Here is a 52582-nt window from a genome sequence, read left to right as displayed (position 1 = left end):
TTCTTGACGACCATAGAGCATTGGAACCACCTGATCCCATCCCGAACTCAGCAGTGAAACGATGCATCGCCGATGGTAGTGTGGGGTTTCCCCATGTGAGAGTAGGTCATCGTCAAGATTAAATTCCAGAACCCCAATTGCGAAAGCAGTTGGGGTTTTGTTTTGGGCGGTCGGAAAGCGTTCCTCTCCAACAAATTTGCACAGTTATTTCTGAACCAGACCACTAGAATAGGCACCTAACCTTTTTTAGAGCCCGAGCCCTATTTATGCCCGATCCGGTTGATGCCCTTGAGGTGTCGGACTTACCGCTGGACGACTTGGTGGCATGCCATGAGTGCGATCTGCTGATGCGCAAACCCGTACTCGCCCTCGGTGAAAAAGCTGAATGCCCACGTTGCGGCTACGAGCTATACGCTCACCGTCACAATGTCGTCGAGCGAAGCCTTGCCCTGGTGCTGGCAGCGCTGTTGCTGTACATACCCGCGAACTTTTTACCCATCATGCAGCTCAATCTACTCGGGCAATCCTCAGAGGACACCGTGTGGACCGGCGTAGTAGGCCTGTTCAACAGCGGCATGCAAGGTGTTGCCGTCGTGGTGTTTCTTTGCAGCATGGGTATTCCCTTGCTCAAATTGCTTTGCCAATTGGCCGTGCTGCTCAGCATCCGCTGGAACATCGGTCGCAGTTATGGACTGCTGTTCTACCGTATCTACCACCATTTGAAAGACTGGGGGATGTTGGAGGTCTACTTGATGGGCGTCCTGGTGGCACTCGTGAAGCTTGCGGACATGGCCTCCATTACGCTCGGCCTGGGTCTGGTGTGCTTTGTCAGTCTATTAATGGTTCAGATTCTGCTCGAGGTGGTGATGTCACCCCACCAGATCTGGCAGGCGTTGTCAGGAGAGGATGACCATGCGGGCGATTGATGCAGGCATTCTGGTTTGTACGGAATGCCATGAGTTGAACAAGCAGGAAGCGGACGCCGATGAGCAACTCTGCAACCGCTGCGGTGCGCTGATCCACGCACGTCGCCCCAATAGCCTCATACGCACCTGGGCACTGCTGGTCACGGCGGCGATCCTGTATATCCCCGCCAACCTGCTGCCGATCATGACCGTCAACTCCCTCGGTCAAGGCGATCCCAGCACCATCATGTCCGGCGTGATCCAGCTGGTACAGCACGGCATGTTCCCCATTGCCGCCGTGGTGTTCATCGCCAGTATCCTGGTGCCCACGTTCAAGCTGGTGGGTATCGGCCTGCTGCTGTTTTCGGTGCAGCGTCGCCAACCGCTGTCCGCGCAACAACGCATTATCATGTACCGCTTTATCGAATTCATCGGTCGCTGGTCCATGCTGGATATCTTCGTGATCGCCATCCTGGTGGCGGTCGTAAACTTTGGGCGACTTGCCAGTGTCGAGGCCAATCTCGGCGCTGCAGCGTTCGCCAGTGTGGTGATCTTGACGATGCTTGCCGCAGTAACCTTCGATCCCCGACTGATTTGGGATAACACGGAGTCGGATGACGACCATGAGTGATTTGCCTAAAGCTAAAACCCGCCCTGCGTCCAATTGGTCGGCCATCTGGGTGCTGCCCCTGATTGCCCTGATCATCGGTGGCTGGCTGGGTTGGCGTGCCTACTCCCAGCAAGGTCTCGAGATCCAGGTCCGCTTTGAAAGCGGCGAAGGCATTCAAGTGAACAAGACCGAAGTGGTCTACAAAGGCATGACGGTGGGCAAGGTCAAAGCCCTGGCGCTGGATGACGAAGGCAATAATCGAGGGGTAATTGCCACCATCGAGATGAACAAGGACGTCGAGCAATACCTCAGGACCAATACCCGCTTCTGGCTGGTCAAACCCAGCGTCAGCCTCGCCGGCATCACGGGTTTGGAAACCCTCGTGTCGGGCAACTACATCGCCGCAAGCCCGGGGGATGGTGAGCCCACCCGCAAGTTCAAGGCGCTCTCCGAAGAGCCGCCGTTGTCCGATGCCAAGCCGGGTCTGCACCTGACCCTCAAGGCTGATCGCCTGGGTTCGCTGAACCGTGGCAGCCCGGTGTTCTACAAGCAGATCCAGGTAGGCCAGGTCAAAAGCTACTTGTTGTCCGAGGACCAGAGTACCGTCGAGATCAAGGTCTATATCGAACCGACCTACGCCAACCTGGTGCGCAAACATACGCGTTTCTGGAATGCCAGCGGCATCAGCATCGACGCCAATCTGTCCGGTGTGAAGGTTCGCAGCGAATCGCTTTCCAGTATCGTCGCCGGCGGTATCGCCTTCGCCACGCCGGAGAATCGCAAGGACAGCCCGCCAACCGACCCGAGCCTGCCGTTCCGTCTGTACGAGGATTTCGACGCCGCCGCTGCTGGTATCAAGGTCAAGGTCAAGCTTACCGATTTCGAAGGCCTGCAAGCTGGGCGTACGCCTGTGATGTACAAGGGGATCGAGGTCGGCAGCCTGAAAACCCTGAAGATCGACCCGGACCTGTCCAGTGCCAGCGCTGAATTGACCCTCGACCCCTTGGCCGAAGATTATCTGGTGCAGGACACGCAATTCTGGGTGGTCAAACCATCCATCTCCCTGGCCGGCATTACCGGCCTGGAGGCCCTGGTCAAAGGTAACTACATCGCCATCCGCCCCGGCGACAAAGGCACCGCGCCACAACGTGAATACGTGGCGCGCGCCAAGGCGCCACCGTTGGACCTGCGCTCCCCAGGCCTGCACATGGTGTTGCTCACCGACAACCTGGGCTCGCTGGATGTGGGCAGCCCGATTCTCTACAAACAGGTCAAGGTCGGTTCGGTACAGAGCTACCAGTTCTCTCGCAAGAAGAAGCAATTGGTGATCGGCGTTCATATCGAGAAAGAGTATGAAAGCCTGGTCAACGGTTCGACCCGTTTCTGGAATGCCAGCGGTGTCACCCTCACCGGTGGGCTTACCGGCGGTATCCAGGTGAAAAGTGAATCCCTGGCCAGCCTGATGGCCGGTGGTATCGCCTTCGAAACGCCGGAACCGAATGTGCCGCTGAAAAGGCACATCCCGCGTTTCCGCCTGTTTGCCGACAAGGACGCCGCCAATCGGCACGGCACCCTGGTCACCATCAAGGTGGATCGCGCCGACGGCTTGAGCCCTGGCACGCCGGTGCGCTTCAAAGGCCTGGACGTGGGCAAGATCGAAAGTGTGGACCTGAGTGCCGACATGCAATCGGTGTTGCTCAGCGCGCGTATTACCCAAGTGGCGGACCGCATTGCGCGGGTGGGCAGTCAGTTCTGGGTGGTCAAGCCTGAATTGGGCCTGATGAAGACGGCGAATCTGCAGACCCTGGTTACCGGTCAGTACATCGAAGTGCAACCGGCGGCGAAAAACGCTGGCCCGCAGAAGAGTTTTGTCGCCCTTGCCCAACCGCCTGAAGCCACACGTCAGGAGGCGGGCCTGAGCCTGACGCTCAGCGCCGCACGCCGTGGTTCGCTCAAGGAAGGCGTGCCGGTCACCTACCGTGAAGTCACCGTGGGCAAAGTCACCGGCTATGAGCTGGGGCAGACCGCCGACCGTGTCCTGGTGCACATTCTGATCGAGCCCAAGTACGCGCCGTTGGTACGCAGTGGCAGCCGCTTCTGGAACACCAGCGGCTTCGGGCTCGACTTCGGCTTGTTCAAGGGCGCGACGGTGCGGACCGAGTCCCTGGAGACGCTGGTGGCCGGCGGTATCGCCTTTGCCACCCCTGATGGCGAACGCATGGGCAGCCCGGCGCGGCCGCAGCAGACCTTTGCGCTGTTCGACAAGTTCGAGGATGAGTGGTTGACCTGGGCGCCCAAGATTCCGTTGGGCAAGTAGACCGAGGCGCGGCCATCGGGAGCAAGCCCCCTCCCACACTTTGAATGTATTCACAAATCAAAATGTGGGAGGGGGCTTGCCCCCGATGAGGCCCTCAAATCCAACACAAAAACGCCAGCCCACAAAAAAGACCGCGATCCAAAAGATCGCGGCCTTTTCGCACTTCAGCGCTCCCCGTCAGACTTCGTCCAGCTCCGGCTCATCCGCCTGCACGTTAATCGTGGCCTTCACCCCATCATGTCGACGGATATACTTCCAGTCCGCCTCATCAATGTAGATCCCGTTCGGCCCGCTGCCGCCTTCCAGGTCGATCGCCACCTGGGCGGACACCTGCGGCTTCACGCTGGCCAGGATCGGCACGAAGCCCAGCTGCAGGCTGGTTTCCAGCAACGCTGCCTGGTTCTTCTCATCGATATCCGCCGCCTCGTCGAGGTAGTACGGCAAGCGCACACGACCGGCCTGTTCCCGGTCCATCAAGTGCAGCAACAAGTACATGTTGGTCAGCGCCTTGATGGTCATGGTGGTGCCGTTGGACGCGGCGCCATCAATGTCGGTATGAATCACCGGCTGGCCGTTGACCTTGGTGATCTCGAAGGCCAGTTCGAACAGGTCCTTGAGGCCCAGTTGGTTATGGTTGGCCGCGACGAGGCGGGCCAGGTACTCCTTGGCCTCTTCGTTCTTGTTGTCCTGCTCGGCACTCTGGCTGAGGTCGAACACCGACAACGTCTCGCCTTCTTCATACTGACCGGCGCTGTGGATGATCTGGTCGATGTGCTTGAGGGCTTCCTTGTTCGGTGCCAGCACAATGCGAAAGCTCTGCAGGTTGGACACCTGGCGCTTGTTGATCTCGCGGTTGAACAACGCCAGTTGGTGCTCCAGGCTGTCGTAGTCGCTGCGGATATTGCGCAAGGTCCGCGCAATATCGGTGACCGCTGCGCGGCGCGCCTTGCCCAGGGTCAAGGCCTCGTCGGTACGGTGGGCATAGGCGTTGATCAGCAGTTGCAGACGGCGCTCCATGTCGTCCTCGCTGTCGAACTTGGCCACACCCTTGAGGCGCACCTGCGCATACAGCGCCTCGATCTGGCCATCGGCGCGCAGCAGGCCTTGCCAGCTGTCCTGATAGTCGTTGAGCAGCGGCAGCAGATTGTCCATGGAGTCGTCGACAGGGTCCATGAACGGTGTGCCGAAGGGCAGGTCCGCCGGCAACAGCTGGCGACGGCGCAAGGCGTCGTCCAGCGTACGTTGCTTGGCTTCCATATCACCGATCTGGCGGCCGACCAGTTGCAGCTTGGCCGACAACTGCTGGACGCGCTCGGTGAACGCATCGCTGGAGCGCTTCAATTCGTCCTGGGCCGCTTCCATCTGCGCCAGGTTTTCCAGCTTCTCGCCTTCTTCCGCGCTCAGGGTTTGTGCGCGGCGGAAATCTTCCAGCGCCTTCTGCGCGTCGAGTACCTGCTGGTACAGCGCTTCGGTCTGGGTCTTGCTCGCCGCTCGGTCAGAAGCCACGGCCTGCTGGGTTTTGAGTTGCTTGAGTTCTTTTTCCAGGCGCTCTTTCTGATCGCGCAATGCCGCGCGATCGGCCAGGGCCTGCAACGCCGGCGGCTCGATGTGCGAGATGTCGATGGACAGCCCCGGCACTTCGAAACGCTCGCCCTTGAAGCCGTCGAGGATCTGCTCCAGGGATTTGACCCACTGGCCGTCCTCGTCCAGCGTGATGCCCTGTTCGCCCAGCGGCAGGCTGAACAGCGAGCTGTTGAACAGGCGCATCAGGCGCTCGACATCCTGCTGTGAGAACTCTTCGCGCAGCTTGGCGTAGCTGTTGTTGTCCGCGTGGTCCAGTTGCTGCTTGACCGACTTCAGGCGTTTTTCCAGGTCGCGCAGGCGCTCGTCCAAGTCCTCGGCGCTGAATTGCCGGGATTGCGCCAGGGCGCCCGCCAATTCGTCGTGAGCATCCTTGGCCGCGAGCAGTTGCTGCTCCAGTACCCTCACATCGTCGACCAGCGCGAAGCGATGCTTGAGCACCGACAGCTCGCCCAGCCAACGTTGGATGCCACTGATCTCGCGCTCCAGGCGCATCAGCTCCTGGGTACCGCCGCGCTGGTCGTGCTGCAGCGCATCCTGCTCGTTGCGATAGTGCTCGGCCTGGATCGTCAGCTCTTCCTTGCGCGCACTGGCGTAGTCCGACCAGGTGCCCAGCAGCGAATCCAGCAGCGGCGACAGACGATGCAATTTGCCGCGCAAAATATCGCGCTGTTTCACACCATTGGCGAGCGCTTCGACCAACGGCCCGGCGGCCACCAGTGAATGGTAGTCCTGCTCCATGCGCCGCACATCGCGGAAGGCTTCTTCGCACGCGGCGATGTAATCCACGCTGCCGGAACGCAAGCTGTGTTCGAACGCATCGAGGAACAATTGCTTGAGCTTGGCCGCGGTGATTTCGCGCATGTGCAGCAGGTTGATAAACAGCGCACGGAATGTCTTCAGGCTCTGTTCGCTGGTGGAACGCAGCGGAATCAGGGTCAGGTCCAGCGGGATCGACGTGTGGCCGCCCACCAGCAGGCGCCGCAGTTCATCAGGCTTGAGTTCATAGGCTTTCAGGCCTTCGCGCTCAAGGTTGGTGAACAGCTCCTTCTGGCGCAGGCAGGTGTCGTTTTTCTGGTAGTGGGCCAGGTCCAGCTTGCCGGCGTAGGCAAAGAACTGGTGACCGAAACCACCGCCGGGGCCGCGCCCCACCACGCCGATCACGTGCGGGCCGTGGGGCAGCGAGACTTCCACGAGGATGTAGCTGGTGTCGGTGGCGAAGTAGAAGCGCCGCGATTGCTCCAGGGTGTATTTGCCGAAGCTCATGTCCGACATGCGCGCCAGGATCGGGAACTGCAACGCGTTGATCGACGCGGATTTACCCAGGTTGTTCGCGCCGTACACCGACAGCGGCTCTTCCAGCGGGAACAAGCCCAGGCTGTAGCCGGCGGTGTTCAACAGGGCGAAACGGCGTATGCCGTAGCGTTCCTTACTCATGCGTCGGTCTCCTGTTCTTCGGCAATGGCGCGGGCGAGGGCGTCTTCTTCGCTTTCTTCAGCGAAGTCGCTCAAGTCCAGCGGGTCATCGGTCTTCAGCAGTTTTTCATCGCTGTCTGCGTCGATGATCACCGGCACCGGCAGCGGCAACACGCTGTGCACGCTGGCAGCGAGGTCGCGGTCCTGCTGGACCGACAGGCACACATCGAGGAAACGATGCATCGGCGGCAGGAAGCGATAGATGCCGTTGTCTTCGCCGGCAAAGCCCAACTGGGTCATGCGCCGCATGATTTTTTCTTCAAGCTCTTCCTGGGTCTGCACTTCGGCCTGGATAAACAGGTCGCGGTACTTTTCCAGCAACGACGGCAGCTCATCGCGGCCCAGGCTGCCGCCGTCGAGCACGGCGACCGGGTCGCGACCCTGGTCGGCCAGGTGCTCGACGAGGATGAAGGTGAACAGCGCCAGACGCTGCGCCGTCTTGTTCACCTGCGCGCTGGCGATGGCCGAATCCGGCACGAAGTAATAGAAACCACGGGTATCGCAGACCAGCTCAAAACCCAGGGCCTTGAACAGCGTGCGGTACTGGTCCTGGAAGTTCGACAGTTGCGCATACAGTTCCGGGTCGCGACGGCTGACGTGGTAACCCTTGAACAGCTCGCGAAAGATCGGCGCCAGCTGGGACAGTTCGGATAGATCAAGATGCATAAGGCGTGCTCGCAGAATTCTCGGTGGCGTCAACGCCGGCCGGGAGCAGGGCGAAGGAGCGCAGGCTGACCTGGTGCTCGTGTGTGTGATAGTCGCGGCGCTCCAGGCGTTCGCGCTTGAAGCGTTTTTCCCGCGAGAGCCGCGAGAACCAGTACAGCAACTCGTCGGTGGCGCCGTCCGGTTCCTGCTCCAGCAGCCAGGTCATGAGGTCCGGCATCGGCAGGGCGTCTTCGCAGCGCTCGAGCATTTCCTTGACCGTTCGCGGCGCGCGCTGGGCTTCGCCCTTGTGGGTTTTGTGCGCCTTGGGGAAACGCGCCGGTTTCGGCTCGAAATTGGCCAGGGCATACACATAGGCTTCCACCTGGCTCGCGCTGCCCAGGAAGGTGCTTTGCGGGCGGGTGAACAGGGGCATGGCGGCCTGGGGCACCGCGTCCAGGCCTTTGCGGCGGATCGCTGACAGGGCCAGCGCGGCGCCACGGGTCACGGCGTTGTGCCGACGTGCTTCTTCGCGTAGCGGCAACAGCAGCTCGCGCGCATGGCGCAAGGTCAACTGGGCGCTGGTCTGCATTTCGAGGATGCGTGCGTGGGTGCGCAGCAGCATGTCGTCGTCCACCAACTGGCCCAGGCGCTGCTGCTCGGTGAGCATGCGCAGCAGCACATTCTCGACCTTGCGCACGCCTTGCTCGAAGGCGCCGTCGGCGTTCACCAGCTGGATCATCGGCTCGACGTATTCGTCCCACGTCGCCAATACTTCGGCGTAGCGCTGGCGCAAGGGGATCTGGCGGTCGCTGGTCTTGGCGCGGTCGGCCACGGCCGCGAGGGCCTGTTCGTCGTTGGCGAGCTTTTTCAGCACGTCGCGCACGCGCATATCCAAAAGGCGCAGTTGCCGGGCCAGGTCGTGGCCATCGCGGATGTCGAAGGCGTCCTGGATATAACCGGCCAGGCGCTCGAGATGACGCAGGTAGGCTTCGATTTCCAGGCACAGGCCAAGCCGGTGCTCCTTGCGAAGATATGCCAGGAAGTCGTGGATCTGCGCGTTGAGCTCGAAACGGTTCGGGCTCTTGGCCACAGGCACCAGGATATCCAGGCGAATCCATACGTCCAGCAGGCTGGTGATGTCCTGGGGCGTGCTGTCCAGTTGTTGGGCGGCCAGTTGCGCGCGCAGTTCGCTCAGGCTCAGGGTGCCTTGGTCGAAGTGTTCGCACAGTGGCTCAAGTAAGGCCCAGTGTTCGGCGAGGGCGCGCAGGACGCGCTTGGGTTCGATCATGGGAATGGCCGGCTGGTTGGCGATTAAAAGTCGCGATTGTACTGCATCGGGCGCGGGATTTATCCACAGCCGGTCAGTGTGCAGTGGGCGATTGTTGCCGAACAGCGGTAGAATCCCCGCTCTTTAGTTATCCACAAGTGGCCGAGCTGTGCTTATCGAGTCCCGACGTCGCGCTTACTTGAGCGCCATGCAGGTGGTCAACTGGCTGCCCCGCACCGAACTGCCGTTTGCCGCGCCGTCGCGGCCCGAGCTGTTTGAGGTGCCAGAGCCCACTGATGCGTTCGAGCCCTCAGGCGAAGAAGCCGCCGCGCCGGTTGCGGTGGTCAAGCCTGTGGCCGAGTCGCGCCCTGTGGTCGAGCGGGCCAGGATCGAAGTCCCGCGCCCATCGCCAGTGACCAAAGCCGCGGCGGTCGAAGAGGTCGCCCCCGTGGTCAAGGCCCCGGTGGTGCCGCCGCCACGCTTTGCCCTGCAGCTGCTGCGTGCGGGCCGTTGCCTGCTGCTGGTGGAATTGCCCACCGGCGAACGTTTTCAGTCGCGCGACCCCGCCTACCTGCTGCTCAAGGACATGCTGCGCGCCGCCGGCCTGCCCGACAGCCCGCAAATCGTCGGCGACCCTGTGCGCTGGCCGCTGTTGGTGCGCGGCACCATGGACCAGGGCCCGGAAGCCGCACGGGATTTTGTACAAAGTTTTGTCTCGGCACGCCTGGAAGACGAACCTTGCGCATGCCTGTGGCTGATCGGCCTGCCCGCCGTGCGCTTTGCCGGTGAGGCCAATGCCGAAGCCTGGTACCGCGAGCTGCAGGTTGAAAGCCTGGGTTCGGTATGGGCCCTGCCGGGCCTGGAATTATTAATGGAAGAGCCACAGCGTAAGGCTGATGTCTGGCAAGCCATGCGCCGGCTGATGGCGCGCTGGAAAACAACCGATGAGTGAGGCTTTATCCTTTCGCCCGATGACCGAGGCCGACCTCGACGCCGTGCTCAAGATCGAATACGCGGCGTTCAGCCACCCCTGGACCCGGGGCATTTTTCTCGACGGGTTGGGCAAGTACCAGATCTGGCTGATGTTCGAAGGCGAGCAGCAGGTGGGACATGGCGTGGTGCAGATCATCCTCGATGAGGCGCACCTGCTGAATATCACCGTCAAGCCGGAGAATCAGGGCCGAGGGTTGGGGTTGGCGTTGCTGGAGCATCTGATGTCTCGCGCCTATGCGGCCAACGCTCGGGAATGTTTCCTCGAAGTGCGAGACAGCAATACCGGGGCATTTCGCCTGTATGAGCGCTATGGCTTCAACGAGATTGGCCGCCGCCGGGATTACTACCCTGCCGTGGGCGGCCGCGAAGACGCAGTCGTCATGGCCTGCACCCTGCTCGACTAACACCGAAATCCATGTGGGAGGGGGCTTGCCCCCGATGGCGGTGTATCAGTTACAGATAAGCGCCTGACACACCGCTATCGGGGGCAAGCCCCCTCCCACATTTGACGCCGTTGTGTCAGCGCTTGCCGGTGAGCGGGCCAGATGGGGCGTATTACCCGGCGGTGAAGATGCGGTCGTGATGGCCTGCACTCTGGTCGACTAACACCAAAATCCATGTGGGAGGGGGCTTGCCCCCGATGGCGGTGTATCAGTTACAGATAAGCGCCTGACACACCGCTATCGGGGGCAAGCCCCCTCCCACATGTTGAACTGCGTGGTGTCAGCGCTTGCCGTTGAGTGGGTCCAGGTCGGCCAGTTCGGCCTCATCAAGGCCATTTCCGCCGCCAATATCCTCTTCACCAACCACGCTCAGATCGTAGTCCGCCGCGCCATCTTCACCGGCTTCCCGCGCATCCCGCGCGCCATCCTCATGAATCAGCGTTTCCGGGCTCATGTCGTCATCGGTCGACTCATGATCATCCGTCGAAGCACCGGTCATGCCCGCTTCGCGCACCCGCTCGTCGGGCATCAGGTGCTCGCGCTCGCCACGCGGGATTTCATCGCCGATTTCGGCCGTCTGGTCTTCTTGATCAAAATCCAGCTCGCGCATCGAACCCATGCGGTCTTCGTTATCATCAATCGGTTCGGGCTGCGTAGCACCGTAGGGACGTCGTGATTCAGTCATGGCCAATCCTCATACTGTGGGGCTTATAGTGTGTGGACAGGCTATGGCCCCCAAAGATTCAAGCTAATTTGCGCCAGGCGTGACCCGGACGAGGGCTTGTCAGTCACAAAACTGCGCATCATTCCTGAGGCTTTCCCTGATGAACGAACTACAAGACCTGCTAGACAACAACGAACGCTGGGCGGATGCGATCAAACAGGAAGATCCCGAATTCTTCGCCAAGCTCGCCCGCCAGCAAACCCCGGAATACCTGTGGATCGGTTGTTCCGATGCGCGTGTACCGGCCAACGAGATCGTCGGCATGCTGCCCGGTGATCTGTTCGTGCACCGCAACGTGGCCAATGTGGTGCTGCACACTGACCTCAATTGCCTGTCGGTGATCCAGTACGCAGTCGATGTGCTCAAGGTCAAGCACATTCTCGTCACAGGCCACTATGGCTGCGGCGGCGTACGTGCGTCGATGCAGGACCGCCAGTTCGGCCTGATCGACGGCTGGCTGCGCACCATTCGTGATCTCTACTACGAGAATCGCGACGTGCTGGCCCAGTTGCCCACTGAAGACGAGCGCGTAGACCGCATGTGCGAGCTGAACGTGATTCAGCAGGTGGCCAACGTCGGCCATACCAGCATTGTGCAAAACGCCTGGCACCGCGGGCAGAGCCTGTCGATTCATGGCTGCATCTATGGCATCAAGGATGGCCGCTGGAAGAGCTTGAACACCACCATCAGTGGCTTCGAGCAACTGCCGCCGCAGTACCGTCTGCGACCGTTGGGCGAAGCCTAAGACCGTTTATTGGTCGATTTCCACTGTCAGCTCTGGCAGTGGAAATCGTTGCCATGGCTCACAACGCGGGCGGAGCGAGGGTGGGAACCGGGGCGGCACTGCGCAGCTGTTTCAACTGGGCTTTGATGGTGGGCGTGGCGCATTTGGCGTTGGCCTGCTCGGGAGTCAGGTTGCGCACCGAGGTGTAGAACAACTCGCAGGTCTGCTCTTTGCGCGTGACCTGCCAGGTATTCATGCATGCCTTGAGCAACACGTTCGCGTCGCTGGCGGGTTTCTGGCCCATGCCGGCTTGCCAGCAGGCCGCGCTCAGGTCTTGGCCCATCACTTTCAAGCCGGCCTCATCGGCCTTTTGCTCATTGCCGTCATAGGTGTCCGGGCTGGCCGCGTACCAGATGTAACTGGGGTGGTTGGCGCCGAGCACCCACACCGGCTTGCCCGGCTCCGGGCTGATCTGCGCCAGGCCCAGCACCGCCACGGTCTGCCCGTATTGTTGCTTGATCCAACTGCGCACCGGCGCGCCGAACGCCACCATCGGCAACGCACCGTCGGTGCGCAGGCTCAACTCCTTGACCATGCGGGTCTGGTAGTCGGTGAAATAGCTGTAGACCGCTTCCAGGTCTTTACCGGCATTGGACGGCGCGGCGATGGGGGCGATATCGATAATGGTCTGGTAGGCCGGGGTTTCGCCGGCAGGAATGCCATTGCTGGTGAGCAAGGTCGCCCAGCGGTCGGTGGTGGCCGATTCCAGGTAGTCCTGGGCCTGGGTCAGCGAATAGTCCGGCGGGAAGTGCAGCAGCTCGATGCTTTTGCGGTTTTCCAGGGCCATGCCCAACGGCAGGAACAGGTACCAGTTATAGGCCCATTTACCGTCGGTGTTGAGCTGGCTGGCGCCCTGGTAAGCCAGGTCGGCGGTATCGAGCAGGGCCGTCAGGGGCTGGCCGTAACCGTCCGGCACGCCGCTGAAGGTGGCGGCGACCTGACCATCATGGACCTTGACGCTGACCTTGGCCCGACTGTAGCCGTCACGTTGCAGGCTCTGGTTCAGATAATGCTCGGCGGTCTGTTCCAGCGTCCAGGGCCGAAAACAGATCACGTTGCAGTTGTTGGGAAACGCGAATAATTGGGTGACACGTTGCGTGCTACCCAACGGCACTTCGATGTCGGCCTGTACGACCGCACTGGCCATCAGTGCGGCCAGGGTCAAGGCCAGCGTGGTTGGTTTGAACATAGTTGATTCCTTGTCAGCGAAAGCCCGTCTGCGCGGGGTGAAAGCCCACCTTCACACAGTAGCGGCTGACCAGGAAAACCGCGTGCTAAATCGCAGCGGGTGTCGCGATTGGATAAGTGACGCTAAACCCTGAACTGCAAGGCGTTGCTCAAATCCCCCATGGGTTTCTGGCCGCGCGCGCGCATCGCATCGTCCCTTTGCTTGAGGCCATCCAGGGTCTCCAGCTCAAACACGCGGGTGATCAGGCGCAGGATCGACGCGGTGTCGTAGACCGTATGGTCAACCGTGCCCTTGCGCGCGAACGGCGACACCACCAGCGCCGGAACCCGCGTGCCCGGGCCCCAGCGGTCACCCTTGGGCGGTGCCACGTGGTCCCACCAGCCGCCGTTTTCATCGACGGTCACCACCACCACCATGTTGTTCCACTGCGGGCTTTCCTGCAGCACCTTGAGGGCGCGCACGATATGCCGGTCGCCCGAGGCCACATCGGCATAGCCGGCGTGCATGTTCAGGTTGCCCTGGGGCTTGTAGAAACTCACGGCGGGCAGCTTGCCCGCCTGGGCGTCGGCGAAGAACCTATTGGTGCTCGCTTCATCGCCCAAGCCGCCGTCGCGCAGGCGTTTGTCGCGTTCCGCGCGGTTCTCCGGGCCCTGCTGCTTGAAGTAGTTGAACGGCTGATGGTGATACTGGAAGTTCGGGATCTTGGGGATACCGCCCGAGTCCTTGAATTGATCGAGGGTGGCTTGCCACGCGCCGGCGTACCAGGCCCAGTCGATGTTCTTTTTCGAGAGCTTGTCGCCAATGTGGTCATGGGTTTGCGGCACCAGCACGTTGGGCAGGTCCGGTTTGGAATAATCGGGGTTTTGCGGGTCGCGGATCCAGGTCGGCCAATAGGGCGGCGCCAGCGTGTTGACCGCGTAACCGTCCGGCGTCAAGGCGCTGGGGCCGAACTGCGGCGGGCCGGTCATGGCACTGGCCGGCGAGGTGTCCAGGGGTTTGAGGCGCGTGTCGCCGGGGGCGTCGCTTTGCAGCGTGGCGATCTGCGCCTTGGCCACCGATTGCGCAGCATTGGGATAGGTCGGCGCGGTGGCGCTGATCAGGTATTGATGGTTAAGGAACGAGCCGCCGAACGCGCCCTGGAAGAAGTTATCGCACAGCACGAACTCCCGGGCGACGTCCCACAAGCGCAGGGAGTAACGGCTCTGGGCGTAATGGCCCATCACCAGGCCGCCGGAATCGCCCCAGGCCACGAAACCATCATTTTTGCCGCCGTTGATCTGCATCTGGTTCTGATAGAACACGTGCCACAAGTCACGGGTCACCAGGCTCAGGGGCAAGTCTTCGGCATTCGGGCCCTTGAGGGCGAACGGTGCGTTGGGCAGGTTTTCCTGGAACTGCACGGCGCTCGGGTAGGTCACCCCATCCACGCTTTGCGGGCCGACCTGCAACACGCCGCCCCAGGTCGGGGGGAGGGCGGGCAATACGCTGCCGTCGCGGTCACGTTGCTGGTAATCCGTAGCGGAAAGCGCCGAGAGCGGTTTCTCCAGCCCGGGGAACTCCGCAAACAGATTGTTGAAGCTGCGGTTCTCCGCGTAAATCACGACGACGGTTTTCACTTGGTCGCGCAGGGCCTTGTCTAGCTCCTGTGTTGTAAGTGGCCGCGTCACCGGTTTTTCCGGTGCCTCGCTGGTATTGCCGCAGGCACTCAAGGTCGCGCCCACCCCCAGCACCGCAGCGCCCCCCAGGAATCGGCGGCGACTGGAGTCAACCGGCGGCTGGCCTATGGAATCTGTGGAAGGGCGATCTTCGTGCTCGTCACTCATGCGCGGGAATCCTTGGCGAGATGTTGCAAGATATTTCGCAGGACGGTAGCAACGCAATGTGACGGAACGAAGACACCGGTTTGAAGGGTGGGGCGTGTCTACTCAGTGCGAGCGCTGCTAGACTCGTCTTCTAATGGATGTCACCGAGGTGAACCGTGAAACCTTCAACCGCCCTTGATTTACAACGAGCAGCCGTCAGAGAAGTGGTGGGACGTTTTCGCATCTCCGGATTTGCTGACACCTGCCGATTACCGCTGAAGTTTCGTGCCAAGGTATTGGCTGAGGCGCGTCCGGTATGACGGTGAGTCTTCGTGATTGCGCCTGTTGCAACGGCAGGCGCGTCAGTTTTGCGGCATGTTCCGCTACGCTCATTGATTTGGGAATGTAGGTATCTTCATCGATCAATGAGTAAAACAAATATATCTGTCGCGATTGCCAGGATCCGGTTCAGCTCATAATCTGCACGCCATTTTGTTTGTCTGCCGAGCATGCACATGACTGCCACCGCTTCTTCACAGGCGCAGCGTTTCTCCCGCTCCGACTACAAAACCCTGGGCCTGGCCGCCCTCGGTGGCGCCCTGGAAATCTACGACTTCATTATCTTCGTGTTCTTCGCGCTGACCCTCAGCCAACTGTTTTTCCCGCCGCAAATGCCCGAGTGGCTGCGCCTGTTGCAAAGCTTCGGCATCTTCGTGACCGGCTACCTCGCGCGCCCGTTGGGCGGCATCCTGATGGCGCACTTTGCCGACCACCTGGGTCGCAAGCGCGTGTTCAGCTTGAGCATCCTGATGATGGCCTTGCCCTGCCTGCTGATCGGAATCATGCCGACCTACGCGCAGATCGGCTATTTCGCACCGCTGATCCTGCTGGCGCTGCGCGTGTTGCAAGGCGCCGCAGTGGGCGGTGAAGTGCCCAGCGCCTGGACCTTCGTCGCCGAGCACGCCCCGCGCAGTCATCGCGGGTATGCCTTGGGTTTCCTGCAAGCCGGCCTGACCTTCGGTTATTTGCTCGGCGCACTGACGGCCACGCTGCTCGCACAGGTCTTCACCCCGGCCGAGATTCTCGACTACGCCTGGCGTTTCCCCTTCCTGCTCGGCGGCGTATTCGGCGTGATCGGCGTATGGCTGCGCCGCTGGCTCAGCGAAACCCCGGTCTTTCTGGAAATGCAGGCGCGCCGCCAGGCCGCCGCCGAACTGCCGCTGCGCACCGTATTGCGCGACCACCGCGCCGTGCTGCTGCCGGCGATGATCCTCACGTGCGTGCTGACGTCGGCCGTGGTGGTGCTGGTCGTCATCACCCCGACCATGATGCAGAAAACCTTCGGCATGAGCCCCAGCCGCACGTTCGCCTTGAGCGCGTTGGGCATTGTGTTTCTCAACATCGGCTGCGTATTGGCCGGCCTGCTGGTGGACCGCATCGGCGCCTGGCGCGCGGTGCTGGTCTACAGCCTGCTGCTGCCGGTGGGGGTATTTGTCCTGTATGCCAGCCTGATCAGCGGCGGGGTCTGGCTGGGCGCGGCGTATGCCGTGGCCGGCTTGAGCTGCGGCGTGGTGGGCACGGTGCCGTCGGTGATGGTCGGGCTGTTTCCGGCGCAAGTGCGGGTGTCGGGGATTTCCTTTACCTACAACATCGCTTATGCGCTGTGGGCGAGTACCACACCGCTGCTGCTGATTGCGTTGATGCCTGCCAGTCCGTGGATTTGCGTGGGGTATTGCGCGGTGATGGGGGCGGTGGGCGTGGCGAGTGTGACGCTGTTCGGCAAGCGCCACACTCTGGCTGGCTGAGGCTCAGGGCAGGACGATGATCGTGATTCATGTGGGAGGGGGCAAGCCCCCTCCCACATTGGTTTTGTGGTGTTTTCAGGTTCGTGGCATGCATTCGATGGTGCGGTTTATCACCGTTTTGGCCATTTCCAGCAGATGCCATGCGGCATGGATTCTTGCGCGGTCGTGGGGTTGCAGGTGATCGCAGCAGTCCCACACCGTAGCCGATGCGCTGTGGATCAGATGGGAAATATAGAGTTGGGCGTCTTCGAAGCTGAGTTCTTCATTGACGACGAGGCAATCCATGGGTGGATCGGGAAGGGCTTTGGTCATGGTGTAACTCCTATTAGCTCAAAGGAGCCGACCCCGTCGCGACTAAACGTTGGGTGGCGGCTGTACGCAGGTTAGTCGACCGGCAAATAGGCAAAGTCCGGCGCACCCGAGGGCGCCCTGCGCACAGCCACCATAAAACCTCATGGAGGACCATGCGCCTATTAAATCCGGGCGACTAAACCCGATCACCGAAAAGGCAGTGACGGGCCGAAGACTAGCCATCGATTCCAACAGGCACAAGGCGGCGAGGATTGTCTCGGAAACGTCCTGCAATTTAAAGGGACACGGCTTGCTGGCCCTTTACAAACCATGACCAAATGCCAACGCCGCCTTATCTGAACTGTGGGAAGGGGCAGGCCCTGATGCCGTCTGTAGGAGCGAGCTTGCTCGCGAAAAACGTTAACGATAACGCGTGCTTCCTGAATGAACGCGGCGCCTGTGAGTTTTTCGCGAGCAAGCTCGCTCCTACAAAAGCATTAGGGCTTGGCCTCCTCCCACATTTTGAATGCATTCCAGGTCTTGAGTCAGCGTCCGAGCATTTTCACCCAGCGCGACGGCGGCATGCCGTAGGTGCTGCGAAATTGCCGGGTCATGTGGCTCTGGTCGGTGAAGCCGGCGCTCATCGCGGCATCCACCAGGGACACGCCCTGTGCCAGCAATTGGCGCACCAGGTCCAGCCGGCGCATGGTCAGGTAGCGGTAGGGGCTGGTGCCGAACAGCAGGCGAAAATCCCGCGACAACGCCCAGCGGTCGCGCGCGGCGTGATCAGCGATTTCATCCAGGGTGATGCTGCGGCCCAGGGCACTGTGGATAAATTCCCGGGCGCGCTCGGCGGCGATGTAATCGAAGGATTTGCGACTGGTGATAACGCCGGACGCAGCGCTCAACGCGTGGGCCAGGTCGAACATGGCGTCCTGCTCCTGCATCGGGTCGATCGGGCAATCCAGGCTTTGCAGCAATACCTCGCTGGCGCGGTGCAGTCGCGGGTCGGTGGACACGCCGCCGGGTATGAAGGGCAACGGCTTGCCGCCGAGGATCTGCTGGATCAGCGCCGGTTCCACGTAGATCATCCGGTACTTGAAACCTTCATCGCTGCCCGCGCGGCCGTCATGGGTTTCATCGGGGTGAATCACCATGGTGGTGCCGGGCAAACTGTGGGTCATGCCGCCGCGATAATGAAAACTCTGCACACCGAACAGCGTACGCCCGATGGCGTAGGTGTCATGGCGATGAGGGTCGAATGCGAAGCCGGCAAAGTAGGCTTCGATACGGTCCAGGCCACTGGCGTGCGGCGCGCGGTGCAGCCAGTCCAGCGTGTGGGTAGGGTTGCCCATGGTGACTGTCACAAAAGAAGGTGGAAACACGTTAGCCGAGTCTGCGGCCCTTGTCTGCCGGGGTCTTGTACGATTGTGCAGTTGTTCGGCCAGGCCTATGATCCAGGCTGTGTATTGCCTTGAAGGCGCTGGCCGCGATGGAACTGTTCAACCCCGCTTATGTGGCGCCGCTGGTCTCGTTGGCCCTGCTGTGGACGGTGGCCGTGGTCACGCCTGGGCCCAACTTTTTCAACACCGCCCAATTGGCCGCCAGCTGTTCGCGCCGACATGGTGTAGTGGCTTCGGCGGGCGTGGCCACTGGTACGATCCTGTGGGGATTGGCGGGTGGACTGGGGATCAAGTCGCTGTTTACGGCCGCGCCTATGTTGTACCTGGCGTTCAAGATCATTGGGGGCTGCTATTTGATTTATCTGGGGCTCAAATTGTTCAAGCGCTCGGCAGCGAATATGGGCCAGAGCCCGTTGCCGGATGCGGCGCGGCGCTCGCTGTTTTCCGCCTGGCGTCTGGGGGTGTTGGGTAACCTGTCCAACCCCAAGGCGGCGCTGTTCGTCGCCACTATCTTCGCATCCACCATGCCGCCGTCGCCTTCGCCGGTGTTGCTGACGTTGGCGGTGATCGTCATGGCGACCTTGTCGTTCAGTTGGTATACCAGTGTGGCACTGTTGTTTTCCAGCGAACGCATGGCCGCTCTTTACGGCCGTTCGCGTAAATGGCTCGATCGTTTTGCCGGGGGATGCTACGTCTTGTTCGGTTCACATCTGATAGCGAATCGCTGACCGTCCGTTACAGGGCTTAAATGGGTGGTGAGGGAGCAGTCGCCCTCGCCACCCCGGCGGATCAGTCCCCCAGTGCTTCGCCTTCACGCCGCGGGTCTGCACCACCGCTCAATGACACCTTGCCCTGGGCATCACGTGTGCGCACGATCGCCTGGACGCCGCTGGTCATGTCGATTTCGCTCAGTTCATGACCTTTGTTCTTCAAGGCCTGCTTCACGCCCGGGCTGAACAGCCCGGCTTCCAGCTCGGTTGCGCCATTGCGGCTGCCGAAGTTCGGCAGGCCGATAGCGGCCTGTGGGTCGAGCTTCCAGTCCAGCATAGCGACCAGTGTTTTGCTCACGTACTCGATGATCTGCGAGCCGCCCGGCGAACCCACGGTGGCCAGCAACTCACCGCTCTGGCGATCGAACACCAGCGTTGGCGCCATGGCCGAACGCGGACGCTTGCCGGGCTGCACGCGGTTGGCGACGGGCTGGCCGTTTTCTTCGGGGATGAACGAGAAGTCGGTCATCTGATTATTGAGCAAAAAACCCTGGACCATGACGTGGGCGCCGAACGCCGCCTCTATCGTAGTGGTCATGGATACGGCGCCGCCCTGGTCATCCACGGCCACTACTTGCGAGGTGGAGATGCGCAGCGGTGAACGGTCCGGCGCGTAGGCTACCTGAAGGCCTGCCGGCTGGCCCGGCTTGGCGATGCCCATGCTGCGCTCACCGATCAGCGCGGCGCGCCGGGCCAGGTAGTCTGGCGCAACGAGGCCGGCAACCGGCACCGGCGTGAAGTCGGCATCGGCCACGTAAAGCGCGCGGTCGGCGAAAGCCAGGCGCCCGGCTTCAGCGATCAGATGCACCGCCTCGGGCGTGGGCTCAAGCCCGGCGGGCGACGAGCTCTTGAGCGGCGTCATCGGCGCAATGGCCAGGCGTTGATCGCGCGTTTGCAGCGCCTGCAATGTGCCGAGGATTTGCGCAACAGCGATCCCACCCGACGAGGGCGGCGGCATGCCACACACCTTCCATTGTTTGTAGTCGGTACACAGCGGTGTGCGTTCCTTGGCGGCATAGCCCTTGAGGTCGGCCTGGCTCAAGCTGCCGGCATTGCGATTGCCCTGTACCTTGCGTGCGATTTCATCGGCAATCGGCCCCTGATACAGCGCGTTCGGCCCCTCCTTGGCGATACGTTTGAACACCTTCGCCAGCGCCGGGTTCTTCAACAGCGTGCCGGTGGCCTTCGGCGAACCATCGGCATTCAGAAAGTAAGCGGCCATGTCCGGCGATTGCGCAATAAAACGGTCGGCGGCAATCAAGCTGTGCAGGCGCGGGGAGATCGCGAAACCCTGTTCGGACAGACGAATCGCCGGTTCGAACAGCTTGGACCATGGCAGGCGGCCGCTCTTGCTGTGGGCCATTTCCAGTGCCCGCAACACCCCCGGCGTGCCCACCGAGCGCCCGCCAATCTGCGCATCGGTGAACGCCATGGGCGTACCGTCGGCGTTCAGGAACAACCGTTCCGTCGCGCCGGCCGGGGCGGTTTCACGGCCATCGTAGGCGTGCACTTTTTCGCCGTCCCACAGCATGATGAATGCGCCGCCGCCGATGCCGGAGGATTGCGGTTCCACCAGTGTCAGCACCGCTTGCATGGCGATCGCGGCGTCAATGGCCGAACCACCCTGACGCAACATTTCGCGCCCGGCTTCGGCGGCCAGGGGGTTGGCGGCGGCTGCCATATGGCGTGCGGCGTGGCGAGTGGCGAGGTCGGTGCGATAGCCCGAACCCAGCTCCGGTGCGGGTGGTTGTTCATTGATCGTGGTGTGGCAGCCGGCCAGGGCGAGCGTGAAGGCAACGGTTGACAGTTGACGGCGGGAAATAAAAAGCACGCGTTGAACTCCGTTCATTTTGAGAATGATCTGGTCTTCCTGTCAGCAGACTTTAGCGCAGAAGAGACGGGGACCGGGCTGGGGTTATAGCGCCACGCTGGAACCAAAACGAGGCAAATGCTCACTCGGTAATTGGTATTTATCTAGTTCTGGAGCCTGCTATGCACAGAAGATTAGATGGTCTGCCCCACGCACAACATGACGTTATCGAGCCTGTTCACCACGATAATGCATATCCCCGCCCGGCCACAGAGCCTGTCCAGCGACTGCCCTCTTACCAATCGTTGAACCCTGCTTCAATGCTGTTCGATATCCGCCTCAGAGATGGGCGGTTGGAACCTGATACGACCCAGGTGGGCCGTGATATCGCCCGCCATCTCAACGCACCGGGCAAGCATTATGTCGCCGACGGCGCCTCAGTTGCCGGTACGTTGCGCTTCAGGGATGAGCGAGATTACCTGTTTCATATTCAGCCCACGCCCGCTGTCGCGGCGGTATTCAGAAGCAGCCTGCCCGCGACCGGCGGCGGCGAGGAGTTGGGCCCCGGTCGGGGATACTTGGGAAGCGTCAGCGGTGTACAGACGACCGCCGAGGGCACGCAATTTCGTCTTGACGAAGGACGCCTGTATCGCTTCGAACCCCTCACCTTGACCTGGTTGCCCGACGCCGACAACCGGACCTACAGCCGGATTGGGCTGACCCGTGAGGGGCAATTGTTGAAGACACCTCCGCAGGCGCTGGACAGCACTGCGCAGGGGCGGACTTCGGTGGTGTTGAGCCAGGCTCAGGGCACGTCGATTGTACAGATTCAGGGTGCCGAGATGACGGCTGTGCACCCGATTGATGAGCGCGGCTCGCCTGTGCAACTCACCCGAATCGGCTTGGCTGGCAGTACGCTGTATGGCGCCACGGCTGACGGCGAACTGCTGCGCGCGGATGTGCGGCTGGCGCGCGACGGCACCCTGCCGATGGTTGCGCAATCGCTCTTACCGCTGGAGCAGGCGTTGAAGGGCGCTGTGCGTGTCGAAGGGTTCTTCCATGATGACGCCGGGCAGCTCAATGCCCAGGCTCGTGATGCCCGGCAGCAATTGCACAGCGTGCCATTGGCTAAGGCAGGCGGGCTGCGCCCTGAATGGAACCTGAGCGATGTGCTGGTCAAGGGCATCGAGAAAGGCCTGCCGTTGCCCAGCCAGCAGGCACTGACGACGGCGGTCGATCTCGGGCTGCGCGGCAAGGTTGCGTTTGATTCAGGCACATTGCTCAGTTGGGATGCGGCAGCGCAACGTTGGGACAAATGCGCACAAAAGGGCGTGGCCCATCTGGAGCGAGGCCTGGATGGACGCGCCTATGTGCTGCAAGCAGGGCAACTCAAAGCGGTGAATGTCACAAAGGTGCGTGACCCGGTCTTCGAGGGCGCCAGTCATGAATTGAGCGCACTGCCCAAGCCTAGTCCCCTGGTGTCACTTGAGGAAGTGCTTGCGGGCGATATTCAGCGTCCGGTCACAGGCTTCGCGGTAGCCGACGGCCGCAACTTTGTAACCGTCGATAAAGACCATCAGCTCCAAGCCTGTGTGGACGGGGTGGTCGGCCCGTTACGGCTTTCACCGGCGCTCGCGATCAAAACCCTGGCGCTGGATCATGAAGCAAATCTTTACGCACACACTCAGACGGGCGAGTTATTCAAGCTCGATCGCCACGCCTGGCAAGGCAGCGAGGGCGCCGCGCCCCGCTGGACCCAGGTTGAATTGCCGCAGAAGCAATCATTGGAGTCCCTGCGGATGGGGGCTGACAAGCACTTGATTGGCGGTTGGGACAAGCAGTTCCACCGACTGGATAACGCGGCCCCAAGCGCAATGGCGTGGGGACTGGTGCAACCGGCACGGCAGGAGGCTGCCTTGGCCGATACGTTAACGGCCGGCCAGATGCGCACGTCTGTGCCAGGGGGCGCGCTGACAGCCAGCAGCAATGTGTTGGGGCAAACACGCGAAGGGGTGCCCATCAAGCGCAATGTCTTCCAGGGAATCAAAGCGCACTTCCATCCTTTGCAAGCCCTGGCTGAGAAAGGCCAGTCCATCGGGCATCACATGAAGGGGCGCCGGGGATTGGAGAGCGTATACGCTGACGACAAGCGCCTGCACCAACAGCTCGAGTCTCTCTCAAAGAACAGGCCGGTTGGCGCTGACCTGAGCGCCCGCCTTGCGGCCCTGAGCGAGCCTGGACCGCGGCAGGCGCTGGCAGGGAAGATCAGCCAGGCGTTGGCCAAAGTCGAACAGAGCAGCCAGTCGAGTGCCCGTCTGTTAGGCGACCTGCATGGGCTGACATTTGACCCACAGCCCACGCTCAGCCGAACGGTGGTGAGCCCCGAATCGACGCTGCACCGGCTGTACGAAGCGTTCAAGCGGGTCGAGCCCTCATCGCAAAAATTCACCGCAACGCTGCTGGCCAATTTCGAAGGGCAGGGCTTGAGGCTGCCCGAGTGGAAACCGGAGCGTAAACGAGATCTGGGCCACCCTTCGGCCCTCATCGAGGGCGACCTGATTCACCATGCCGGCACGCTTAAGCAATTGGCTGGGGTGATTGAGGCGCTGAGCAGCACGTCCGGCCATAGCCCAAGTGCCTTGAAAAGAATCGAGGCGTCGCTTCAGGCAGTGATGAAAGGCTTTGAAGAGGGCCCGGTGCACACACTGTCCAGCCAGCAGATTGTCAGCTACGACCAGGCGGAATCCCTGTATGACAACTTCAAACTGCTGGCCAAGGATCTTGGCACTCCAGGGTCCGCCTTGCATTGGCACCTGTCGGGGCTGCTGGGATTGCCCGCCGATGCGTCCATACAGGGCGCCATGACGCAGCAAGTGCGGCAACTGCAAAGTGGTCAGACCCTCAGCCCCAGTCGAACCCAGGGCCAGGCTCTGGGTGTGATAGTGACCGGCATAAAACCGGTGGCGCCGTTGGAGTTTTTCCTGGAGGCCTCGAAGTCCCATACCCATGGTGTGAGCATCAGTCGTACCGACCAGGGTGCACACGTTGAGATCAGCACCGACGACATGCGGCGTATGACCGGCTCCTTGGGTCTGGGGGTGACGTTAGGCCAGGGCGGTGGCGCCGTGGGGCCTGGTCTGAGGGTGGCGGGTGAGTTGTTGGCGAGCGTCGAGAAAAGCAGGGAAGCGAGCATTGGTTTTGACGTGAGGGAGGCTGACTTCGGCAAGATGATGTCGATCCTGATGGGGCAGTCCGGGGGGTTCCAGGACTTATTGGCGCTGGGCAAGGAACACGCGTCTGGAGAAGGTTCCAAAGTCAGTGCCGATGTGAGTCTGGACGGGCTCGCCCAGCTGCGGCTGATGTACAAACCTCAGGAAAATATCGCCGAGTTTGACTCGGTGATACAGGCCGGTATCGGCGGTGTGGGCCATCTCAACCTGGCACACGCTGATGCGAACCGGTCCAGCGTGCGTTCAGCGACGGGCACCCGACGTAACGAAGGGCGCAACATGCAATGGCTGAGGGAGGCTGAAGCAGGGGCCAACTTCGCGCCGGTCAACGCGCTGGCGCTGGGCAGAGCTGAAGCGGGAGGACCAACGGCTATAGCCTTTGCCTTGCCGGAGGTGTCGGTCAGGGTGAAATTCGACCGCGGGCAATCCCGGTCCGTCGATTTTTCCTTCAGGGCTGCGCAACCCGTAACGCAGGCGCAGATCGATGATATCCATAGGCGTCTGTCGCAGTACTCACCACAGTTCAGGCAGGACTTGGCCGTCATTGCCCCATCGGCTGACCCGCAGGAGCAGTTGGCGATGTTGCAGCGTTTCATGGCGGCTCATCCACCTTTGGCGACGAAGCTGGATGACTACCACACTATCGGCCAGTCGCTGGAGCAATGTATGACCCAGCACGCTCTGATGAAAGCCGGTTTGCGTCAGTTGGCGTCGGTCGAGTCTGGCGTGACACGGGTGGGGTTGCACGACAACGGGCGATTTGCCTGGCTGGACGATGTCGCGCCGGGCAACAAGGCTGCCATCGTGCAGTGGCTCAAGGATGACCCGCAATTTGCGCAGATTATCCAGCAGCTGCAGCAGGGTGAAGGCACCTCGATGACGCTCGGCATGGAACTCAAACCGCAGGTTCTGCGCACGATCGAGCGTCGTCACCTGGCGGGCGAAAGCACCGAGCCACTGATCAAGCGAGCACTCAAAGATCCCGACAATCTGCGTGTGAAAAGCATGAGTCTGAACTATACGGCGACCCAGACCCATGGCATGTCGTTGCCGGCCCTGACCTCGCTCAGCTTTTCCAGTCGCGCGTCGCTCAGTCACACGCAAAAGCACGTCAACGTCGACTTCGAATACGGAGCGAATGCGGACAAACCTTTGCGCATGAACCTGAACGATACGTTGAGCCCTCTGCCGCGCCACGACCTGACCATTGACTTGGCGGACCAGCGTATAAGAACACCGAGTGCGATGGCCTGAAGGTCGCCAGGAGGACAACTGGGCGACACTTTCCTGCGGGCATAAAAAAACGGCCTACCTTTCGGTAAGCCGTTTTTAGTACTTGGTGGCTACACAGGGACTTGAACCCCGGACCCCAGCATTATGAATGCTATGCTCTAACCAACTGAGCTATGTAGCCAAGTGGCGCGCATTATTCGCGTAGAACGCAAATGCGTCAAGGGCTTTTGTTAAATTTTTTTCTACGCTTTCAACTGTTTAACGAAAAACAGGCGAAATGTCGACGAGTGGCGGGATAAACGGCGGGGGGCTTTTCAGGCTGCGGTCTTTTGCTGCCGCGTACTGGAAGAGTGGGGAATGTTGGGCAGATATCCTTTTCGCCCAACGGTTTTGCTGTAGCGGGACTTATGGCTGCAACGGGTTGTGAGTCACGCGTTTAAGCTGTTCACGCGCGCGCGACAACCGTGAGCGTACGGTGCCGATGGGGATGTCGAGCGCGTCGGCGGTGTCCTGATAGCTGCCGTCTGTCTCGAGCGAAGCGTACAGCGTTTTGCGCATTTCCACCGGCAGATGGTCGATGGCGCTCAGGGTTTTTTCCAGGCGCCGGTTGACTTCAAATTCCCAATCCAGGCTGTTGTGTTCGTCCTGGCCATGCCACAACGATTCATCGAACTCGCAGTGCACAGGTTTGGCATACATGCGCCTGAAGTGGTTGCGGATCAAATTCTGAGCGATCCCGCACATCCAGGTGCTGAGGGTGGCCTGGCCGCTGAAACGCTCTCTGTTGCGCCATGCTTCCAGGTAAGTCAGTTGCAGAAGGTCGTCCGCATCTTCGGGGTTGAGTACGCGTTTATGAATGAAGCGTCGCAGTTTTTTCTGCTGGTCTTCCGTCAGTTCGACCATGAACTGAGGCGAACTGCCGACGAGGTGAGCGAGATCACCAATAGGTATTTTCATGTTGTTTTTCCTCCGGGAAGGCTCGATCGAAATGGTTTCGATAGGGACCCCGTTTGCACTGCCTATGCCAAATGGGAAAAACACATAACTATTTGATTTATATAAATATATATTTTATTTGCAGGTTCTTTTTTGCCGTAACTTGCAAAGAGTGCGGTGTGGGCGTGCAGGTATTTTCATAGCCATCGTCGTGAAACGTTTTGATGGAACTGGATCGCGGCGACTTGCCACATAGGGACACAAACTTCCCATTCTGGCCCCGCCCATGAACATGAAAGTCGATTCCTTCAGCGATGTGCAGCAGATCCAGCCTGCGGACAAGCCCAATGTCAGCGTTGTCGAAGCGCCGAGCCGTTCGTTGGCCCTGGATGACATTGCGCAGATTTTCAACGAAGAAGTGGCACTTAATGCACAAGCCCTGGGACGGCGATCCATTGGCGCAAAAGTATCGCCTGTGGCGGAACTCGTGCAGTTGTACGAACAACTGGGTCATCCCGGCCAAACCACGCTGGAAACCATTGTTCGTCGGCTCCGGTTCGAGTTGCTGCGCAAGCCCACTGTCGAAAAATTGGTAAACCTGGCCGGCAGTGACCCCGCGCGTGCCTTCGTGGTGCTTCAGTTCATCGCCAACGAAGCGAAAACCGGCGGATTAAAAGTAGAAGAGGACCTGGCACGCAGCGCCCTGAAAGAGCTGAAACAGGATTTCGGCGGGCCAATCCAGGCAGGTCTGAATATTGCCTTGGCATTGAAAGAAGCCAGCGCGGACCCGCAGGAGCGTCAGGACGTGCGTGCGCTGTATTACGCCTCCGTGGTTGTGCGCCAATCCTTGGCGTTGATGCTGCAAACGCTCTTGAAAATGTACGGCCCGACTGAGTTTTCCAAAGGCGTCGGCCTGATGACTCAGGCCCTGAACGGCGATATCGCTGCGCACACACAGTCTGTGCCCACGGAAAAGCTACGCCTCTTGCTTAAAGGGCTGGGAGAGTGTCGCGAATTGCGCTCAGTGCTGGGCAACTGCGAGGCGCTGATCCAGCGTCTGAGCGTCGATTACAATCCGGTGGATCTGTTGCAGCGTTTTCTGGGTTACGCCAGTACCGGTATCGATTCGCCTGAGGTGCAAAGGCTGGCCAGTGAGTTTGGGGGGACACTGCTTGCTGCTCGACTGCACGCGCTCAATGAATTGTCCCGGGAAGTAAAAGCTGTCCCCATCGCCTGGTGGCTTGATGCTCAGTCCCAAGCCGCTGCGGTGAAGGTTTTCAAGAACGTTATGCTTGAGTTGGCCCGCGAAGAGCGCGGCCACCTGCAATTGCCCGGCGAGACGAGGACGTTCGGGTGACACTGCTGTCATCGATCAATGGCGTGCTGCTCAAGGTGGCACGGCGTGCCGAAGTGCTCGGCGCGGTGGTGGTCATGGCCATCGTGTTCATCTTCATTGTGCCGCTGCCCACCTGGCTGGTGGACATCCTGATCGCGCTGAACATCTGTATTTCCTGCTTGTTGATCGTACTGGCGCTCTACCTGCCAGGGCCGTTGGCGTTCTCGTCGTTCCCATCGATCCTGTTGCTGACCACCATGTTTCGTCTGGCGTTGTCGATTGCCACCACGCGCTTGATCCTGCTTGAGCAGGACGCGGGTGACATTGTGGAAGCGTTCGGCAATTTCGTGGTGGGCGGCAACCTGGCGGTGGGTCTGGTGATCTTCATGATCCTGACCATCGTCAACTTCCTGGTGATCACCAAAGGCTCGGAGCGAGTCGCCGAAGTGGCTGCCCGCTTCAGCCTGGATGCGATGCCGGGCAAGCAGATGTCGATCGACAGTGACCTGCGCGCCGGGCTGATCGACGGTGCGCAGGCGCGGGACAAACGTGAGCAGCTGTCCCGTGAAAGCCAGCTGTTCGGTGCCATGGACGGCGCCATGAAGTTCGTCAAGGGCGACGCCATTGCCGGTCTGATCATCGTGGTCATCAACCTGCTGGGGGGCTTCTCGACCGGCATGTTCCAGCACGGCATGAGCGCAGGTGAGTCGATGGCGCTGTATTCGGTACTGACCATCGGTGACGGCCTGATTGCACAGATTCCCGCGCTGCTGATTTCCCTGACCGCCGGCATGATCATTACCCGAGTGGCGCCGGACGGACGCAAGGGCGTCACCAACATCGGCGCCGAGATCGCCCGACAGATGACCAGCGAGCCAAAGAGCTGGATGATCGCGTCGGTGGGCATGTTGGCCTTTGCCACGCTTCCCGGCATGCCCACCGTGGTGTTCATTCTGATTTCGATGATGACCGGCGCCTTGGGTTACTACCTTATGCGCCAGCGTCAGCGCGAGGCCGCCCCTGCGACGCCGGACGAGAAAGCGGTCCGTCCGGAAGAGAACGGCAGTGAAGACCTGCGTGGCTTCGACCCGTCACGACCGTATCTGCTGCAGTTCAACCCGAAGCTGTACAACACCCCCGAGGTCATCGACATCGTTCAAAAGATTCGGCAGGCCCGAAACGCGCTGGTCGCCAATATCGGTTTGACGCTGCCGCCGTTCGAAGCCGAGTTCAGTGAGTCGCTGGCCGTCGATGAGATGCGCTTTTGCGTACATGAAGTACCGGTCGTGACGGCCACGTTCAGCGACCGGGTAGCGGTCGAGTACGCCGCCTTGGCGCAACCTCCGGACAGAGGGGAAAGAGGGCTGCCTGAGCGGGACGAAGCGGATTGGCTGTGGCTCGGCCCTGATGATCCATTGCTCGACGATCCACAGGTTGAGCGTTTCACTGCCCAAAGCCTGATCATCGAACGCATGAAGCGGGCGATGCTTCTTAGCGGGCCGCGGTTTCTTGGCATCCAGGAAAGCAAGTCGATCCTCAGCTGGCTTGAACACAACCAGCCGGAACTGGTGCAGGAACTGCAACGCATCATGCCGCTTTCACGGTTTTCCTCAGTGCTGCAGCGCCTGGCGGCCGAGGGCGTGCCATTGCGTGCCGTGCGGTTGATCGTCGAGTCGTTGATCGAGTACGGCCAGCATGAGCGCGAACCGGATGCCCTGGCCGATTACGCACGTATTGCGCTCAAGTCTCAGATCTTTCACCAGTACAGCGAGGCCGATGGCCTGCACGCGTGGCTGCTGTCGCCGCAGACCGAAAACATCCTGCGCGAAGCCCTGCGCCAAACCCAGAGCGGCGTGTTTTTCGCCCTCGATAACGACAGCAGCGCTGCCCTGGTCGGCCTGCTCAACCAGGCGTTTGCGCTACGGCCCAAAACCAAGAGCGTGCTGCTGGTGGCTCAGGATTTGCGCAGTCCCTTGCGTGCCCTGTTGCTGGATGAGTTCAACCATGTGCCGGTGATGTCGTTCGCCGAGCTGGGGAGCAATTCCAAGGTAAAGGTCCTGGGCCGATTTGACCTGGGGCAGGACGAACTGCTGCGCGGGGCAGTGGCATGACCCCTTTATTGATATGCCAGCCGAGGGTGGCCCCATGATGTTCGAGCTGCGAGTGCTGGATGGCTTGCATCAAGGCGCTGCGCTGCCGTTATTTGGCGAGCAGTGGAGCCTGGGTGCCAACCCGGATGCCGATCTGCTGTTGAACGATCCCGAGGTCGTCGAGCATCACGCACGTTTGCGCTTGGCCGATGATCGCTGGTCGGTGCAGGCCGAGGCTGGACTCCTTAAAGACAGCGATGGGCAGGTGTTGGCGCAGATCGGCGAGCTTGCGCTGAACACGGTCTTTTTGATCGGCTCCGTTCGCTTGTGTGTCAGCCTTGCCGATCAGCCCTGGCCGCAGGCCCCGGCTCCAATGCCGGCATCGCCACTCTCCGAGCCTGCGGGGCAAGCGCCGCTTGCGTTGAAACTGTCGGCCATTTCATCGTCCCAACAAAAGCGTTTGCTCAGCCTGGTACTTGCGTTTGCCGTGCTCACTGCGGCGCTCGGCATTATCTTCAGCGGGGAGCGCAATGCTCAGGCATCGCTGATGCCGACGGTGATTCAGAAGCCTGAACTGGCCTCGCCGTTCGAGGTGCGCCAGCAGTTGTTGAAGATGCTCAGCGAGCGGGAGCTGGCCCAGCGGGTCAGCTTGCAGGTCATCAACGGCCAGATTTCCCTCAGTGGTGATGTTTCCCAGGAGGACGTTGATGTGGTTGCGCGCATGCTGGACCGTTTTGGCAAAGAGTTCGATACCGCGGTGCCGGTGATCAGTCGCGTGCGGGTACGCGACGGGATACTGCCGTTCAAGATCGTTCAAATCATCGGCGGACCGAACGGGCACGTGGTTCTGGAGGAAGGCACTCGACTGTTCGTGGGCGATGAAGTCAATGGCCTGCGCGTGGTGCTGATCGACAACAGCAAAGTGGTATTCGATGGTGCGCAACGGTATGAGGTGCGCTGGTGACCGGCACGCTGCAAGAGCGCCTCGAGGCGTGGCAACGCAGTCAATCGGCGGCGTTGAACAGCTTTGCGCCCGTCACGATGCGCGGTCGCATACAGCGCGTGAACGGCATGCTGATGCAATGCCGGCTGCCCCAGGCACGTATCGGCGATCTATGCCAGGTTGAAAAACAACCGGGCGACTACATGCTGGCCGAAATTATCGGTTTCGATCAGCAGGACGCGGTGCTCAGCGCCCTGGGCAATCTGGAAGGCGTGAGCGTAGGTGCCGGCGTGGAGCGCCTGGGCGTGCCGCACAGGGTACGTGTGGGTGATGACCTGCTGGGCCAGGTGCTGGACGGTTTCGGCCGGCCGATTGCCGGCGACGGGCCCAGCGCGTTTGCCGAGGCGGATACGCCTGATGCAACTCCGGTGCTGTGCGAGGCGCCGTTGCCCACGGAACGGCCGCGTATCAACCGCGCATTGGCCACAGGTGTGCGTTCGATCGACGGCCTGATGACGCTGGGGGAAGGCCAGCGTGTCGGGCTGTTCGCGGGGGCAGGTTGTGGCAAGACAACGTTGCTGGCCGAGATCGCCCGTAACGTGGATTGCGATGTGATCGTGTTTGGCTTGATCGGTGAACGGGGTCGTGAACTACGCGAGTTCCTTGACCATGAGTTGGATGATCAATTGCGTGCCAAGGCGGTGCTGGTGTGCTCCACCTCCGACCGTTCCAGTATGGAGCGCGCCCGCGCAGCCTTTACCGCGACGGCACTGGCCGAGGGGTTTCGGCGCAAGGGGCAGCGAGTGCTGCTGCTGATCGACTCACTGACGCGGTTTGCGCGTGCCCAGCGTGAGATCGGCCTGGCTGCGGGCGAGCCTTTGGGGCGAGGCGGTCTGCCGCCTTCGGTCTACAGCCTGCTGCCGCGCCTCGTGGAGCGGGCCGGGTTGACGCGTGAGGGGGTGATCACGGCCATCTACACGGTGCTCATCGAGCAGGACTCGATGAATGATCCGGTGGCCGATGAAGTCCGCTCGCTGCTGGATGGTCATATCGTGCTGTCACGCAAGTTGGCCGAGCGTGGCCATTATCCGGCGGTTGACGTACTCGCCAGCCTGTCGCGGATTCTGACCAACGTCGCCGAGCCCGCGCATATCAAGGCCGGCACCGCGTTGCGGCGCCTGTTGTCGGCCTACCAGCAGATCGAGCTGATGCTCAAACTGGGCGAATACCAGGCGGGCAATGACGCCCTGACCGACATGGCGGTGGACAGCCGTCAGGCAGTCGACAGTTTCCTGCGCCAGGACCTGCGCGAACCTTCGCCCCTCACCACGACCATGGATCAACTGACGGAGCTGACCGCCTATGTCCCATTCTGAAAAGCTGCCGGGTGAAATCGAAACGCTGCGCCGTTTGCGCCGATACCGAGCAGACCGTGCCGAGCGTGCGCTGCGCGAAGCCAAACGATCACAGCAAGCGCTGGTTGCGCACATTCAGCAAGCGCAGGACACGCTTGAGAAAACCCGCGAAGACGAGGCCCGGCAATCTGCACAACTGTTAAGTGAGCATCAGGGGCAGGTTGTGAGCTTTCAGGCGCTGAAGTCCTGGGGCCGCAAGGAACAAAGCCTGTCTGCCGGCACCCGGCGTGAAGAAGGGCAGTTGCAGCAACTGCAAGGCCAGCGAGAGCAGCGTGAAGTGGAAGTGGGTCTCGCACAGAAGCACGTCACCCTGTGCCTGCGCCAGGTTGAAAAACTGCAGGAACTGGCCAATTTACTCACGCAGGAAGCGATATGACTCCGATCCCGGCCAACACGCCTGAACGCCAGCGTCGACGCGACCCCCGTGAGGAACGGGTTCACGAAGTCGACGCCTTGGTGCCCTGGGAACAACGACAACTCTTCACGCAATTGTTCGGTGGTGACGATGAGGGCTCGGGACGTAGCGCCTCACAGGCCGAAATGAAGGGGTCGAGTGACCTCGTCATGGTCCAGTCGTTGACGGAGCAATTGCTGCCGCGGCTGCTAAGCGTTTCAACCTTGCCGCTGTCGGTGGCCATGTACTTGCCTCGCCTTGGGCGGATCAACGCCAGTATTCGTCGAAAAAAGGCTGGATGGGATATCGAGCTGGAGGCGCAGCAGATAACCACGACAAGTTGGCTCCAAGACGTACGCCAGCAGTGTGAGCGCAGGCTCGCCGAAAGCCTGGCGTTACCGGTGCAGCTGTACGTGGCAAATTCGGCGCCGGCATGATGTTGCCACCTCTGGCCTTGCGCACGGTAAGGGCTGATGCAGTGGCTGCCCGGCGACGATTGGGGCGCGGGTTGCGTATGCCGTTCCAGGTTGCCGAGCAACGTGGCGAATTATGCCTCGAACCTGGCACTGAGCCGGCTGGCGCTCAGCCGTTGTGCTTCGAAACCACCTGTGGGGTATTGGCGTTCAGTGAGCCGGGGCCGCAATTGAGCTTGATGGGCGAATGCCCGGTGACGTTGGCCCAGGCCGGCAACGATCCGAATTCCTGGTTCTGGGAATTACTTCAGCACTATCTGAGCCCGCAGATACGTGACCTGTTCGGTTATGTGCGGTTGCTGAATGCTGGTCGCCCTGAGGGCTTCGGCTGCCGGCTCAGCGTGTCCCTGGGCGCTTCGCGGGCCACGGGCTATGTGTGGCTGAGCGCTGAAAGCTTCCTCGCGTTGTGCGAAGCCGCCCCATGGCGTTCTATCGCTGCACCGCTGCCGGGGCGGCTCCAACTGGCGATCGCCGTAACTCTGGGGCGCGTACGCCTGACCATTGCACAAGTACGCAGCCTGCGCGCCGGTGATGTGTTGGTGCCTGAACTGACCCTGTTCCAGGCGCAGGGCAGCGGGTATATCCAGGTTGGCAGGCATAGGTTGCGGGGCTGTATTGACGATGAAAACGGCACCATGCGCCTGACCCTTTCTTCTATCGAGGACACGTCTGTGGACGAGAATTTTGCACCGCACCCTTACTCCGAGGATGCGCAGGATGAACCCGTGGTGGATATCTTTGGCCATGAGCCATTCGATGAGTTGAGCATGGCGCTGAATGTTCGCTGCGGCACACTGAATCTCACGCTGGGTGAGTTGCGCAATCTGGGCCCTGGCTCCGTGCTGGGCATTACCGGCTACGCGCCTGGCCTGGCGGGCCTGTATTACGGCGATCGACCGATTGGGCAGGGCCAGTTGGTGGAGGTGGACGGTCGCCTGGGGTTGCAGTTGTCCCGCGTGCTCTTCGGCCGATGATACTTCAGGGGCTGGACCCCCTCGTTCTCGCGCTGTTTCTCGCCACGCTGACGCTGATGCCGATGCTGTTGATCATCTGCACATCGTTTCTGAAGATCGTGATTGTGCTGATGATCACCCGCAACGCCATCGGCGTGCAGCAGGTGCCGCCAAGTATGGCGATCAACGGCATCGCATTGGCCGCGTCGCTATTTATCATGGCGCCGGTGGGCTACCAGATCGCCGAAAGTCTGAAGATTTCTCCACTGGACACGAGCAATGTGCAGACCGTGCTGCAGACAGGCGCAGAGGCCATCAAGCCGTTGCGTGCATTCATGCTGCGCAATCTCGACCCCGACGTACTCACCCATCTGTTGGAGAACACGCAACGCCTCTGGCCCGCGCAAATGGCCCAGGAGGTCCAGCGTGAAGACCTGATCCTGCTGATTCCCGCCTATGTCTTGTCGCAACTGCAGGCGGGCTTCGAAATCGGTTTTCTGATCTACATCCCCTTCATCGTGATCGACCTGATCGTCTCCAACCTCTTATTGGCGCTGGGTATGCAGATGGTTTCACCCATGACCATTTCCCTGCCGCTCAAATTGCTGCTGTTTGTGATGGTGTCCGGCTGGTCGCGGCTGCTCGACAGCCTGTTCCTTTCCTATCTCTGAGCTGACTATGGAACCGATCGTATTGTTCAAGCAGGGCATGCTGCTGGTGGTGGTCTTGACGGCGCCGCCGCTGATCGTGGCTGTGGTGGTGGGGGTGCTGACCTCGTTGGTGCAAGCGCTGATGCAGGTACAGGACCAGACGTTACCGTTTGGTATCAAGCTGGTAGCGGTGGGTGTCACGTTGATCATGACGGGGCGCTGGATTGGCGTGGAGTTGATTCAACTGATCAACCTGACATTCGACATGATCGGCCGCTCGGCCCTCCAGTAAGGTTACGCCTGTGCTGCTGTATCTTGAATTCTTGCCGAGTCTGATCATCGCCATGGCGCGCATTTATCCCTGTGCTTTTCTGGTCGCGGCATTCAGTTTTCAACATATTCGAGGCATGCCCCGGCATACGATCGTGATGGTCATGGCGTTGATCCCCGCGCCAGGCATCCATGCCGCGTTGGAGGGCCTGGATTATTCGGGGCTCATGCTTGCAGGCCTGGCGCTCAAAGAGCTGGCCCTTGGGGTGTTGCTGGGCGTATTGCTGTCCATGCCGTTCTGGATGTTCGAGTCGGTGGGAGCGCTGCTGGATAACCAGCGAGGCGCATTGGCCGGAGGTCAGCTCAACCCATCCCTGGGGCCGGACGCGACGCCTGTCGGGCACCTGCTCAAGCATTTGGCGATTTTTCTGTTGATGGTCACGCTGGGGCTGGGTGCATTGACCCAGGTGATCTGGGACAGTTACCTGATCTGGCCGCCGACGGTGTGGTTTCCGCTGCCGGGGCCCAACGGGTTCAGCGTGTTTATCGCCCTGCTCGGGGATACGTTCACGCATATGATGCTCTATGCCGCTCCGTTCATCGCCGTGCTGCTATTGATTGAGTTCGGCATCGCGCTACTGGGGGTCTACAGTCAGCAATTGCAGGTGAGTACGCTGGCTCCGCCGCTCAAGAGCCTGGCGGGTATTGGTATTCTTTTGCTGTATTTTGCGTTGCTGCAGGACTTGATGGTCGGGCGTATGAACTTGCTGGGTGATCTCAAGCATTCCCTCGGACTGTTGTTCAAGGTGGCGATGCCATGAGTGACTCGGGGGAGAAAAAACACCCCGCCTCGGCCAAAAAACTGCGTGATCAGCGCAAGAAAGGCCAGGTTTCCCAAAGCCAGGATGTGAGCAAGTTGCTGGTGCTGACCGCCATCAGCGAAATCGCACTGTATACCGCGCAACGCAGCTTGCAACGGTTTGAGCAAATGATGGTGTTGCCGATTTCACGCATCAATCAGCCTTTTGTGCGAGCGCTGGAAGAGGTGCTGTTCGACGGGCTGGTGGTTTTTTTATCGTTCGCGCTGTTGATGGTCGGGGTTGCGATTGCCACTAAACTGATCAGCAGTTGGATGCAAATCGGGTTCCTGTTCGCTCCGGACGCGCTCAAGCTCGATTTCAATCGGATCAACCCCATGAGCCAACTCAAGCAGATGTTCTCCGCGCAGTCGGTGATGAACCTGTTGATGAGCGTGGCCAAGGCCTTTCTCCTGGGGCTGATTGTGTATCTGGTGGTCTGGCCTTCTCTGGATGCTCTGATTAATCTGGCGAACAGCGATCTGCAAAGTTACCTGCTGGCGCTGATTGCGCTGTTCCGCCATCTGCTGCATGCCTGTCTCGGATTGCTGCTGGTGTTGGCACTGACCGACCTGACAATGCAAAAGTATTTTTTTGCCAAGCGCATGCGCATGACCCAGGTCGAGGTCACCAAGGAATACAAAGATATGGAGGGCGACCCCCATGTCAAAGGCCAGCGCCGCTCGCTGGCCTATCAATTGGCCCAGGAAGAACCCAAGGTCAAGTTGCCCAAGCTGGAAGAGTCGGACATGTTGGTGGTCAACCCGACCCACTTTGCCGTCGCCTTGTATTACCGTCGCGGCAAGACGCCGTTGCCGCAGTTGGTGGCCAAGGGCACGGACGCGCAGGCGCGTAGACTCATCGACCGTGCCAAGGCCGCTGAGGTGCCGGTCATCCAGTGCGTCTGGCTGGCCCGCACACTTTACGAGAAAAGACTCGGGGCGCCGATTCCTCGCGAGACGTTGCAGGCCGTGGCATTGATCTACCGTACCTTGCGTGAGCTGGACGATGAGGCCAAACGTGAAACCCTCACCTTGCCGGAGCTGGAGCAGCGTTGATCAGCGTTTAACCGAGACATCCAGAGCGTGCAAGTTGGCCAGAGACAGCATTCGGCTGAGGATTGTGTCCAGCACCTGGGGCTGGGCGGGCAGGGCGTGCCAGATAACCAGTGCGCCCTGTTTGTCCAGATAGATGTAACAGCCGTCAAACGCCAGCGCCTGTTCAAAACGACGCTCCAATACGCGTTCCAACTGGCCCGATTGCAGGGCCATGTTCTCGATGTGTAACGCCACCCCCTTGTGTGTGCCGGCATCGCACGAACGCAATGTGATGCCCGCGCACAGTTGCTGGTAAGCGGGGCGGTCGCTCACCAGGTCGTCGAGGAGTATCTGGCGCTTCAGGTGACCGTCTGCCGCTGCCTTCACGCTCATCGTTCCAGAGAGATCGTTTGATAGTCCGAGCGTTCGCCGGCGGGCCCGGGTTCGACGCGCATCTGGGGTGGCCACCAGACCACCATCTTGTCCTTGGTCGATTGCGGGCGTGAGCAGGAGTCGCCTTTGCAAGTAGGTGTGCAACCTGTGACAAGCAATACGATGCCCAGCAAAGTGGCGTACAACAGTGTGTGGTTCATGGTGAGATCGTCCGCGTTGGGGTGAGCAGGGAAGGGCGTGGCTCGCTCAGATGTTCATCCTTGATGACCGGACGCATGGCGATAAACACTTCAGCTTCTTCGCCAGGCTTGAGCCAGGCGCGTGGCCAGACGGTGACCGCCAGCGTCTGCGAATTGCTGCATTCTTTTTCGTCGATGCGAACATTGCGCTTGAACTGATTGCGCAGCACCACCACCGCCACGTTGTATTGCGGCCCTGCGTACCACTGGCTGCGTTCGGTATTCAATGCCAGCAAGTCGCGGGTGATGCACAGAGTATCCAGTCCCAGGGGCATCGGCTCGGCTTTGAAGCTTTTGGGCACTTCGCCACTGACCAGATGCGCCAGGGTGCTGGTGATGTCGCTGCGGTTGATCACTGGCTGATGGGGGGCGTAGCGGCGGGCCAAGGGTTTGAGCGCGGCCTGCAACTCGACTTGATCGTCCTGAGGCAAATAGCGCGAAGGGTCGGACTGATCGCCGATCACGCGCGGGGTCAGAATGAACAGCCGCTCACGTCGGTTGTTCTGTCGTTCGGTCGAGGAGAACAGCGCCTTGCCCAGCAAGGGTATGTTCCCCAGCACAGGGATTTTGTTTTGTTTGTCGGTGCTTTCAGTGACGTGGAACCCACCCACTACCAGCGAGCGTTTCTCTGCCATCACCGCTTGAGTGCTGACCTTGCCTCGGCGCACATCCGGGCCGATACGTTCAGGGTTGGATTCGTCGAAGTTACCGTCTTCAATGTCTATCGCCAGGTTGATCTGGTGGCTGCCCCGACTGGTAATCACCCGGGGAACCACTTGGAAACTGGTACCCACGGTGATGGGCAGGATCGTCGCGTTTTCAGTGCCGGCAGTCAGGTATTGGGTGCGGTTGAAGTCGATGATTGCCGGCTGGTTTTCCAGGGTCAGCACCGAAGGGTTGGATACCATGGTGGCCAGCCCGCGGGATTCCAGCGCCCGGATATCGGCAAAGAAGCGATCACGGCTGCCGATCGATAATTGCGACGCGGTACCAGGGGCCATGTTGACGCCGCCTCGGAAGCGGCTGTTCTGAAAGCCCCACTTGATACCGAATTCGTTTAACTGTGTGCGCTCGATATCGAGAATGATCGCGTCGATTTCCACCAGCTTGCGCGCGACATCGAGTTGGCTGATCAACTCGCGATACATCGCTTGTCGCTCCGGCAAGTCGTAAATCAAAACCGCGTTGTTGCGCACATCCGCCTCAACGCGGATCCGGCTGTTGCCCACTGGCGCCCGAGGCGTAATCGACATGCCGGGATCCGGGGGCGCAGGTGGGTTGAGCATTTGCCCCAGCAGTGGGTTACTCAGGCGCGGGAAACTCGGTGTCACAGGTGCGGGCTGGGACTGGGATGCGGACCGTTGAGCGAGGCCGGAAAGCGTTGAGGCGGAACGCGGTTCCAATAGGCCGCGCAACATACTGGCGACGCCAGGGATGACGATTTTCTCGCTGCGGTACTCTATCTGGCGGTCTGCGGCATTGGCGAATTTCAGCGGGAACGTCAGCACGCTCTGTTTTTCGTCCGCAGGACGACGCTGGCTGCTGAATTGCTTGATCTGTTCGATGTAGCTTTTGGGACCGGAAACCAGAACGATGCCGTCTTCCGGCAACTCACCCCAGCCGAAACGACTGTCGAGCAGGCCGATATCCGTCAGCGCCTGCTTGAGGTCGGAAACGGTTTCGGACGAGACCTCCAGGCGTGCGGATTCCTGTTGATCGAGCGTGCTGATGTACAGGGTGTTGTTGTACATGTACCACTGGAAGCGGTGTTCGACGCCAAGCCTGTCCAGCAGCGACTGCGGTGTATTCGCGCGGATCTTGCCATTGACGTCGCCTTCCAGCAGACCCTCGATCTGAAGGCGCGTGCCAAAGGTCTGGGCGAAGTCTTCGAGCACTTCGCGCAGCGGCTTGTGTTCGGCTTCATAGGCGTAGGCGGTGTTTCTCCATTCAGATGGAATGGCGCCCAGCGAGTTTTCCACTGGAGCCAGCAGGCAGGAAAGCAGGAGCATGCTGTACCAGGAAGCTCGTCTGGTTGGCGCGCCAGGCAAATCCTGGCGTGAGTTGCGGCGCTTGTGGTTCTTGTTATACATAGAGAGTCTCTGGTTAATACGGCAGTGGGCGTAGCGAGGTGGGTCTGAGAGGCTGGGCCGGGCGGGCCAGGCGCGCGAACGTGGCACGCCATATGTCGCGTTGGTTGAGCAAGGTTTCAAGACACGCGAGCACGTGCGCCTCTGTCATTCCATCGCGCAGGGTTTGAATGAGCCAAAGTTCGCCACTGTCGGCTTTTCGAACCAATGCACCCTGGAACAAATTCAAGCTGGCGGCGCCCAGGCGCAGCCAACTTAACAATGTCGGGTTATCTGAAGGTAACGACGTCAGCTGGGCCGCAATCAAAATGAAGGCGTCCTGGCGGTTCAGCGTGATTTCGTCGTCACCTTCCACTAACGTGAGTTGTTGTTCGTGACGGTTTAACCAGTCACGGATAAGAGCGTCCATTCTATTGAAAGCTTTCGATAGCTGTTTTCAAAGACTGGTGCTCGATCCGCAGGTTCTCGGTAAAGAGCGCGTTGGTCACGGTCATCTGCTTTGTCAGGCTGTAAAATAGCTCGGCATCTTGCTCGCCTTGCATTTCCTCGATAGGGAATGAGTCATAACTTTTATAGGCGGAGTCGGCATTTCTCAATGCTTGATGAGAGAGGCTCTTCGGTGTGCTCATACTTATTCCCCTTGTGGCCGTTGTTCGGCGTGTGAGTCCTTTGGATGCATGGCTTCGCCGCGCTCAAGAAAAGAGGTGAGCAGAGCGTTCCAGCTGATATGGAAGTCTCCCTCATCTGTTTTCAAGACCAGTGTTTGCGGCGGTATTTTTTCGTCAGCCTGAACTTTCCAAACAGTAACTTTCTGATAGGCAAAGTGTTGTTTTATCTCATTCATATCATGAGGGTGGCAGAGCAGAGTAGCGCTGACCTCTGGTACTTGGATCGCCAGCAATTGTTTAAGAAGGGTGACCAGCCTGGCCGGTGCCGCCGTTTCATCAAGCAGACGACGAATAGCCTCATTGGTAATTGCACTGGCGTATTGTTCGAGCTTATCGCACATGGACTGACGGTCACGCTCCCATCGCTTAAGTTGGGCATCCGCGAATTGCCAGATTTCCAGCGACGCCCTTTCGCGTAGCGCTTCGCATTTTTCTTCCGTCAGGCTCAATAGTTGCTCAGCCTGTCCATTGGCGTTCTTCAAAAGCAACTCGGCCTGCTTCCAGTTGGCAAGTTCTTCCCTGGGAATAACGCTGCGTGGGAGCCCAGGCACGTCTTTGAATAGATCAATGGTATATCGGCATAACATGATTGATTTCCTTACCTGTTCAAGCCAGAAGCTGTCGGTTCACCTGGCGATGACGTGACGCGCCAGACCACCGCTTGCCAGAGCGTATCCAATCGGCTGCTCGCGTTCTCAAGGCATAGATGTCTCTTTTCAACTTCACTCGTGCGTTCACGAGAGAAGCGCAATCTGATGCGCTGCCAGATGGCGGGTTCGAGCCAGCTATGAAGTAGTCGCAACGGATCGTCCTCGGGCGACAGCATGGCGGGGGGCAGCGCCTTGGAAAGACGTAGGCACCACAGTTGATGACGGTCACTCAAATGCGCAGCCGCCTCAGGGTTAAAGGTGTCGTGAACCAGCGTCAAGGCAAGGTCGAGTTGTTCATTTGAGGAGAGGGCCATGCGCAGCACGGTGGGTTGGGGAGCCGGGGGTAAACAGGCTGCCACACCCATAAGGTCGACCGGCACCCGACGTCCGCGCTGATAAAGCGTCTCAATTTTAGCGTTCTGGCCTTTCCAGTCTTCATGGGCATACTTCCAGGGAAAAGCCCACCATTGAACCCAGGCCAAATGGTCACTCATTGAGCAGTCAGTGCTAAACGTCATGAGCCGTGCCGCTCAATGCGTTGGCTGCAGAGGGTTCAGGCGCGAAGCGCTGACGTCGACGGTATAAAAACAGCGTAATGCCAATAGCGGCGATCACACCGAGGAGTAAAATGGTCATGCTGTTTCGCCATAAACCAAGATCCTCATCGGGCACCAGGAAAGGGCCAAAATACACCAGGCGTTGTTGCTCCTCATAAGCGGCAGCGGGGACGAATATCACGGTGAGTTTTTGTGGGTTGTCGATGGCTGTGGCCATGCCCGGGATGCTGCTCGCGACCATCCGCCGAACGCGCGCGCTGACGTTATCGGGATCCAGGCGCGGATCATGTTTTATGAACACTGAAGCAGAGGCGGGTTGGACCGGCTCACCGGGCGCAATGCGTTCCGGCAATACCACATGTACTCGGGCAACAATGACACCGTCAATATTGGATAGCGTGGCCTCAAGTTCCTGCGACAACGCATAGATGTAGCGCGCTCGCTCTTCCAAGGGGGTAGAAATAACGCCTTCTTTACGAAACGTATCACCCAACGTGGTTCTGGCGACTCTGGGCAGGCCGGCGGCCTCCAACGTGCGCACCGCGCGTCCGATGTCGCGGGTGTTTATCGTTACAGTGACGCCATCTTTAGCCGGGACCTTTTGTGCGCGAATATGCTTGTCTGCCAATTCAGCGATGACCTCGTTAGCCTCTTGTTCAGAGAGTTGACGATGAAGTTCAACACGATCGCTGCAGCCGCTCAGCATAAGTGCAACAATCAAGAGCAGTGCAATAGACAGAAAGTTTTTCATGGTGACTATTGCAAGTTGGATATTTTTTCAATGCCTTGAGTTGTCTTGGCAAGGCACTTTACCAACAGTTGTGACGTCAACTGAATATTGGATAACATACTTGGGAATTTCCTGAATTTCTCGATGTCCAGCTCTTGGTTGGCGGACCTCAATAAAGTTGTCATGCGTTTTTTCGCATCCTTCAACGGAGCGACAGCCTCTGCCATTGCGGGAGAGATGTAAGTTCCACCGGTGAACGCGCTCGCCGTGGAGGCAGGTTCTAGCAATGAGGTAAAGAAACAGGCATCCCCATTGCACGTCGATGCGGCTCGTGTAGAGTCGTCGGAATCGAAATCTGTGTTTTTTTCGGAGGGCACACGGGAGGTTATTTGCATGGGATACTCATTGAGTTAACGGTTGTACATCATGTCTGGATGGGATCAGCACAACTACCCGTTGAGTCGAGGTGGTTACCTCTCGGGCCGATAGGCCGGAGAGGTAAGTAGTTCTTATTGGAAACCTTTTGCAGCCTGGTTGATACCAGATATCAATTTGGCTTCGAGTTGCTTCTTGGTGGTGTAGTCGTTGATTTTTTCCCCTTGGTCGAAGTTGTTTTCTGCCTGGCCCGCGCCGCCTGCACCAGAGGAGCCAGTGGCTTGGTTGCTGTAATATGGATTCGCCGAAGGGTAGTTTCCAATTGCGTTCATAGGACTGCTCCAACTATTGGTTATTAAAAATAGACTGCCATTGTGAAGTTGAAAGGTTGCTCAGGTTTCCTTACAAATTGACCTTGGCATTGAATATGTGGCGTGTAAGTGCCGGGCGTTCCATAGAACATGAAATTACAGGTTTCTAAATATTTCTATGGCGGCAAGCTTCGCTCATGAACGCAGTGCTTGATTCAGCGATATCTCAAGCTGTTTAATCCGGTAATATAACGTGCGCTTGGCAACCCCCAGCTCGACCGCAACCTTGTCTACGCAATGCCGGTGCCGGCGCAACGACTCCTCAATCATTGATTTTTCAATTTGCTGCATGCGTGCCTTCAGATCGGTCTGGGTATCACTGCCGCTGTTCGTGGAGCCTGAAAGAGGCGGCAAGCCTAGAACGAAGCGTTTGGCCGTAGACCTTAACTCGCGGACATTTCCGCGCCAGGGGTGGCACAGCAGTTGTTGCAGTAACGCTTCTGAGGGCGCTGGCGCGATGCATTTGAAGTGCTTTGCTTCTTGTTGGATCATTTTCAGGAACAAGGGGATGATGCGTTCACGTTGATCGCGAAGTGCAGGAAGTTGGATGTTGACGACACTCAGACGAAAATACAGATCGCGCCTGAAAGCCCCTTGATCGACCATGTCATATAGCGAGTGCTGGGCGGAGGCGATAACACGCATGTCCACCGGAATAAATCGCGTCGAGCCCAGGCGCTCCACCCCACGCCCCTCCAGCACCCGCAGCAGCTTGGCCTGCAGGCTTAACGGCATACTGTCGATCTCGTCCAGGTACAGGGTACCCATATGGGCGGCTTCGACAGAGCCTGCCCGCGATTGTACCGCCCCGGTATAGGCGCCACTGTTGACCCCGAACAGCTGGCTTTCCGCCAGGCTTTCGGGGATGGCGGCGCAGTTCAAAGCGACGAAGTTGCCTCGTCGTCCCGACAGTCGATGGATTCGTTGTGCCAACGTATCCTTGCCGGTGCCGGTTTCTCCCAGCAGTAAAATGTCAATGTCGAGAGGGGCAGTGCTGCTCAGCATATTGTTAATGTCAGGGTCTTCAACAAGTGAAATGTCCGTTTCGTTTTCCATAGAGTCGAAGGCCGACATTCAATGATTACTCCATTATCATTATTGCGTCATTGCTGAAAGGCGCTGTAGAGGCTCACTCAGTAAACCGGAGTGTATAGGGCTTGTCATCAAGATTTAACGTAGTTAAGAGCCAAATTAACGTAGGACAAGTTTCGTTATAGAGGGGCGGAGTCTTATTCAGTAGTAAATGATTTTATAAAATAGGATTTTTCTGAATATGCTCTGGATTAGATTTAATAGTGTCATCTTAAAGATGGGCGAACAGGCGCGCACAAAAAAGCCGATGCATTGCATCGGCTTTTCTATTTTCGGGAATAAACGCAGGCAACGATTACACGTTGAAACGGAAGTGCATCACATCACCATCTTTTACAATATATTCCTTACCTTCCAAACGCCACTTACCGGCTTCCTTGGCACCGGCCTCACCCTTGTACTGGATAAAGTCGTTGTAAGCGATCACCTCGGCACGGATAAAGCCTTTCTCAAAATCGGTGTGGATCACACCCGCGGCCTGTGGTGCGGTGGCGCCGACCTTGACGGTCCACGCACGCACTTCTTCTACACCGGCGGTGAAATAGGTCTGCAGGTGCAGCATTTCGTAACCGGCGCGGATCACGCGATTCAGGCCAGGCTCTTCCAGGCCCAGTGCCTCGAGGAACATGTCTTTTTCTTCGCCATCGTCCAGCTCGGCGATTTCCGCTTCGATCTTGTTGCATACCGGCACAACGATCGCACCTTCTTCGTCGGCGATGGCTTTGACCACATCCAGCAGCGGATTGTTTTCGAAGCCGTCTTCAGCAACGTTGGCGATGTACATCACTGGCTTGGTGGTCAGCAGGTGGAAGCCCTTGATCACCGCTTTTTCGTCGGTGCTCATGTTCTTCATCAAGCTGCGCGCAGGCTTGCCTTCGGTGAAGTGAGCGATCAACTGCTCCAGCAGGCCCTTCTGGACCACTGCATCCTTGTCACCGCCCTTGGCGTTACGCGCGACTTTCTGCAGTTGCTTTTCGCAGCTGTCGAGGTCGGCGAAGATCAGTTCCAGGTCGATAATTTCGATGTCGCGCTTGGGGTCGACGCTGTTGGAGACGTGGATCACGTTCTCGTCTTCAAAGCAGCGGACTACGTGGGCGATGGCATCGGTCTCACGGATGTTGGCGAGGAACTTGTTGCCCAGGCCTTCACCTTTCGAGGCACCGGCGACCAGGCCGGCGATATCGACGAATTCCATGGTGGTCGGCAGGATACGCTTGGGGTTGACGATGGCCGCCAACGCCGCCAGGCGCGGGTCAGGCATGGCCACGATACCGCTGTTGGGTTCGATGGTGCAGAAGGGAAAGTTTTCCGCCGCAATACCGGACTTGGTCAGGGCGTTGAACAGGGTGGATTTGCCGACGTTGGGCAGGCCGACGATGCCGCAATTGAATCCCATGGTGTTTCCCCTCGGTAAAAGTCAGGCCTTCTGGCTGTGCAGGTTTTTCATCGCACGGTTCCATTCACCGGCGAAGATATCCGGCAGCACGCCGAGGGCAAAATCGATGCTGGCATCGAGTTTTTCCTGTTCGGCGCGTGGCGCACGACCCAGGACGAAATTTGAAACCATACTGGCAACGCCTGGGTGGCCAATGCCGAGCCGCAGACGGTAGAAATTATTCTGATTACCCAGCTGCGCGATGATGTCGCGCAGGCCATTGTGCCCGCCATGCCCGCCGCCCAACTTGAGTTTGGCAACGCCGGGTGGCAGGTCCAGTTCGTCATGGGCCACCAGGATTTCTTCGGGCTTGATCCGGAAGAACCCCGCAAGCGCCGCGACAGCCTGGCCGCTGCGGTTCATGTAGGTGGTGGGAATCAGCAGACGAACATCCTGACCCTGGTGCGAGAAACGCCCGGTCAGGCCAAAATATTTGCGATCGGCCACAAGGTTGATGCCTTGGGCGTGGGCGATACGCTCAACAAAAAGGGCCCCCGCGTTATGCCGGGTCTGTTCGTATTCGGCGCCTGGATTTCCCAGGCCAACGATCAGTTTGATGGCAGTCACGACAGGGGCCCTTCCTTTGGAGTTGTGGATAACATCGCCTGACTTGAGTGCGGCGAAAGTGGACAACATTACATCATTTACTCAAGAGTAAACGCCGCGTTATCGCCCGCTTTCTCGCTACGTTTCGGTCCGCGATGTTTCCTCAAGCTCCTTCGTTACAGAGCGTATTACTCTGCAGCGGGTTCGCCAGCTTCATCTTCAGCTACAACACGTGGCGCGTGGACGTTGGCAACTGCCTTGTCGTCGTTGTGAGCCAGTGCAACGAACTCAACGCCTTTAGGGGCCTTGAGGTCGGACAGGTGAATGATGGTGCCGATTTCAGCGTTCGACAGGTCGACTTCGATGAACTCAGGCAGGTCTTTCGGCAAGCAGGTCACTTCGATCTCGGTGGTGGTGTGGGAAACAACACCGCCTTTCTTGACCGGCGCTTCTTCACCGACAAAGTGCACAGGCACGATAGCGGTCAGTTTCTGGCCGGCTACAACGCGAACGAAGTCAGCGTGCATGATGAACTGCTTGGAAGGGTGACGCTGCATCGCTTTAACGATCACGTTCTGCTTGGCGCCATCGACGTTCAGTTCGATAACGTGGCTGTAGGCCGCTTCGTTTTCGAACAGCTTGGCGATTTCCTTGGCCAGAATGGTCACGGATTCAGCAGGCTTGTTACCACCGTAGACAACGGCTGGGATGTTGGCGGCGTGACGCAGGCGGCGGCTCGCACCTTTCCCCAGGTCAGTACGCGCTTGGGCGTTCAGGGTAAAATCGTTCATGTTGTATCTCCAAAATAGCCATCATCGAGGGGCGTTTGCGACCAGCGCCGAACTCGATATGGGCAAAAAAGCCCCGCCCCAGCGGAATGCTGGGGCGGGGCGCTTTTCGTCAGTGGATGGTCCGCAGGTCTGACCCTTAGCGGAACATCGCGCTGATCGATTCTTCGTTGCTGATGCGGCGAACCGCTTCGGCAACTACCGGTGCGATATCCAGTTGACGGATACGCGAACAGGCTTGAGCTGCAGCGGACAACGGGATGGTGTTGGTCACCACCAGTTCGTCCAGCATGGAGTTCTCGATGTTTTCGATCGCTCGGCCCGACAGCACAGGGTGCGTGCAGTAGGCGAAGACTTTTGCGGCACCGTGCTCTTTCAAGGCTTTCGCCGCGTGGCACAGGGTGCCGGCGGTGTCGACCATGTCATCAACCAGAATACAGGTACGCCCTTCGACATCACCGATGATATGCATCACTTCAGAGTGATTGGCTTTCTCGCGGCGTTTGTCGATGATACCGAGGTCCACGCCCAGGGATTTGGCGACAGCCCGTGCACGCACGACGCCACCAATGTCCGGGGACACGATCATCAGGTTTTCAAAGCGCTGGTCTTCGATGTCATCCACCAGAACGGGGGAGCCGTAGATGTTATCTACCGGAATATCGAAGAATCCCTGGATCTGGTCAGCGTGCAGGTCAACCGTGAGCACACGGTCGATACCTACCACGGTCAGCATGTCAGCAACGACTTTCGCGCTGATGGCCACACGTGCGGAGCGCGGACGGCGATCCTGACGGGCATAACCAAAGTAAGGGATTACAGCTGTGATTCGAGTCGCTGAGGAGCGGCGGAAGGCATCAGCCATCACGACGAGTTCCATCAGGTTATCGTTGGTCGGAGCGCAGGTCGGCTGGATAATGAAGACGTCTTTACCGCGGACATTTTCATTGATCTCGGCTGTAATTTCGCCGTCGGAGAATTTACCGACAGAGATGTCACCGAGAGGGATATGCAGCTGACGTACGACACGTCGAGCCAGATCGGGGTTGGCATTCCCCGTAAAGACCATCATCTTGGACACGCGCAGTACCTAGAGGCTGAGGGTAACCTGGATGAGTATTAGAAAATGGCAGGGGCGGCTGGATTCGAACCAACGCATGGCAGGATCAAAACCTGCTGCCTTACCGCTTGGCGACGCCCCTGTATCTGTTGCAACGAGTGCCTAACACTCGATTCCTTTTAGAGCAGATTTTGCAGCTTGCGATGCAACATCGAAACGTTGCTTCCTTTCGCTACAAACCCTGTAAGGGTCTCTGTAAGAAGGGCCGAGACTTTATCAGCTTCAGCTTTGCTTGGGAAGCCCCCAAACACACAACTTCCAGTTCCGGTTAATTTTGCTTCGGTAAATTTACCTAACAAATTCAAAGCGTTACGTACCTCTGGATAACGCCTTGCTACAACCGGTAAGCAGTCATTTCGACTGTTTCCCTTGGGAACGGGGCGCACTTTAATGGGAGAAGAGTTACGTGTCAACAACGGATCTGAAAAAATTTCTGCTGTACTTACAGATACTTGCGGCACAAGCACAAGATACCACGGCTCCTCGGGGTCTACAGGGGTCAGTTTCTCCCCCACACCCTCAGCAAATGCGGCATGCCCACGCACGAAAACCGGGACGTCGGCACCGAGTGTGAGGCCCAGCGCGGCCAGGCGATCCTGGTCCCAGCCCAGTTGCCACAAGTGGTTGAGCCCGAGCAATGTAGTGGCGGCATTTGAGCTGCCGCCACCGATGCCGCCGCCCATGGGCAGGATTTTATCGATCCAGATATCGATGCCGAGCGGGCAGCCGGATTGCTGCTGAAGGTTTTTCGCGGCCTTCACGATCAGGTTGCTGTCGTGGGGCACGCCTGCGAATTCGGTGTGCAGCTTGATCACGCCATCGTCACGTACGGCGAAGGTCAGTTCATCGCCGTAGTCGAGAAACTGAAACAGCGTCTGCAGTTCGTGGTAGCCGTCTTCACGACGGCCCAGGATGTGCAGCATCAGATTGAGTTTGGCGGGGGAGGGCAGCGTGAGTTTTGCGACAGTCACGTTATTGCCCCAATTTACGCGGTTGCCAGTCCTTGATCACCAGTGTGATGTCCAGGTCAGTGCCGTGCAGCTTGATGCGCTCGGGCAGCCAGTAACCGTTCTGTTGCACGTAGCTCAGGTACTCCACCTGCCAGCCATCCTGTTCCAGGGAGGCCAGGCGGCTGTCACCGTTGAGGCTCAAGCGGCTTTTGCTATCGGGCGCCGGCAGGCCGCGCACCCACCACACCAGGTGCGAGACCGGCAGTTTCCAACCGATCTGCTGCTCCAGCAGTTCTTCCGGGGAGCTCGCTTCGTAGCGACCCTGGTTGGCCACTTCAAGGCTCACTTGCCCCGGTCGGCCGGTCAGGCGAGCCGCACCGCGACCCAGCGGGCCGGAGAGGCGAATATCGTAATAATCCTGGCGTTGCAGCCAGAATAGAGTGCCGCTGCCGGAGTCTTTCGGCGCGCGCACCCCGACCTTGCCTTCGATCTGCCAGCCGTCGATGCTGCCGAGCTGGTCTTTGTGCTGTTGCCATTGGGCCGGGTTGCCCTGGCCTTCAACGGATTCGCGGGAGCCAAAACCCGCGCAGCCGGCGAGCAGGGCGATGAAACTGAAAACGATAACGTGGCGCAAGAACATAAGCTTATAGGGTCTCGGATCCGGTCAGGCGCTTGATGGTGCCGCGCAGGATGGGGCTTTCGGGTTGTTCCTTGAGGAATTTTTCCCAGATTTGTCGCGCTTCGCGTTGCTTGCCATTGGCCCACAGCACTTCGCCCAGGTGTGCGGCGACTTCGTGGTCGGGAAAGCGCTCCAGGGCCTGGCGCAGCAGGCGTTCGGCTTCATCCAGATTGCCCAGTCGGTAATTCACCCAGCCCAGGCTGTCGAGCACGGCCGGGTCTTCCGGGTTGAGCTTGTGGGCCTGTTCGATCAGCACCTTGGCTTCGGCATAACGCGTGGTGCGGTCGGACAAGGTGTAGCCCAGGGCGTTGAGGGCCATGGCATTGTCCGGATCACGCTTGATGATCAGGCGCAGGTCTTTTTCCATCTGCGCCAGGTCATTGCGCTTTTCCGCCTGCATGGCGCGGGTGTAGAGCAGGTTGAGGTCGTCGGGGTATTGCAGCAACGCTTGTTGCAACAATTTCCATGCGCGTTCGCCCTGGTTGTTGGCCGACAGGGTCTCGGCCTGGATCAGGTACAGCTGGATCGCGTAGTCCGGCTCGGCATCGCGGGCCGCGGCCAGGCGTTTCTCCGCTTCGTCGGTACGACCATTGCTCATCAGGATATCGGCCTGGCGCAACTGGGCCGGCAGGTAGTCGTTGCCCGGGCCGACCTGGGCGTATTCAAGCAGGGCCGCCTGCGGGTCGTTGCGCTCTTCAGCGATGCGGCCGAGGTTCAGGTGCGCCGAATCCACATGGCTTTCGCGCGCCACCAGCTCTTGCAGATAGCCCTTGGCCTCGTCCCAGGCCTTGGCTTCCAGGCACACCAGCGCGAGGGAATAGCGCAGCTCGTCGTCGTCCGGGTATTGCTGGACCAGGTTGGCGAACTGCACCTTGGCGTCTTCCATGCGGTCCTGCTCAACCAGCATCCGCGCGTAAGTCAGGCGCAGGCGCTTGTCGTCCGGGTATTTCTTGATACTTTTTTCCAGCAGCGGAATCGCTTCCTTGCCGCGGTTGAGGTTTTGCAACAGGCGTGCGCGCAGCAGGATCGGTGCGATCTCGCCTTCTTCCGGCGGGTTCTGCTCCAGCAGCTTCAGGGCGGCGTCGGCTTCATCGTCCTGCTGCAGCAGCAAGGCTTTGCCGAAAATCAGCTGGCTGTTTTTCGGGTGCTTTTGCAGCAGGCGGTCGAAACTCTTCATCAGGCCATTGCGTGTGTCCTGGTCGGTATCGGCAGCCGACAATGCAAGAAAGTCGAAATGCGTGTCGCCCTTGCCCTGCAAGACTTTTTCCATATACACCATGGAATCGTCATAGCGCCCGGCGCGTGCCAGCTGCACGGCGGCCGCACGTTGAGCTTCCAGGTCGTCCGGAGCATTTTTCGCCCAGATCAGCGAGGCGTCCAGCGCGGCCTGGTCTGCGCCCAGGTATTCGGCGATGCGAAACGCCCGCTCCGAAATGCCGGGGTCCTGGGTATTGATGGCCTGGGTGACGTAGTTGTCCAGGGCAATATCGAAGCGATTGCGCTGGCCGGCCAGTTCTGCGGTCAGCAGGCTGTAGACCGTTTCTTCGCTGAACGAGGAATAAACCTTGGGCTTTTCAGGGACGGGGGTGCTGTCTTCTACCGGCTGTGCAGCGTCCGGCGACACGGGTGCCATGGCCTGGCAGCCGCTGAGGAAGACAAAAGCAAGGAGCAACGCGGAAGATCTATTCATATAGGAAGAGGACGACTAACCTGCGGTCGGATCATCATGACACAAGCCTTCGGCCAAACATAACCGGGGCACCCGTAATACGACTATTGCTGCCTTTTGCCTTTCATTTGTAGGAGCGAGCTTGCTCGCGAAAAACCTGAGAGCGCCGCTGAGCGCCAGGCTTCCCGCGTTATCGTTGACGATTTTCGCGAGCAAGCTCGCTCCTACAGAGTGCATTGATAGGCATAAGGTATAGGGACAATAGACGACGGTGGTTGTTCTGGATCTTTCGAAGTAGGACAATTGGCGGCTTCCCGACATCATCAGCGATATTGAATGGCCTTCCTCGCACTCGGTATTAACCACAAAACTGCCTCAGTAGACGTGCGCGAGCGCGTGGCGTTTACGCCGGAGCAGTTGGTTGAGGCCTTGCAGCAGCTCTGCCGGCTCACCGACAGTCGCGAAGCTGCGATCCTTTCGACCTGCAATCGCAGCGAGCTTTATATAGAGCAGGAGCATCTCTCGGCGGATGTCGTCCTGCGCTGGCTGGCCGATTATCACCATTTGGACCTCGACGACCTGCGCGCCAGCGCATATGTGCATGAAGAGGATGCGGCAGTTCGTCACATGATGCGCGTGGCGGCCGGTCTCGATTCGCTGGTATTGGGCGAGCCGCAGATTCTTGGCCAGATGAAGTCAGCCTATGCCGTGGCCCGCGAGGCCGGCACTGTCGGCCCGCTGCTGGGCCGTCTTTTCCAGGCCACCTTCAACTCCGCCAAGCAAGTGCGCACCGACACGGCCATCGGCGAGAACCCGGTGTCCGTGGCGTTTGCCGCCGTCAGCCTGGCCAAGCAGATTTTCAGCGATTTGCAGCGCAGCCAGGCGCTGCTGATCGGGGCCGGCGAAACCATTACCCTGGTCGCCCGTCACCTGCACGATCTGGGCGTGAAGCGTATCGTGGTGGCCAACCGCACGCTTGAGCGTGCAAGCATCCTCGCCGAGCAGTTCGGCGCGCATGCCGTGCTGCTGTCGGACATCCCGGCGGAACTGGTACGCAGCGACATCGTCATCAGCTCCACCGCCAGCCAGTTACCGATCCTGGGCAAAGGCGCGGTCGAAAGCGCGTTGAAGCTGCGCAAGCACAAGCCGATCTTTATGGTGGATATTGCTGTTCCCCGGGATATCGAGCCTGAAGTCGGCGAGTTGGACGACGTTTACCTCTATAGCGTCGATGATTTGCACGAAGTGGTCGCCGAGAACCTCAAGAGCCGCCAGGGCGCCGCCCAGGCCGCCGAGGAAATGGTCAGCACCGGCGCGGAAGACTTCATGGTGCGCCTGCGCGAGCTGGCGGCGGTGGATGTGCTCAAGGCGTATCGTCAGCAGGGCGAACGCCTGCGCGATGAGGAGCTGATCAAGGCCCAGCGTCTGTTGGCCAATGGCAGCAGCGCCGAAGAGGTGTTGATGCAGTTGGCCCGTGGTCTGACCAACAAGCTGCTCCACGCCCCCAGCGTACAGTTGAAAAAGCTTACCGCCGAAGGCCGCCTCGATGCGCTGGCCATGGCCCAGGAACTCTTTGCCCTCGGTGAGGGCGCGTCAGATAGC

At 59.5% G+C, this 52582-nt stretch carries 49 protein-coding genes, 2 tRNA genes and 1 rRNA gene (1 of these 52 cut by a window edge); 22 read left to right on the top strand and 30 right to left on the bottom strand.

Annotation, left to right across the window (positions count from 1 at the left end; all coding sequences use genetic code 11):
* Positions 1 to 2 precede the first annotated feature (2 nt).
* The 4 genes from rrf (at position 3) to TU82_RS25140 (ending at position 3832) form a co-directional block, all read left to right on the top strand.
* Positions 3 to 118 (top strand): 5S ribosomal RNA (rrf, locus tag TU82_RS25155).
* 148 nt (positions 119 to 266) lie between these two features.
* Entirely contained in the window at positions 267 to 926 is a 660-nt protein-coding gene (locus TU82_RS25150) for a paraquat-inducible protein A (protein WP_057725928.1), read from the top strand.
* Positions 913 to 1536, top strand: a complete 624-nt coding sequence (locus tag TU82_RS25145) for a paraquat-inducible protein A (RefSeq protein WP_057725927.1) — start codon at positions 913 to 915, stop codon at positions 1534 to 1536. Before TU82_RS25150 ends, TU82_RS25145 begins: the two co-directional genes overlap by 14 nt.
* Positions 1529 to 3832 carry a PqiB family protein gene (locus TU82_RS25140; protein ID WP_057725926.1) on the top strand — a complete coding sequence of 768 codons (2304 nt, stop codon included), beginning with the start codon at positions 1529 to 1531 and terminating at the stop codon, positions 3830 to 3832. Before TU82_RS25145 ends, TU82_RS25140 begins: the two co-directional genes overlap by 8 nt.
* 177 nt (positions 3833 to 4009) lie before the next feature.
* On the opposite strand, the gene mksF is transcribed toward TU82_RS25140, so the two are convergent.
* Genes mksF through mksB form a run of 3 tightly spaced genes read right to left on the bottom strand, consistent with a single transcriptional unit; the run spans position 4010 to position 8821 of the window.
* Entirely contained in the window at positions 4010 to 6850 is a 2841-nt protein-coding gene (gene mksF / locus TU82_RS25135; RefSeq protein WP_057725925.1) for an Mks condensin complex protein MksF, read from the bottom strand.
* Positions 6847 to 7554 carry an Mks condensin complex protein MksE gene (gene mksE / locus TU82_RS25130; protein ID WP_057725924.1) on the bottom strand — a complete coding sequence of 236 codons (708 nt, stop codon included), beginning with the start codon at positions 7552 to 7554 and terminating at the stop codon, positions 6847 to 6849. Before mksE ends, mksF begins: the two co-directional genes overlap by 4 nt.
* On the bottom strand, positions 7544 to 8821 hold the full coding sequence (mksB, locus tag TU82_RS25125; RefSeq protein WP_057725923.1) for an Mks condensin complex protein MksB: 1278 nt from the start codon (positions 8819 to 8821) through the stop codon (positions 7544 to 7546). The genes mksE and mksB overlap by 11 nt, the downstream gene beginning before the upstream one ends.
* A gap of 187 nt (positions 8822 to 9008) precedes the next feature.
* On the opposite strand from mksB, the gene TU82_RS25120 reads away from it, so the two are divergent.
* The gene (locus tag TU82_RS25120) at positions 9009 to 9752 is read left to right on the top strand and encodes a hypothetical protein (protein ID WP_057725922.1); all 744 of its coding nucleotides are present in this window, start codon (positions 9009 to 9011) and stop codon (positions 9750 to 9752) included.
* Positions 9745 to 10197, top strand: a complete 453-nt coding sequence (gene rimI / locus TU82_RS25115) for a ribosomal protein S18-alanine N-acetyltransferase (RefSeq protein WP_057725921.1) — start codon at positions 9745 to 9747, stop codon at positions 10195 to 10197. The genes TU82_RS25120 and rimI overlap by 8 nt, the downstream gene beginning before the upstream one ends.
* A 319-nt stretch (positions 10198 to 10516) precedes the next feature.
* On the opposite strand, the gene TU82_RS25110 is transcribed toward rimI, so the two are convergent.
* Positions 10517 to 10921 carry a hypothetical protein gene (locus TU82_RS25110; protein ID WP_057725920.1) on the bottom strand — a complete coding sequence of 135 codons (405 nt, stop codon included), beginning with the start codon at positions 10919 to 10921 and terminating at the stop codon, positions 10517 to 10519.
* 139 nt (positions 10922 to 11060) lie between these two features.
* On the opposite strand from TU82_RS25110, the gene can reads away from it, so the two are divergent.
* Positions 11061 to 11705 (top strand): carbonate dehydratase, encoded by a 645-nt coding sequence (gene can / locus TU82_RS25105; RefSeq protein WP_057725919.1) that lies wholly within the window; start codon positions 11061 to 11063, stop codon positions 11703 to 11705.
* A gap of 58 nt (positions 11706 to 11763) precedes the next feature.
* On the opposite strand, the gene TU82_RS25100 is transcribed toward can, so the two are convergent.
* Positions 11764 to 12933: a hypothetical protein gene (locus TU82_RS25100; RefSeq protein WP_057725918.1), complete on the bottom strand. Its 1170-nt coding sequence runs from the start codon at positions 12931 to 12933 to the stop codon at positions 11764 to 11766.
* 122 nt (positions 12934 to 13055) lie between these two features.
* Complete coding sequence (locus tag TU82_RS25095) at positions 13056 to 14756, bottom strand: acid phosphatase (RefSeq protein ID WP_057725917.1); 1701 nt, start codon at positions 14754 to 14756, stop codon at positions 13056 to 13058.
* Between the two features lie 494 nt (positions 14757 to 15250).
* Here TU82_RS25095 and TU82_RS25090 point away from each other — a divergent pair, with 494 nt between their 5' ends.
* Positions 15251 to 16540, top strand: coding sequence for an MFS transporter (locus TU82_RS25090; RefSeq protein WP_057725916.1), 1290 nt, complete (start codon positions 15251 to 15253; stop codon positions 16538 to 16540).
* A 75-nt stretch (positions 16541 to 16615) separates the two neighbouring features.
* Here TU82_RS25090 and TU82_RS25085 read toward each other — a convergent pair whose 3' ends face one another.
* Both TU82_RS25085 and TU82_RS25080 read right to left on the bottom strand, forming a co-directional pair.
* Positions 16616 to 16852 (bottom strand): hypothetical protein, encoded by a 237-nt coding sequence (locus tag TU82_RS25085; protein WP_057725915.1) that lies wholly within the window; start codon positions 16850 to 16852, stop codon positions 16616 to 16618.
* Between the two features lie 524 nt (positions 16853 to 17376).
* A complete protein-coding gene (locus TU82_RS25080; protein WP_057725914.1) occupies positions 17377 to 18186 on the bottom strand; it encodes an AraC family transcriptional regulator in 810 nt (269 codons plus the stop codon).
* 137 nt (positions 18187 to 18323) lie between these two features.
* Between TU82_RS25080 and TU82_RS25075 the strand changes: the two genes are divergently transcribed.
* Complete coding sequence (locus tag TU82_RS25075; RefSeq protein ID WP_057725913.1) at positions 18324 to 18962, top strand: LysE family transporter; 639 nt, start codon at positions 18324 to 18326, stop codon at positions 18960 to 18962.
* A gap of 61 nt (positions 18963 to 19023) precedes the next feature.
* Here the strand turns inward: TU82_RS25075 and ggt are convergent, their stop codons facing one another.
* A complete protein-coding gene (gene ggt / locus TU82_RS25070) occupies positions 19024 to 20853 on the bottom strand; it encodes a gamma-glutamyltransferase (RefSeq protein WP_057725912.1) in 1830 nt (609 codons plus the stop codon).
* Positions 20854 to 21134: 281 nt separating this feature from the next.
* On the opposite strand from ggt, the gene TU82_RS25065 reads away from it, so the two are divergent.
* Positions 21135 to 25298, top strand: a complete 4164-nt coding sequence (locus TU82_RS25065; protein WP_231982727.1) for an AvrE-family type 3 secretion system effector — start codon at positions 21135 to 21137, stop codon at positions 25296 to 25298.
* A gap of 83 nt (positions 25299 to 25381) precedes the next feature.
* Here TU82_RS25065 and TU82_RS25060 read toward each other — a convergent pair.
* Positions 25382 to 25458 (bottom strand) — tRNA-Met (locus TU82_RS25060).
* Positions 25459 to 25682: 224 nt separating this feature from the next.
* Positions 25683 to 26234, bottom strand: a complete 552-nt coding sequence (locus TU82_RS25055; protein ID WP_057725910.1) for an RNA polymerase sigma factor — start codon at positions 26232 to 26234, stop codon at positions 25683 to 25685.
* 265 nt (positions 26235 to 26499) lie between these two features.
* Here TU82_RS25055 and sctW point away from each other — a divergent pair, with 265 nt between their 5' ends.
* From sctW to sctU, 11 genes are read left to right on the top strand one after another with little or no spacing between them, the layout of a single operon-like run.
* Entirely contained in the window at positions 26500 to 27570 is a 1071-nt protein-coding gene (sctW, locus tag TU82_RS25050; protein WP_231982728.1) for a type III secretion system gatekeeper subunit SctW, read from the top strand.
* Complete coding sequence (gene sctV, locus TU82_RS25045) at positions 27567 to 29660, top strand: type III secretion system export apparatus subunit SctV (protein WP_057725908.1); 2094 nt, start codon at positions 27567 to 27569, stop codon at positions 29658 to 29660. The genes sctW and sctV overlap by 4 nt, the downstream gene beginning before the upstream one ends.
* A gap of 37 nt (positions 29661 to 29697) precedes the next feature.
* Positions 29698 to 30603, top strand: a complete 906-nt coding sequence (locus TU82_RS25040; protein WP_173667507.1) for an FHA domain-containing protein — start codon at positions 29698 to 29700, stop codon at positions 30601 to 30603.
* Positions 30600 to 31958: a FliI/YscN family ATPase gene (locus tag TU82_RS25035; RefSeq protein WP_057725906.1), complete on the top strand. Its 1359-nt coding sequence runs from the start codon at positions 30600 to 30602 to the stop codon at positions 31956 to 31958. The genes TU82_RS25040 and TU82_RS25035 overlap by 4 nt, the downstream gene beginning before the upstream one ends.
* Positions 31945 to 32373, top strand: coding sequence for a type III secretion system stalk subunit SctO (gene sctO / locus TU82_RS25030; protein WP_057725905.1), 429 nt, complete (start codon positions 31945 to 31947; stop codon positions 32371 to 32373). The genes TU82_RS25035 and sctO overlap by 14 nt, the downstream gene beginning before the upstream one ends.
* Positions 32370 to 32828 (top strand): type III secretion system HrpP C-terminal domain-containing protein, encoded by a 459-nt coding sequence (locus TU82_RS25025; RefSeq protein WP_057725904.1) that lies wholly within the window; start codon positions 32370 to 32372, stop codon positions 32826 to 32828. Before sctO ends, TU82_RS25025 begins: the two co-directional genes overlap by 4 nt.
* Positions 32825 to 33838, top strand: a complete 1014-nt coding sequence (locus TU82_RS25020) for a FliM/FliN family flagellar motor switch protein (protein ID WP_057725903.1) — start codon at positions 32825 to 32827, stop codon at positions 33836 to 33838. The genes TU82_RS25025 and TU82_RS25020 overlap by 4 nt, the downstream gene beginning before the upstream one ends.
* Complete coding sequence (gene sctR / locus TU82_RS25015) at positions 33835 to 34488, top strand: type III secretion system export apparatus subunit SctR (RefSeq protein WP_057725902.1); 654 nt, start codon at positions 33835 to 33837, stop codon at positions 34486 to 34488. Before TU82_RS25020 ends, sctR begins: the two co-directional genes overlap by 4 nt.
* A 7-nt stretch (positions 34489 to 34495) precedes the next feature.
* Positions 34496 to 34759, top strand: coding sequence for a type III secretion system export apparatus subunit SctS (gene sctS, locus TU82_RS25010; RefSeq protein ID WP_057725901.1), 264 nt, complete (start codon positions 34496 to 34498; stop codon positions 34757 to 34759).
* A gap of 10 nt (positions 34760 to 34769) precedes the next feature.
* Positions 34770 to 35558 carry a type III secretion system export apparatus subunit SctT gene (sctT, locus tag TU82_RS25005; protein WP_057725900.1) on the top strand — a complete coding sequence of 263 codons (789 nt, stop codon included), beginning with the start codon at positions 34770 to 34772 and terminating at the stop codon, positions 35556 to 35558.
* Positions 35555 to 36652, top strand: a complete 1098-nt coding sequence (gene sctU / locus TU82_RS25000; protein WP_057725899.1) for a type III secretion system export apparatus subunit SctU — start codon at positions 35555 to 35557, stop codon at positions 36650 to 36652. Before sctT ends, sctU begins: the two co-directional genes overlap by 4 nt.
* On the opposite strand, the gene TU82_RS24995 is transcribed toward sctU, so the two are convergent.
* The 19 genes from TU82_RS24995 to TU82_RS24910 all read right to left on the bottom strand — a co-directional run bounded on the left by TU82_RS24995 (position 36653) and on the right by TU82_RS24910 (position 51001).
* Entirely contained in the window at positions 36653 to 37024 is a 372-nt protein-coding gene (locus TU82_RS24995; RefSeq protein ID WP_057725898.1) for a hypothetical protein, read from the bottom strand. It lies immediately after the preceding gene.
* Positions 37021 to 37224: an HrpT family type III secretion system protein gene (gene hrpT / locus TU82_RS28960; protein WP_082632091.1), complete on the bottom strand. Its 204-nt coding sequence runs from the start codon at positions 37222 to 37224 to the stop codon at positions 37021 to 37023. Before hrpT ends, TU82_RS24995 begins: the two co-directional genes overlap by 4 nt.
* Positions 37221 to 39353 (bottom strand): type III secretion system outer membrane ring subunit SctC, encoded by a 2133-nt coding sequence (gene sctC / locus TU82_RS24990; protein WP_057725897.1) that lies wholly within the window; start codon positions 39351 to 39353, stop codon positions 37221 to 37223. Before sctC ends, hrpT begins: the two co-directional genes overlap by 4 nt.
* A 13-nt stretch (positions 39354 to 39366) precedes the next feature.
* Complete coding sequence (locus tag TU82_RS24985; protein WP_057725896.1) at positions 39367 to 39759, bottom strand: hypothetical protein; 393 nt, start codon at positions 39757 to 39759, stop codon at positions 39367 to 39369.
* A gap of 1 nt (position 39760) precedes the next feature.
* Positions 39761 to 39979 (bottom strand): hypothetical protein, encoded by a 219-nt coding sequence (locus tag TU82_RS24980; protein WP_057725895.1) that lies wholly within the window; start codon positions 39977 to 39979, stop codon positions 39761 to 39763.
* 2 nt (positions 39980 to 39981) lie between these two features.
* Positions 39982 to 40605 carry a type III secretion system stator protein SctL gene (sctL, locus tag TU82_RS24975; protein WP_057725894.1) on the bottom strand — a complete coding sequence of 208 codons (624 nt, stop codon included), beginning with the start codon at positions 40603 to 40605 and terminating at the stop codon, positions 39982 to 39984.
* An 11-nt stretch (positions 40606 to 40616) separates the two neighbouring features.
* Positions 40617 to 41162 carry a type III secretion protein gene (locus TU82_RS24970; protein WP_072024096.1) on the bottom strand — a complete coding sequence of 182 codons (546 nt, stop codon included), beginning with the start codon at positions 41160 to 41162 and terminating at the stop codon, positions 40617 to 40619.
* A gap of 13 nt (positions 41163 to 41175) precedes the next feature.
* Complete coding sequence (gene sctJ / locus TU82_RS24965) at positions 41176 to 41976, bottom strand: type III secretion system inner membrane ring lipoprotein SctJ (protein ID WP_057725892.1); 801 nt, start codon at positions 41974 to 41976, stop codon at positions 41176 to 41178.
* A gap of 5 nt (positions 41977 to 41981) precedes the next feature.
* Positions 41982 to 42350, bottom strand: coding sequence for an EscI/YscI/HrpB family type III secretion system inner rod protein (locus tag TU82_RS24960; protein WP_057725891.1), 369 nt, complete (start codon positions 42348 to 42350; stop codon positions 41982 to 41984).
* A 114-nt stretch (positions 42351 to 42464) separates the two neighbouring features.
* The gene (locus TU82_RS24955; RefSeq protein ID WP_057725890.1) at positions 42465 to 42662 is read right to left on the bottom strand and encodes a hypothetical protein; all 198 of its coding nucleotides are present in this window, start codon (positions 42660 to 42662) and stop codon (positions 42465 to 42467) included.
* A 174-nt stretch (positions 42663 to 42836) separates the two neighbouring features.
* On the bottom strand, positions 42837 to 43775 hold the full coding sequence (locus TU82_RS24950) for a sigma 54-interacting transcriptional regulator (RefSeq protein WP_057725889.1): 939 nt from the start codon (positions 43773 to 43775) through the stop codon (positions 42837 to 42839).
* Between the two features lie 313 nt (positions 43776 to 44088).
* Positions 44089 to 45189: a redox-regulated ATPase YchF gene (gene ychF, locus TU82_RS24945; RefSeq protein ID WP_057725888.1), complete on the bottom strand. Its 1101-nt coding sequence runs from the start codon at positions 45187 to 45189 to the stop codon at positions 44089 to 44091.
* Between the two features lie 21 nt (positions 45190 to 45210).
* Positions 45211 to 45795, bottom strand: a complete 585-nt coding sequence (gene pth / locus TU82_RS24940; RefSeq protein ID WP_003188350.1) for an aminoacyl-tRNA hydrolase — start codon at positions 45793 to 45795, stop codon at positions 45211 to 45213.
* A 167-nt stretch (positions 45796 to 45962) separates the two neighbouring features.
* A complete protein-coding gene (locus TU82_RS24935) occupies positions 45963 to 46565 on the bottom strand; it encodes a 50S ribosomal protein L25/general stress protein Ctc (RefSeq protein WP_057725887.1) in 603 nt (200 codons plus the stop codon).
* Between the two features lie 136 nt (positions 46566 to 46701).
* Complete coding sequence (locus TU82_RS24930) at positions 46702 to 47643, bottom strand: ribose-phosphate pyrophosphokinase (RefSeq protein ID WP_003208392.1); 942 nt, start codon at positions 47641 to 47643, stop codon at positions 46702 to 46704.
* 46 nt (positions 47644 to 47689) lie between these two features.
* Positions 47690 to 47764, bottom strand: a tRNA-Gln gene (locus TU82_RS24925).
* 37 nt (positions 47765 to 47801) lie between these two features.
* Complete coding sequence (gene ispE, locus TU82_RS24920) at positions 47802 to 48605, bottom strand: 4-(cytidine 5'-diphospho)-2-C-methyl-D-erythritol kinase (protein WP_231982815.1); 804 nt, start codon at positions 48603 to 48605, stop codon at positions 47802 to 47804.
* Positions 48606 to 48654: 49 nt separating this feature from the next.
* The gene (lolB, locus tag TU82_RS24915) at positions 48655 to 49272 is read right to left on the bottom strand and encodes a lipoprotein insertase outer membrane protein LolB (RefSeq protein WP_057725885.1); all 618 of its coding nucleotides are present in this window, start codon (positions 49270 to 49272) and stop codon (positions 48655 to 48657) included.
* Positions 49273 to 49276: 4 nt separating this feature from the next.
* On the bottom strand, positions 49277 to 51001 hold the full coding sequence (locus tag TU82_RS24910; protein ID WP_057725884.1) for a tetratricopeptide repeat protein: 1725 nt from the start codon (positions 50999 to 51001) through the stop codon (positions 49277 to 49279).
* 315 nt (positions 51002 to 51316) lie between these two features.
* Here TU82_RS24910 and hemA point away from each other — a divergent pair, with 315 nt between their 5' ends.
* Positions 51317 to 52582: the 5' portion of a glutamyl-tRNA reductase gene (hemA, locus tag TU82_RS24905; protein ID WP_057725883.1), read on the top strand. It continues 24 nt past the right edge of the window; the window shows 1266 of its 1290 coding nt (coding positions 1-1266); it begins with the start codon at positions 51317 to 51319; its stop codon lies beyond the right edge, outside the window.

It is taken from the genome of Pseudomonas orientalis (genome assembly GCF_001439815.1).
Lineage (GTDB): Bacteria > Pseudomonadota > Gammaproteobacteria > Pseudomonadales > Pseudomonadaceae > Aquipseudomonas > Aquipseudomonas orientalis.
The sequence above is the reverse complement of the archived record's forward strand: the minus strand, read 5'-3'. Positions and strand labels throughout refer to the sequence as shown.

Excerpts from the sequence above, each read along its gene's own strand:
- TU82_RS24995 (WP_057725898.1), bottom strand. The coding sequence starts at position 37,024 with ATGAGCGTGAAGGCAGCGGCAGACGGTCACCTGAAGCGCCAGATACTC.
- TU82_RS25140 (WP_057725926.1), top strand. The coding sequence starts at position 1,529 with ATGAGTGATTTGCCTAAAGCTAAAACCCGCCCTGCGTCCAATTGGTCG.
- TU82_RS24980 (WP_057725895.1), bottom strand. The coding sequence starts at position 39,979 with ATGAGCACACCGAAGAGCCTCTCTCATCAAGCATTGAGAAATGCCGAC.
- TU82_RS24950 (WP_057725889.1), bottom strand. The coding sequence starts at position 43,775 with ATGTCGGCCTTCGACTCTATGGAAAACGAAACGGACATTTCACTTGTT.
- ispE (WP_231982815.1), bottom strand. The coding sequence starts at position 48,605 with ATGCTGCACATCCTGGGCCGTCGTGAAGACGGCTACCACGAACTGCAG.
- TU82_RS24960 (WP_057725891.1), bottom strand. The coding sequence starts at position 42,350 with ATGCAAATAACCTCCCGTGTGCCCTCCGAAAAAAACACAGATTTCGAT.
- TU82_RS25145 (WP_057725927.1), top strand. The coding sequence starts at position 913 with ATGCGGGCGATTGATGCAGGCATTCTGGTTTGTACGGAATGCCATGAG.
- mksE (WP_057725924.1), bottom strand. The coding sequence starts at position 7,554 with ATGCATCTTGATCTATCCGAACTGTCCCAGCTGGCGCCGATCTTTCGC.
- sctC (WP_057725897.1), bottom strand. The coding sequence starts at position 39,353 with ATGTATAACAAGAACCACAAGCGCCGCAACTCACGCCAGGATTTGCCT.
- sctU (WP_057725899.1), top strand. The coding sequence starts at position 35,555 with ATGAGTGACTCGGGGGAGAAAAAACACCCCGCCTCGGCCAAAAAACTG.
- TU82_RS25090 (WP_057725916.1), top strand. The coding sequence starts at position 15,251 with ATGACTGCCACCGCTTCTTCACAGGCGCAGCGTTTCTCCCGCTCCGAC.
- hrpT (WP_082632091.1), bottom strand. The coding sequence starts at position 37,224 with ATGAACCACACACTGTTGTACGCCACTTTGCTGGGCATCGTATTGCTT.
- mksB (WP_057725923.1), bottom strand. The coding sequence starts at position 8,821 with ATGATCGAACCCAAGCGCGTCCTGCGCGCCCTCGCCGAACACTGGGCC.
- sctO (WP_057725905.1), top strand. The coding sequence starts at position 31,945 with ATGTCCCATTCTGAAAAGCTGCCGGGTGAAATCGAAACGCTGCGCCGT.
- rimI (WP_057725921.1), top strand. The coding sequence starts at position 9,745 with ATGAGTGAGGCTTTATCCTTTCGCCCGATGACCGAGGCCGACCTCGAC.
- TU82_RS25025 (WP_057725904.1), top strand. The coding sequence starts at position 32,370 with ATGACTCCGATCCCGGCCAACACGCCTGAACGCCAGCGTCGACGCGAC.
- TU82_RS25040 (WP_173667507.1), top strand. The coding sequence starts at position 29,698 with ATGTTCGAGCTGCGAGTGCTGGATGGCTTGCATCAAGGCGCTGCGCTG.
- TU82_RS24970 (WP_072024096.1), bottom strand. The coding sequence starts at position 41,162 with ATGAGTGACCATTTGGCCTGGGTTCAATGGTGGGCTTTTCCCTGGAAG.
- mksF (WP_057725925.1), bottom strand. The coding sequence starts at position 6,850 with ATGAGTAAGGAACGCTACGGCATACGCCGTTTCGCCCTGTTGAACACC.
- TU82_RS25100 (WP_057725918.1), bottom strand. The coding sequence starts at position 12,933 with ATGTTCAAACCAACCACGCTGGCCTTGACCCTGGCCGCACTGATGGCC.
- ggt (WP_057725912.1), bottom strand. The coding sequence starts at position 20,853 with ATGAACGGAGTTCAACGCGTGCTTTTTATTTCCCGCCGTCAACTGTCA.
- TU82_RS25080 (WP_057725914.1), bottom strand. The coding sequence starts at position 18,186 with ATGGGCAACCCTACCCACACGCTGGACTGGCTGCACCGCGCGCCGCAC.
- TU82_RS25075 (WP_057725913.1), top strand. The coding sequence starts at position 18,324 with ATGGAACTGTTCAACCCCGCTTATGTGGCGCCGCTGGTCTCGTTGGCC.
- sctL (WP_057725894.1), bottom strand. The coding sequence starts at position 40,605 with ATGTTATGCCGATATACCATTGATCTATTCAAAGACGTGCCTGGGCTC.
- sctW (WP_231982728.1), top strand. The coding sequence starts at position 26,500 with ATGAACATGAAAGTCGATTCCTTCAGCGATGTGCAGCAGATCCAGCCT.
- TU82_RS25095 (WP_057725917.1), bottom strand. The coding sequence starts at position 14,756 with ATGAGTGACGAGCACGAAGATCGCCCTTCCACAGATTCCATAGGCCAG.
- TU82_RS25085 (WP_057725915.1), bottom strand. The coding sequence starts at position 16,852 with ATGACCAAAGCCCTTCCCGATCCACCCATGGATTGCCTCGTCGTCAAT.
- sctS (WP_057725901.1), top strand. The coding sequence starts at position 34,496 with ATGGAACCGATCGTATTGTTCAAGCAGGGCATGCTGCTGGTGGTGGTC.
- TU82_RS25055 (WP_057725910.1), bottom strand. The coding sequence starts at position 26,234 with ATGAAAATACCTATTGGTGATCTCGCTCACCTCGTCGGCAGTTCGCCT.
- ychF (WP_057725888.1), bottom strand. The coding sequence starts at position 45,189 with ATGGGATTCAATTGCGGCATCGTCGGCCTGCCCAACGTCGGCAAATCC.
- sctR (WP_057725902.1), top strand. The coding sequence starts at position 33,835 with ATGATACTTCAGGGGCTGGACCCCCTCGTTCTCGCGCTGTTTCTCGCC.
- lolB (WP_057725885.1), bottom strand. The coding sequence starts at position 49,272 with ATGTTCTTGCGCCACGTTATCGTTTTCAGTTTCATCGCCCTGCTCGCC.
- TU82_RS25065 (WP_231982727.1), top strand. The coding sequence starts at position 21,135 with ATGCTGTTCGATATCCGCCTCAGAGATGGGCGGTTGGAACCTGATACG.
- TU82_RS24910 (WP_057725884.1), bottom strand. The coding sequence starts at position 51,001 with ATGAATAGATCTTCCGCGTTGCTCCTTGCTTTTGTCTTCCTCAGCGGC.
- TU82_RS24955 (WP_057725890.1), bottom strand. The coding sequence starts at position 42,662 with ATGAACGCAATTGGAAACTACCCTTCGGCGAATCCATATTACAGCAAC.
- TU82_RS25120 (WP_057725922.1), top strand. The coding sequence starts at position 9,009 with ATGCAGGTGGTCAACTGGCTGCCCCGCACCGAACTGCCGTTTGCCGCG.
- TU82_RS24985 (WP_057725896.1), bottom strand. The coding sequence starts at position 39,759 with ATGGACGCTCTTATCCGTGACTGGTTAAACCGTCACGAACAACAACTC.
- TU82_RS25110 (WP_057725920.1), bottom strand. The coding sequence starts at position 10,921 with ATGACTGAATCACGACGTCCCTACGGTGCTACGCAGCCCGAACCGATT.
- TU82_RS25020 (WP_057725903.1), top strand. The coding sequence starts at position 32,825 with ATGATGTTGCCACCTCTGGCCTTGCGCACGGTAAGGGCTGATGCAGTG.
- TU82_RS25150 (WP_057725928.1), top strand. The coding sequence starts at position 267 with ATGCCCGATCCGGTTGATGCCCTTGAGGTGTCGGACTTACCGCTGGAC.
- sctJ (WP_057725892.1), bottom strand. The coding sequence starts at position 41,976 with ATGAAAAACTTTCTGTCTATTGCACTGCTCTTGATTGTTGCACTTATG.
- TU82_RS24935 (WP_057725887.1), bottom strand. The coding sequence starts at position 46,565 with ATGAACGATTTTACCCTGAACGCCCAAGCGCGTACTGACCTGGGGAAA.
- can (WP_057725919.1), top strand. The coding sequence starts at position 11,061 with ATGAACGAACTACAAGACCTGCTAGACAACAACGAACGCTGGGCGGAT.